This window comes from Micromonospora sp. NPDC051141 (assembly GCF_044455765.1).
Classification (GTDB): domain Bacteria; phylum Actinomycetota; class Actinomycetes; order Mycobacteriales; family Micromonosporaceae; genus Micromonospora.
In genome coordinates, this window is record NZ_JBITFD010000004.1 from 111,335 (window position 1) to 158,302 (window position 46,968).

Here is a 46,968-nt window from a genome sequence, read left to right on the forward strand (position 1 = left end):
TGGTGGCGGCGATCCGGGCCGGCGACCCAGCGCGGGCAGCGATCGAGGCCGGTGCGTTTCTCGAGGGGCCGACCGAGGCATAGGTTGTGCCGGACGCAGATTCGGACAGCACGGGAGAGCGGATGCTCAAGGGCTTCAAAGACTTCATCATGCGCGGCAACGTCGTCGACCTCGCGGTCGGCGTCGTCATCGGCGCCGCGTTCACCGGCGTGGTCACGCAGCTGACCAAGTCGTTCCTGGAACCACTGGTCCGCGTGTTCATCGTGTTGATCACCGGCAACAAGAACGGGCTCACCGGCTCGACCCCGAGTTTCCGGGGCATCCCGTTCGACTGGGTGGCGTTCATCAACGCGTTGATCACGTTCGTGCTCACCGCGGCGGCGCTGTACTTCCTGGTCGTCTACCCGATGAACAAGCTCGCCGAGCGGCGCAAGCGCGGCGAGGAGCCGCCGCCCTCCGCGCCCAGCGAAGAGGTGAAGCTGCTCACCGAGATCCGGGACGCGCTGCTCGCCGGCAACCACGGCACGCCCGCCCAGCGCGGCGCGCTGGACGACGTGCTCGGCCGCCGGCAGGAGCCGCCGGCCCCGCGCTGACGCCATAGCCCACCGGCCCCCGCGGAGATTCCGCGGGGGCCGACCCGAATCGAACACATGTTCGATAGAGTCCCGGCATGGAGCAGCGTAGGCACTGGTGGAACGGGAAATGGGGTCGGCTCGCGCGGCGGGACGTCTTCCTCCGGGTGGACGGCGACCGCTGGCACGTGGAGCAGCGCGCCGGTGGCGCCGAGGGAGTCTCCCGCTTCTACGAGCACACCAGTGTCGAGGAGGCCGAGGAGACGGTCCGCGCGCTGCTCGACGGGCCGGATACCTGGCGCGAGTTGTCCCCCCGCCCGCCGGGCGGCTGGGCCCCCTCCGTTTAGCGCCCGCGCGCCCCGGGAACCGCTTCGGCATGAGCCAGCAGCAGGACACCGTCTCCCGGGTCACCACCGGCATGCGGGTGGTCGACTCCACCGGCGTCGAGGTGGGCACCGTGGATCTCGTCCAGCGCGGCGACCCCGCCGCGGTGACCGTGGAGGCGCCCGCCCCGGTCGACCCGGGCAGCAGCCTCGACGAGCTGATCGAGTCGGCCGCCGTCGACGAGCCGGACGTGCCCGCCGACCTGGCCGCGCGGTTGCTGCGCGAGGGCTACCTCAAGGTCTCCACCGAGTTGGCCGACACCGGCGCGGTCTACGTGCTGGCCGACCGGATCGCGGCCGTGACCGACGGCGCGGTCCGCCTCACCGTCCCGGCCGCGGAACTGCCCGCCGAGGAGTGACCCGCATCGGCGCCGACGTCTCCCTCTGCGAGGTGCCGCAAGCCTTCCTGAGGTGCCGTAAGCCTTCCGCGAGGTGCCGCAAGGTCAAGGGCCTCGTCCGAGCCCGTTCCGCACGGCCCGGACACCTGCTCGTGGCTGCTACGAACTTGATGGCGTAGATGGCTCACGACCGGTGAACCGTTCACGCCATCAAGTTCGTAGGCGCTTCGGGCACACTTCAGCGTGTCGGGAAGCAGGACCTGTGACCGGCGGTCGACAAGCCCAGCGCCAGGACGCGGCCGGGAGCCAGGACACGGCCGGGAATCAGGACGCGGCCGAGCCCTTGTGGCGCGAGCCGGCCGGATGGTCAGCCCGGCCGATGTGACACCGCCAGATCGGGGCCGACTTCGGGCCGTCCGTCGGGATCGGCCGGCGGCGCGGCGGCCGGGCGGCGGAAGAGCAGGAGCATCAGGCAACCGGCGACCAGGCCCCAGAACGCGCCGCCGATGCCGAGCAGGCTGACCCCGGACGCGGTGACCACCAGCGTGACCACGGCGGCCTCCCGGGTCTCCGGCCGGGCGACCGCCGCCGACACCGCGCCGGCCAGCGCGGCGAGCAGCGCGAGCCCGGCCACCGCCTCGACCAGCACCGGCGGGGAGAGCAGCACCAGGGCGGTCGCCACGCCGGCGCCGAGGCCGAGCAGCGCCATGCCGATCCCGGCGGTGACCGAGGCGATCCAGCGCCGGTCCGGGTCGGGGTGGGCGTCCGGGCCGGCGGCGAGCGCGGCGGTGATCGCGGCCAGGTTCACCGCGTGGCCGCCGGCCGACGCGCCGAGCGTGGTGGCGAGCCCGGTGACCCGTAGCGCGGAGCCCAGCGGCGCCCGGTATCCGTAGCCGGCGAGCACGGCGGTGCCGGGCACGTTCTGCGCGGCCATGGTGACCAGGAACAGCGGCAGCGCGAGCCCGACGACGGCGGGCAGCGTCCAGGTCGGCGCGGTCAGCGCGACGACCGGGGCGACGTCCAGCCGGGCCGGCCCGGAGGTGGTCAGCGCGATCGCCACCACGGCCACCGCGAGCGCGCCGGGCACCGCCCAGCGGCGCGCGAACCGGTGCAGCAGCAGCCAGACGAGCACCACCGGCCCGGCCAGCCGGGGCACCTCCACCAGGGCGCGTACCGGCGCGGTGCAGAGCGGCAGCAGCACCCCGGCGAGCATGGCGGAGGCGACCGGGGCGGGGATCGCCGCTACCGCGCGGCCGAGCGCGGGGATCAGCCCGGCGGCGATGATCAGCAGACCGGTGAGCAGGAAGGCGCCCACGGCGGCGGGCCAGCCGCCGGGGACCGGCCCGGTAGCGACCAGCAGCGCCGCGCCCGGCGTGGACCAGGCGATGGCGAGCGGCAGCCGGTGCCGCAGACCGAGCCAGACCGCGCAGGCGCCGCTGGCCACGCAGAGCGTGAGCAGGCCGGAGGCGGCCTGGGCCGGGTCGGCGCCGACCGCGCGCAGCCCGGCCAGCACGACGGTGAACGAGCTGGCGAAGCCGACCAGGGCGGTCACCACGCCGGCCAGTACGGGTTGGAGTCGACCGGCCACGCTTCCTCCTCCGGTGTTCCGTTTACGGAACGACATGATGTAGCACGATAGCCCCATGGACGTCGGCCCGCGGATCCGCGCCCTCCGGATGGAACGGGGGATCTCCCTCTCCGAACTCGCGCGGCTGGCCGGCGTCGGCAAGGCCACGCTCTCCGGCCTGGAGAACGGCGTCCGCAACCCCACCCTGGAGACGCTGTACGCGATCACCGCGCAGCTCGGGGTGCCGCTGACCGCCGTGCTCTCCGCCCCCGAGCAGACGCCGACCGTACGCGGCGCAGCGGTCGGCGCGACGCTGCTGGAGGTGTTCCACGACCGCGACGCGACGTACGAGCTGTACCGGATGCGGGTCAGCCCGGGGCCGGCGCAGCTCTCCCCCGCCCACCAGACCGGCGTCACCGAACACGTGACCGTCTTCTCCGGCGTGCTCCGGGCCGGCCCGGTGGACGCCCCGCTCACCGGCGGCCCCGGAGAGTATCTGCGCTGGACCTCCGACGTGCCGCACAGCTTCGCCGCGGTGGGTGAGGAGCAGGTCCGGGCCAGCCTGCTGTTGCGCTATCCGCGTCCATCCGCGAAGGACAGTTGACGGGCACCCGGGATGCAAGTCGGTGACATTTCTTTCCACCGACCCGGCAGCGCGTAGAGACGCGGAGCGGGTCTTCTTGGCAAGCTTGTCCCCATGACGCTCATCCTCCGCTCGGCCATCCTCAACGACGTCGGCCTCGTCCGGACCAACAACGAGGACTCCGCCCTCGCCGGTGACCGCCTGGTGGCGGTGGCCGACGGCATGGGCGGCCTCCCGGCCGGCGAGGTGGCCAGCGAGATCGTCATCCGGATCCTGGACGAGCTGACGCCGCCCACCGGCGCCGAGGAGGCGGCCGACGCGCTGCGCGCCGTGGTCAGCACCGCCAACCAGCGGATCCGGGCGGCCATCACGGTCGACCCGGCCCGCGACGGCATGGGCACGACGCTGACCGCGGCGCTGCTGGCCGGTGACCGGCTGGTCCTCGCCCAGGTCGGCGACTCCCGCTGCTATCTGCTGCGCGACCACGAGCTGACCCAGCTCACCCGCGACGACACGTTCGTGCAGGCGCTCGTCGACCAGGGCGCGCTCTCCCGCGACCAGGCCCGGCACCACCCGCAGCGCTCGCTCGTCACCCGCGCGGTGCAGGGCCAGGACGCGCCGCCAGCGGTGGGGGCGCTCACCGTCTTCCCCGGCGACCGGCTGCTGCTGTGCAGCGACGGCCTCTCCGACTACGTGGAGGACGCCGCCATCGCCGCCGCGCTCGCCACCTACGGCGACCGGCAGCAGTGCGGCGAGCAGCTCGTGAAGCTGGCCCACCAGGCCGGCGCACCGGACAACGTCACGGTGGTCATCTCCGACGTCGCCGAGGCCTGACGGCGAACCATTCGGGTTGCGACCCGGGGGCGGGCACGTTGGGATGAACGGATGCACATTCGCCGGCTGAGCGCCGAGGAACGCCTGACCACCAGCTTCCCGCTCCAGGCGTACGCGTTCGAGGCGTCGCCGATGACGCCGGCCCGGACCGACGAGTTCCGCGCCTACCTGCCGACCAACGCGGGGAACACCACGCTTGTGGTCGAGGAGGACGGCGTCGCCACGGCCGCGGCCTCGGCGATCCCGATGCGGCAGAACCTGCGCGGCGCGGTGCTGCCGATGGCCGGTGTCGCCGGGGTGGCCACCCACCCGCTGGCCCGCCGGCGCGGGCACGTCCGGACGCTGATGCACCAGCTCCTCGACGGGATGCGGGACGAGGGGCACCAGCTCAGCGCGCTGTACCCGTTCCGGCCCTCGTTCTACGAGCGCTTCGGCTACGCCGGGTTGCCCCGGCGGCGTACCGCGGTGTTCGCCCCCGCGGAGCTGGCGCCGCTGCTGCGCGCCGAGCTGCCCGACGAGCTGGTCTGGGAGCGGATCGGGGCGGGCTACCCGCGGTGGCGCGCCTACACCGACCGGTGCCTGCGCGAGCGGCACGGCTTCGCGGTCTTCCCCGACTTCCGGGCGGTCGGCCTGCGCGAGCGGGACGACCGCTGGCTGCTCAGCGTGGTACGCAGCGGTGAGACGGTCGGCGCGGTGACCTACCGGATCGACGACCACGCCGGCACGCTGATCGCCGACGACCTGCTCTTCGACGACCCGTACGCCCGGGCGTCGCTGCTCCAGTTCTTCGCCCGGCACGTCGACCAGGTGAACCGGGTCAGCGTCGAGCTGGGCCCCGACGAGCTGCCCGAGCAGTGGCTCACCGACTTCGACGTGCACGTCGAGACGCGGGCGCACCGGCCCGACTCCTCCGCGCCGATGGCCCGGCTGCTCAGCCTGGAGGCGCTGGCCGAGCAGCCGGTCGGGGTGGGGCGGGTGCTCGTCGAGCTGGTCGGCGACCGCTGGCTCGCCGGCCGGCACCTGCTCGACGGCACCACCGGCAAACTGGCGGTGCTGCCGGCCGACAGCGCCGCCGAGGGCACCGTGCCGGCGGCCCGGCTGACCGCCGCCGGGCTGTCCGCCCTGGCGTACGGGGTGCTCGACCCGGTCGAGGTGGCGGTACGCGGGCTGGGCGAGGTGCCGGTGGACGCCGCCGTCGAGCTGCGCCGACTCTTCCCGCGCGAACTGCCGTACCTGTTCGCCGACTTCTGATCGGGTTGCCGGCATCGACGCGGGGGTAGTTTCCTCCGGGTGCCGGAATGGTTGGAAGCGGGATTCTGGGGTCTGCTGGCCGGGTCCGCCCTGTTGATCGGGGCGGCCGTCGGGTTCTTCGCGCGGGTGCCGCGCCGGGCCACCGCGTCGGTGATGGCGTTCGGGGCGGGCGTGCTGCTCTCCGCCGTCTCGTTCGAGCTGATCGAGGAGGCGCACGAGCAGGGCGGCCTGCTGCCGGTGGCGATCGGCGCGGCGGTCGGCGCGCTCACCTACACCGGGGCGAACGTGCTGCTGGCCCGGCACGGGGCGCGGCACCGCAAGCGCTCCGGCGACGAGCAGCCCTCCGAGCAGGAGCAGCCCGGTTCGGGTAACGCGATCGCGGTCGGCGCGCTGCTCGACGGCGTACCGGAATCGGTGGTGATCGGCGCGAGCCTGCTGGCCGGCGGCCCGGTCAGCTTCGTCACCGTGATCGCGGTCTTCCTCAGCAACGTGCCGGAGGGGTTGTCCAGCGCGGCCGGCATGCGGCAGGCCGGGCGGTCCCGGCGGTACGTGTTCGGGCTCTGGGCGGCCATCGCGCTGATCTCCGGCGCCGCGTCGCTGGCCGGGTACACGCTGCTCGGCGGCGCCCCGCCGGAGGTGCTGGCCACCATCACCGCGCTCGCCGCCGGCGCGATCCTGGCCATGATCACCGACACCATGGTCCCGGAGGCGTTCGAGGACGCCCACCTGCTGGTCGGCCTGATCACGGTGCTCGGCTTCCTGGTCGCGTTCGCCCTCTCGCACACCTGACCGGGCTTAGCCGCGGGTTAAGGATCGCCGACGGAGTCGTGCCGGGGCGGCCGGTCCCCTAGCATCGGCGGGTGCGCGTGAAGTCCGCTGTCTCCCTCCTCGTCCTCGCCCTGGCCACCGCCGCGCTGCCCGGGTGCGGCGGCGAGTCGTCCGACCGGACCGCCCCGACCGCCGCCACCGGCACATCGTCCGGTGCCACCGAGGCCGCTGCCCCGGCCGCCCCGGCCGCCTCGCCGAGCGCTCGCGCCGGCCTGGGCACCGCCAGGCCGAGCCCCGGCCCGGCCGCTGTCGCGTTCCGCGCCGGCAACCCGGACGGTCGGGCCACCGTGCCGGCCGAGGCGCGGGCCGTGGACACCTCGCGTCCGACCCGTACCGTCGGCACCGGCACGCCGGCGAGCTGCACCTCGGCGGCGGTGGTGAAGGCGGTGGCGGCCGGCGGCATCATCACGTTCGACTGCGGCCCGGCGCCGGTGACCATCACCATGAAGGCCACCGCCAAGGTGGTGAACGCGCACGGCCCGCGCATCGTGCTGGACGGCGGCGGCAAGGTCACGCTGAGCGGCGGCGGCAGCCGACGGATCCTCTACCTGAACACCTGCGACCCGGCGCAGGGCTTCACCACCTCGCACTGCCAGAACCAGGACCACCCGCAGCTCACCGTGCAGAACCTGACGTTCGCGAACGGCAACTCGACGGGCGAGCGGACCGAGGGCGGCGGGGGCGGCGCGATCTTCGTCCGTGGCGGCCGGGTCAAGGTGGTCAACTCCCGGTTCGTCGACAACCGCTGCGACCGTACCGGCCCGGACCTGGGTGGCGCGGCGCTGCGGGTGCTCAGCCAGTTCGAGAACAAGCCGGTGTACGTGGTGGGCAGCACGTTCACCGGCGGGGTGTGCGCCAACGGCGCGGCGTTGAGCAGCATCGGCGTCTCCTGGACGGTGCTGAACAGCGTCTTCCGCGACAACCAGGCGGTCGGCACCGGCGCGAACCCGGCCCGGGGCGGCACGCCGGGCGGCGGCAGCGGCGGCGCGGTCTACTGCGACGGCAACGAGTTCACGGTGAAGCTCGCCGGCACGATCGTCGAGGACAACAGCGCCAACGAGGGCGGCGGCGCGATCTTCTTCGTCAGCAACAACCGCACCGGCACCCTGTCGATCACCAGCTCGACCCTGCGTCGCAACCCCAGCCGAGGCTTCGAGACGAGGGGCGCCCCCGGCATCTTCTTCCTCGGCGCCCGCCTCACCCGAGGCTGAAGGCCGGGCCCCGGCCTAACGCCTCCGCTAGCGAAGGGGCCCCTCCTCACCCCGCTGGTCAGTACGGGTTGGGGTGGCCGGGGAGGTGGCCCTTGGGCACGGCAGCCGCGCGGCCGGGGAGGGTGGGGTCCGTCGACAGCGGCGGAGACTTGGTTCCCGACCTCGTCGACATGCCGGCGATGAGGTCCTTCAGGGCGGTCACCGTGTCGATCCGGGGCGCCCAGCCGAGGTCGGTCTCGGCCCGCTGCGCGGACATCAGCGGGACGTTCAGCGCCAGGTCCACCCACCCGGTGTCGACCGGTTGCAGCCGGGCCCGCCAGGTCACCGCCGCCGCGGCGCGCAGCACCGGCACCGCCACCGGCACGGTCCAGCCGTGGAAGTGCCGCGCCACCAGCGCCGGCGTCAGCACCGGGTCGGTCGCCACGTTGAACGCGCCGTGCGCGTCGCCCAGGACCGCCCGGGCGTACGCGTCGGCCACGTCGTCGGCGTGCACCGCCTGCATCCGGAGCCGCCGGTGCGAGGGCACCAGCGGGAACCGGCCGTAGCGCAGCAGCCGCACCGGCACCAGCGGACCGAGGAAGTAGCGGCTGATCTCGGTGCCGGCGTCACGCTGGAAGATCAGACCCGGCCGCAGCCGGACCACCCGCAGCCCCGGGTGCTCCTGCCGCACGTCGTCCAGGAGCGCCTCCACCTCGGCCTTGTCCCGGCTGTACGACGACGTCCGCACCCCGGTCGCCGGCCAGTTCTCGCTGACCGGATGGTCCTTCGGGCCGGGCGCGTAGGTGCCGACGGACGACGCGTACACCAGGGCGGGAACGCCGGCCCGGACGGTGGCCTCGACGACCGCGCGGCTGCCGCCGACGTTGGTCCGGTAGAGCGTGCGCCGGTCGTGGCTGGGCTGGATCTGCCAGGCCAGGTGCACGACCGCCCGCGCCCCGGCGAAGATCCGCACCAACTCGTCAGCCGCGCCGGGCGCGCCGATGTCGCAGGAGTGCCACTCGACGTCGTCGTACGGCTCACCGGCGTCCGGTCCGGGCAGCCGGCGGGCCACGCCGACCAGTTCCGCCCCCGACTCCTGCCGCAACCGGCGCAGGACCGCCGTGCCCACGTTTCCGGTCGCCCCCACGATCACGATGCGCATGCCCGATGCGGTACCCGCTGAACCGGACAGCAACCGTTCAGGGGCGTGGGTTCGTGCGGACCCAGCCCTTCTCCCGAGCACGACACCACCACGGGAGTACGGGATCCCGGCGCGTACGCCCCGGGTGGTAGCCCGACCGGCAACTCCGGCATGACGCGCCGCGACGAGGCCGGTCCATACGCTGCCGTCCGTACCCGCGGTCCACGACCCTGAGGGAGTCCCGATGTCGATCAGCAATCTGCTCGCCACCACCCTGGCGGCACCGCACGTCCCGGTCGCCGCCGGTGGGATCGGCGGCGGCCGACCGCCGGCACCAGGGCCGTCGCCGCCACCCGGTCGCGCCATCGCCAGCTCGACATGGCCGAAGCGTAGCGGCCCGGGCGGGGAGGCCGCCCGGGCCGCGGCCGTCAGCGTCCGGGCCGCGCCCGTCAGCGTCCGGGCCGCCGCGCCCGTCAGCGCCGGACGAGCGTGAAGCCGCCGGGCAGCACAACCGCCGGCACCGTGCCACCCCGGGTCCGGGTCCGGGAGCGTCGCACGCCCTGCGCGTCGTACGTCTCGACGCACGCCGTCCCCGCGCCGGGCACGGTGACCGGGACGGTCCGGGGCGTGCGGGCGGCGCTGCGCAGCAGCGCCGTCGTCGATCCGGTGCCGGCGATCACGTACCGGGAGACGAGCGGTTCGAGCAGCACCGCGTCGACCACGGCGTCCCCGCCGGCCGAGACCGCGACCAGGTCGACGACGTCGGCCGGTGCCTCCGCCGGGCCGCTCGGCGTCACCGGCAGCAGCGCGCCGGGCGTCGGGGAGGTCCCCTGCGCGCCGACCCGCCCGTGCCGGACGGTGCCCACGGTCCGCGCCCGGCCGTCGGGCGAGGCGGCCGACCACCGGGTGACGGCCGGGCTGCCCGGCCGCAAGTCGACCACCGGCAGCACCAACCGGGGCTGGTCCGCGGCCGGCAACCGCCAGCGGGCGGTCGCACCGGCCGGCAGCAGGGCGTACGCGCCACTGAACGCGAACTCGCCGGTCCACGTCGACTCGGGGGTGACCACGTCCGCGCCGCCGGTCAGCGTGGCCTGTTCGGCCTCCACCACGGTCCCGCCGACCCGCGCCACGATCCGGCCCTGCCGGGCCAGCGCCGCCACCTCGGCGTGGGCGTCCAGCGCCAGCATGCTGAGCAGGCCGTGGATTGTCGACTCGGCGCCGGCGTTGCGGTTGACCGTCCCGTCACCGGCGATGCCGTCGACGGTGCGCCCGGTCGCCGGGTCGTACCCGGGCACGCCGGCCGCGTTGGCGCCGAAGTACCAGGCGGCCACCATGCCGGCGAGCTGCCGGAACCCGTCGCGCCCGGTGGCGTCGGCGACGGCGAGCAGCGACTGCACCCGGGAGTCCACGCCGTAGGCGATCTGCGACCGGTCCGTCGGGGTGGGCTGCCGCCCGTTGTCCGGGCCGCCGGAGGTGAGCAGCCACGGCGTGAAGACCGCCGAGTCGGTCACCGCCGGCGTCAGCAGCCGCCGGTCACCGAGCACCCGCGCGGCGACGGCCAGCGCCGCGGGCATCTGCGAACCCCAGGCGTGCCACACCGAGCGGGACAGCGCCCAGGGGCGGACCGCGCCGAACGGCCACTCCCGGACGTCCCCGTCGGCCAGCGCGGCGATGCCCTCGGCGAACCGGCTCAGCGCCCGCCGCGCCCCGGCCCCGCCACCGGCCCGCACGTACGCGGCCAGCCCCAGCACGGCCTCCGCGGTGGCGTCCGCGCCGTCCGCGATCAGCCAGCCGGGCGTCCGCTCGCCGTCGACGACCTGCCAGGTGCCGTACCGGACGAGCACCTGGCGTTCCAACGCGTCGACCGCGAGGTCGAGGCGCCCGCGCAGGAACGACGCGAACCCGGGGTCGGCGGTACGCCAGGCGGCGTACCCCTCGCCCAGCGCCCAGACGGTGCGGGCCAGCCAGTACGACGGGCCGCTGTCGGACGGGTCGGGCAGCTCGACCGGTTCGGCGCTCGGGTTCAGCGTGCCGTCGGGCTGCATCCAGAGCACCACGTTCCCGGCGTCCGGCCCGGTGGCGGTCTGGAGATAGGTCAGGCCCCGCAGCAGGGCGTACGAGGCGTCACGGCTGGTGGTGGCACCGGTGGACCGCCAGTGTCGCAGGTAGACCACGGCGGCGCGGGCGATGTCGTCGGCGTTGTGGGCGCCCTGCCCCCAGGTGTCCGCCGCCGGGTCGTACGCCCCGCCGCCGACGCGCCGGAACGTGCCGTCCGGGTTCGGTTCGGCGTACGTCCGGAGCACCCCGACCGTCGGCGTGTCGGCGAGCCGGTACGTGGTGTGCCCGGCCTGCGCGGGCGGGGTGACCCGGTCGAGCAGGAAGTCCAGGTGGGACAGGTTCGTCAACGGGTCGGCGGGGGCGGCCCCGGCGGGGGCGGGCGGCGCCAGCAGCGGTCCGGCCAGCGCGAGGCTGCCGCCCAGCAGGAGGGATCGGCGTTTCATGGGGTCTCCTCGGGCGTCAGGGGGTGTGGTCGAGCCGGGCGACGCCGATCTTCGTGTCCGCCATTCCGTAGAACACGAACCGCACGCCGTCGACCTCCTCGATCGCGGTGGGGAAGACGACGTTGGGCACGGTGCCGGCCTTCTCGTCCTCGGTGTCCGGCACGAGGATGGGCTCGGCGGTGCGGGCCAGCACCCGGGCCGGGTCGGCCGGGTCCAGCAGCATCGCCCCGGCCGCGTACTCGACGCGTTGGGTGGTCGGGTCCCAGCCGCTGGGGACGTGGCCGGTCACCCCGTGGTGGAGCAGCAGCCAGCCCTCCGGCACCCGCAGCGGCGGCGGGCCGGCGCCGATCTTCAGCTCCTCGTAGGGGAACTCGGACAGCGCCACGCAGCGGTGGTCGCGGGGGCGGGCCAGCGCGGTGACGTCGGCGCGCACCTCGTCCGCCGGCACGTACGAGATCCAGATGCCGGGCCGCTCGTCGGTGGTGCCGGCCGGCAGGTGCACGCCCTCGCCGGGGCGGAACCAGCCGAGGTCCCACATCGGCCGGTGCAGCATGGCGTAGCAGGGCCGGCCGTCCGGGCCGGGCACCGGTTCGGGGAAGAACACCGCGTCCTTGTTGGGGAACAGGTTGAGGTCGGTGTCCAGGTCGGGCTGGTAGGCGAACTGCACCGGGCCGAGCCGCCGCCAGGAGCGCAGGTCGGTGGAGACGGCCAGCGCGAGGCGGGGGCCGAGCGGCCCGTACGCCACGTACGTCATCAGGTGCTGGCCGAGGTCCGGCACCCAGGTGGTGCGCGGGTCCTCCACCCCGGCGTTGTTGAGGCCGCGCTCCCAGCCCTCGTCCGGGGCCAGCACGACGCCGTGCCGGCGCACGCCGACCGGTACGCCGTCGCGCAGTTCGACCTCGGCGAGCCCGACGCGGGACACGTTGCCGTCGGCGACCAGCCGGGGCAGCAGGTGCAGCCGGCCGTCCGGGGTACGGCCGCTCGCCGGGTTGAGCACGCCGGCGGCCTCGAAGGGTTCGGCCGGGTCAGGCGCCATCAGCACGCCCAGCCGGGTCAGCGTGTACGGGACAGTGGTCGAGACAGGCATGTCAACCTTTCACACCGGAACCGATGTCGGTGGAGATGAAGTGTCGTTGGAAGGCCACGAAGAGGCCGACGGCCGGCGCGGCGAGCACACAGGCCCCGGCCAGCACCGCGCCGTACGGGTTGGCGGCGCGGGCCGCCACGTTGCTGATGTAGTTGGCCAGGGAGACCGCCAGCGGCTGCATGTCCGCCTGCTTGGTGATCAGGAACGGCCAGAGGAACTCGTTCCACGGCCCGATGAAGGTGAGCAGCACCGCGGTCAGCAGCGCGGGGCGGACCAGCGGCAACGCCACCGACCAGAGCAGCCGCAGTTCCCCGGCGCCGTCGATCCGGGCGGCGGCGAACAGCTCGTCCGGCAGTTGCAGGAAGAACTGCCGGAAGACGAAGACCGCGGTGGTGTTGATCGCGAACGGCAGGATCATCCCGAGGTAGGAGTCGGCCAGCCCGTACCCGCGCACGATCAGCACGTAGAGCGGGATCAGCAGGAGCTGGAAGGGGATCACCTGAACCAGCAGCACCAGCGCGAACAGCGTGCCCCGGCCGCGGAACCGCAGCCGGGCCAGCGCGTAGCCGGCGAGCACCCCGAAGACCACGGTGCCGAGGATGACGCCGCCGGTGAAGACGCCCGAGTTGATCAGCGAGCCGAGCAGGTCGACCCGGGAGTTGATGTCCCGGTAGTTGTCCAGGGTGAGGCCGGAGGTGGGAAACGCCCCGGCGACCGAGGTGTCCGGTTCGGCCTGGAGACTGCCGATCAGCATGTAGTAGAAGGGGAAGAGGAACAGCAGGGCCCCGGCGAACAGCACCACGTGGCGCAACAGCCCCGGCCAGCGGGCGGTGGAGGTCGGTGTCACGTCAGTCCCTCTCGATCAGCCGGCGGTTGACCAACGAGATGAGCAGCACCCCGATCACCAGCAGCACACCGATGGCGGCGGCCACGTCCGGCTGGCCCTGCTGGATGCCGCGCTGGTACATCACCAGCACCGGCGAGGCGGACGCGCCGTTCGGGCCGCCCCCGCCGGTGAGCAGGTAGGGCTCGGTGAACAGGTTGGCGCCGGTGATGGTGGCCAGGATGACCACCAGGGCGGTCGCCGGGCGGACCGCCGGCACGGTCACCGACCGGAACCGCCGCCACCAGCCCGCGCCGTCGACCGACGCCGACTCGTACAGCTCCTTCGGCACGTTCTGGAGCGCGGCGAGGTAGAGCAGGATGAAAAAGCCGAGCTGCTTCCAGACCACGAACACCGCGATGACCGGCATCGCCAGACCGGCGTTCACCAGCCAGGACGGGTCGGGCGCCAGCGGGCCGAGCACGGAGTTGACCAGGCCGTCGGCGTTGAACAGGAACAGCCACACCCCGACCACCGCCACGCTCGCGGTCACGTACGGCACGTAGAACGCGACCCGCAGGAACGTCCGGGCGTGCACCACCCGGTTCAGCGCGACCGCCAGCAGCAGCGCCAGCACCGTGGTCAGCGGCACGTTGATGACCAGGAAGATCCCGATGTTGCCGAACGACTGGCGGACCGCGGGGTCGGCGAGCACCGCGCGGTAGTTGTCCAGCCCGACGAAGGGCCGGTCCACCACCGCGCCCGGCGCGGCGAAGAAGTAGTCGTGGAAGCTCATCCAGATCGCGAAGCCCAGCGGATAGGCGAACACCACGGCGACGAACACCGCGTACGGCGCGGCCAGCACCATGCCCACCGGGTGGCGGCCCAGCACGGCCGCCACCCGGCCCCGACCGGCCGGTTTCGGGCTTCGCGCGGCGGCCCCGGGGGCGGGGGCCGCCGCGGTGGAGGTGGTGGACATCAGGAGCCGGCGGCGAGCTGGTCGACCTTGTCCGCGGCGGCGCCGAGAGCGTCGGGCACCGGCTTCTTACCGAAGATCACCGACTCGGAGTACGCGTCGCGGAACGCCTGCCAGACGGCCACCGAGTTCGGCACGTTCGGCACCTCGACCGTCCGGGCCGCCTGGTCGGCGAACGCCTGGTAGGCCGGGTTCTTGGCGAAGTGGTCCGGGTAGGCGGCGGCCAGGTCGGTGCGCAGCGGCATCTGACCGGTCTTGGCCAGCAGCGCGCCGTCCTGCTCCTTGCTGGTGGCGAAGCGCATCACGTCCCAGGCGGTGGCGCGGTTCTTGCAGGCGGAGTACATGGCGACGTTCTTCGCGTCGCTGAACGTGCGAATCTGGTCGGCCGGCTTGCCGGTGGACGTCGGCACCGGCACCGCGCCCCACTTCACCTTGTCGCCGTACACCGAGATCGCCCACGGGCCGACGATGGCCATGGCGGCCTTGCCGTCGGCGAACGAGTCGCCGTTGTACTTCTCCTTCGGCGCGAGGCCCTCGGCGTAGAGGGTCTTCCAGAACTCCGCGACCCGCTGCCCCTCGGGCGAGTCGAACTGGGCCTTGCCCTGGTCGACGAGCTGCTTGCCGCCGGTCTCGGCCGCGAACAGCGGGTAGAAGTCGAACCAGGACTGGAAGAACTCACTGGTCGGGGCCGGGTAGATGGCGGCCTGCGCGGCGCCCGACGACTTGATCTTCCGGGCGGCGGCGAGGAACTCGTCGTACGTCGCCAGCGGGGGCCGCTCCGGGTCCAGGCCGGCCTTGGCGAAGACCGTCTTGTTGTAGAAGATCATCACCGGGTTGGACTTCCACGGCAGTTGGTAGAACTTGCCGTCCGGCGACTTGTACTGGTCCGCCGTCTGGCCGGTGCGCTCGGCGATGTAGGCGGCACCACCGTCGAACGAGTCCAAGGCGACCAGGCCGCCCTGCTTCTGGAACTGCGGCACGGCTGCCGGCGCGGTGTTGAAGATCAGGCAGGGCGCGTTGCCGGCGGTGATGGCGGCCCCGATCACCTCCTCCGAGCTGGTGCCCGCCGGGATCTCCTGGGCGGTGATCTTCTGGTCGGCGTGCTCCGCGTTCCACGCCTCGACCATCGCCTTGCCCCAGGCCAGTTCCTCCTGGTTGTTGGAGAGCCAGATGTCGATCGGGCCACGGGCGGCGTTGGCCTCGGCGGCGTCGCCGCCACCGCCGCTGCCGTCGCAACCCGCGGTGACGGCGAGCGCGGCGGTCAGCAGCAGGGCCGGAAGGGTACGTTTCATGTCTGCTCCGATCGGGACGGTGCGGGGGAACGACGCCGCTGGGCGGGCGGCGCCGGTGGTGGTGCGGTGGAGGCACGGAGAACGAGTTGCGCGGGCGGCGTGGGCACGTCGGCCACCGGCTCGCCGTCGATGAGTTCGAGCAGGACGTGCGCGGCGGCCCGCCCCCACTCGAACGGGTCGGTCCGCACGGTGGTCAGCGGCGGGCTGACGTAGCCGGCCAGCTCCGCGTCGTCGAACCCGGTCACGGAGAGCTGTCCGGGCACGTCGACACCGAGTTCCCGGGCCACCGCGAGCCCGGCGATGGCCATCAGGTCGTTGGCGTACACGATCGCGGTGGGCCGCTCGGCCCGGTCGAGCAGCACGCGGGTGGCCTGTGCGCCGCCGGCCGCCGAGAAGTCCGACGCCACGCAGAGGTCGGCGGGCAGGCCGGCGTCCGTCAGCGCCCGCTCCCAGGCCAGCCGGCGGACCCGGCCGTGCAGGAAGTGGTCCGGCCCGGCGACGTGCCCGATCCGCCGGTGTCCCAGCTCGACCAGGTGGGCGACCGCCGCGGCGATGCCCGGCCGGTCGTCGATCAGCAGCGCCGGCCAGCGGGTCGGCGCCATCGGTCGGGCGATCGTCACCGCCGGCAGCCCGAGCTGTTCCAACAGCGCGAGCCGTGGGTCGTCCACCCGCAGGTCGAGCAGGAAGACGCCGTCCACCCGGCCGTCGGCGGCCAGCTTCCGGTAGCCGGCCTCCTCGGCCGACTCCGGCACCACCTGGAGGACGAGCGCCTGACCCCGGTCGGACAGGGTCCGCTCCACCCCGGCGATGAAGGCGGGGAAGAACGGGTCCGCGCCGAGCAGCTCGGGCGGGCGGGCGATCACCAGGCCGACCGCGAACGCCCGCGAGGCGGACAGCGCGCGGGCCCGGTGGCTCGGCTCCCAGCCCAGGGCGCGGGCGGCGGTGAGGATCCGCTCCCGCGTCTCGTCGGCCACCCCGGGGCGGCCGTTGAGCGCGAAGGACACCAGACCCTTCGATACGCCGGCCGCACGGGCGACGTCGCGGATCGTCGGTCGACCTGGCCGGGTCACCGGCACCTCCCTCGTCGGACGGATGACTAAACCGGTTTAAGCAACGGAGGTTAGACCGGTTCCCCCGACTGCACAACAGGAGACGGCCGATCGATGCGCGGCGGCTCGACGGCAGGTCAACGCGCTGGTCGGGCGGATCCGCCCGGCGAACGAGGGTCGACCAGCGCCAGCCCGGGTGGCGTCAGAGCTGAGAACACGAGCCGGGTGTTGGCTCGGGTGAGCGGCGGCGAGCCCGTCGAGATCACGACCGTGGACACCCGTCGCGCGACTGGTTCTGGCAGGAGACGGCAGGTCGGTGTTGCGCCACCGTTGGTGGCGGCAGGGCGAGCCGTCGCCCCGCCAAGCCGGACCTCAACTCCCGGGCCGGTGATCCGGTAGCCTGTGGCCCGACGGGCCGTTAGCTCAATTGGCAGAGCTGAGGACTTTTAATCCTTAGGTTCTGGGTTCGAGTCCCAGGCGGCCCACCCTTGGAACATCAGGCAAGCGGCCTGGTCGAGCGACCATCGACCGGGCGCTGATTGGACTCGAACTTCGGGTGCGTTTCTTGTCGCTCTGACAACCACAGACGCACCCAGAACCCACTCGTCGCCACCTACCCGCTCCGACGGCGGGCGCGGGTACCCCCTTGACGTGGACCTGTCCGTCGCCACACCTCGGGAGCATGATGCCGGTCATGAACCAGCATGTGGCTGCGTACGCCTTCCTGCACGAGCTGTACGAGGACGACTACTTCCCGAACCATGTCGTCGACAGGGGCCGAGCGATCCTGGTGCGGTTGTGCGAGCGGATCGAGGCGGAGCAGCCGAAGGATCTGGCCGCCCTGTACGTGCTCACCGATGCCGCGACGGACGAGTTCAACCTGCTGGAGGCGGAGTTCGAGGAAGCCGGTAGTGAGATCGAAACGACTGCGCGTGAGGCCATCGGCGAGGACTTCTGGTTCATCGCGACCAGCTACGGATTCATCGACGCCGACACCGAGCGACTGATCGCGAATCGGGAATGGTGAGCCGGCCACGCGAGCACGGCACCTGCGACGAGTTGCTCGACCACCTGGCCGAAGCCGTCGGGTCCGTCACCGCCACCCACCCGACGCGCGTCGCCGTCGACGGGCCGCCCGCCGCCGGCAAGACCACCCTCGCCGACGAGCTGGCCGCCGTCCTGCGCGAGCGTGGCCGCGAGGTCATCCGCGCGACCGTCGACGACTTCCTGTTTCCCCGGGCGCAACGCTATCCGCGCGGTGAGTTCTCGGCCGAGGGCTGCTACGTCGACGCCCACGACCGGGAATCGCTGATCCGGGTGCTGCTGGACCCGCTCGGCCCGGGCGGGAACCGGCGCTTCCGCCCCGCCGTCTACGACCACGCCACGGACGCGGTGCTGTCCCTGCCGGTCACCACCGCCCCCGCCGACGCCGTGCTGGTCTTCGACGGCGTCTTCCTGCTGCGTCCGGAACTGCTCGACCGGTGGGACCTGCGGGTCTTCGTGTCGACCGCACTCGAGAAGACCGTGGAGCGGGCCGTGGTCCGGGAGCGCCAGGTGTCGTCCCGGGCGGAGGTCGAACGGCGCTGGCGCGAGCGGTACCTCCCCGCCCAGCGGCTCTACTTTGCCATGGCCCGCCCGACCGAGCACGCGGACATCGTCGTGCACAACGACGAACCACGGCAGCCGGTCTGGGAGAGCCGCGCCGGTTGGAGGCAGGATGGTGGCCGTGACCGCCGCACCCCGTCCTCCACTGGCCACGCTGGAAGCGGTCCTGGAGCGCCTGACGTACGTCAACGAGGAGACCGGCTACACGGTGGCCCGGGTGGCCACCGAGCGGGGCAGTGACCTGCTGACCGTGGTCGGCGCGCTGCTCGGCGCGCAGCCCGGCGAGAGCCTGCGCCTGCACGGACGATGGTCGTCGCATCCGCGCTACGGCCGGCAGTTCGAGGTCGACTCGTACACCACCGTGCTGCCCGCCACCATCCAGGGCATCCAGCGCTACCTCGGTTCGGGTCTGGTGAAGGGGATCGGGCCGGTGTTCGCCGAGCGGATCGTCGCGCACTTCGGCCTGGACACGTTGCGGGTCATCGAGGAGGAGCCGGCCCGACTGGTCGAGGTGCCGGGGCTGGGCCCGAAGCGTACGGCGAAGATCACCGCCGCGTGGGAGGAGCAGAAGGCCATCAAGGAGGTGATGGTCTTCCTCCAGGGTGTCGGCGTGTCGACCTCGCTGGCGGTGCGGATCTACAAGCAGTACGGCGACGCCTCCGTCGACGTGGTCACCAAGGAGCCGTACCGGCTGGCCGCCGACGTGTGGGGCATCGGCTTCAAGACCGCCGACACGATCGCCCGGTCCGTGGGCATCCCGCACGACAGCCCACAACGCGTGATGGCCGGCCTCCAGTACACGCTCTCCGAGGCCACCGACGACGGGCACTGCTACCTGCCCGAACCGGTGCTGGTCGCGGACGCGACGAAGATCCTCGACGTGCCCGCCGACCTGGTGGCCCGCTGCCTCGACGACCTGGCGGCCGACGAGGGGGTGGTCCGCGAGGCGCTGCCCGGCGGGGACGGGGAACCGGTGCCGGCGGTCTACCTGGTGCCGTTCCACCGCGCCGAGCAGTCGCTCGCCAACTCGCTGACCCGGCTGCTGCGCGACCGGGTCGACCGGCTGCCCCACTTCCACGACGTCGACTGGGACAAGGCGCAGCGGTGGTTGCGCGCCCGCACCGGCAACGACCTCGCCGAGGAACAGGAACAGGCCGTCCGGCTCGCGCTGACCTCGAAGGTCGCGGTGCTCACCGGCGGGCCGGGCTGCGGCAAGAGCTTCACCGTACGCTCGATCGTCGAGCTGGCCGTCGCGAAGAAGGCGAAGGTCACGCTCGTCGCGCCGACCGGCCGGGCCGCGAAGCGTCTCGCCGAGTTGACCGGCCATCCGGCCGCCACCGTGCACCGGCTGTTGCAGCTACGCCCCGGTGGTGACGCCTCCTACGACCGCGACAACCCGATCGACGTCGACCTGCTGGTGGTCGACGAGGCCAGCATGCTCGACCTCATTCTCGCCAACAAGCTCGTCAAGGCGGTCCCGCCCGGCGCGCACCTGCTGCTGGTCGGTGACGTCGACCAGCTTCCGTCGGTCGGCGCCGGTGAGGTGCTCCGCGACCTGCTCGCCGCCCCGTCGATTCCCCGGGTGCGGCTGACGCAGGTCTTCCGCCAGGCCGCCGAGTCCGGCGTGGTCACCAACGCGCACCGCATCAACGCCGGCCGCCCGCCCCTTCTCCAGGGGCTGCCGGACTTCTTCCTGTTCGCCTGCGACGACACCGAGGCCGCCGCCGCCCTGACCGTCGACGTCGCCTGCACCCGCGTCCCGGCCAAGTTCGGCCTGGACGCCCGCCGCGACATCCAGGTGCTCGCCCCCATGCACCGGGGCCCGGCCGGCGCCGGCGCGCTGAACACGCTGTTGCAGCAGAAACTCACCCCGCCCCGCGAGGGGCAGCCGGAACGGCGGATGGGTGGGCGGGTGTTCCGCATCGGCGACAAGGTCACCCAGATCCGCAACAACTACGACAAGGGTCAGGCGGGCGTCTTCAACGGCACGCTCGGCATCGTCACCGCCATCTCCCCGGAGGACCAGACGCTCACCGTCCGCACCGACGAGGACGAGGACATCGCGTACGACTACGACGAGCTGGACGAACTCAGCCACGCGTACGCGATGACCATCCACCGGTCCCAGGGCTCGGAGTATCCGGCCGTGGTGATCCCGTTGACCACCAGCGCCTGGATGATGCTGCAACGCAATCTGCTCTACACCGCCGTCACCCGCGCCAAGCAACTGGTCGTCCTGGTCGGTTCCCGCCGCGCGCTCGCCGCCGCCGTCCGCACCGTCGGCGCCGGACGACGACACACCGCCCTCAACCACCGCCTCACGTGACCGCCCCGAGCCGACCTTGGACGACTGCGGTGGCCCACCGTCGCCACGGTGAGCCACCGCCTGTCGGTCAGTTGGCGACGAGCCGGAACTGCTGGTTGGCCTGGCCGTTGCAGTCGTAGAGCTGGATCTGCTGGCCGTTGCCGGCGCCCCAGACGTCCAGGCAGCGGCCGGACTGCACGCCGCTGATGGTGCCGTTGGAGTTGACGTTCCACTGCTGGTTGGTCTGCCCGTTGCAGGCGTAGATCTGGACCGCCGCGCCGTTGCCGGAGCCGGCCGCGTCCAGGCAGCGGCTGCCGCCGTAGATGGTCAGCTGCTTGCTGCCGGTGTACGTCCACTGCTGGTTGGTCTGGCCGTGGCAGTCGTAGAGCTGCACCCGGGTGCCGTTGGTCTGCGACGAGCTGGGCACGTCGACGCACCGACCGGACTGGCTGCCGACGATCCGGCTGGCGCCGCCGGACGGCGGCGGCGTGGTCGGCCCGGAGGTCGGCGTCGCGGTCGGCGAGGTGGTCGGCCCGGGGCCGGCCGCGTTGAGCGCGTTGAGGACCGAGGTGTACGCGGCCTTCTTGTTGCCGCCACCGTCGAACAGCAGCGGGTTCTCGTTCGAGCGCCACGAGTCGCTGTCGCGCACCCCCCACACCGTGATGCCGATGCAGCGCGGCACGTTCAGGCACGCCTGCGTCAGACCCTGGTACTGCGAGGTCGACGAGTTGGTGACGTCGACCTCGGTGAGCGCCACGTCCACGCCGAGCGCCGCGAAGCTGGACAGCGTGGTCTGGAAGTTGCTCGGCAGCGAGCTGCCGCCGGTGAAGTGGGTCTGGAGACCGACGCAGTCGATCGGCACGCCCCGGGACTTGAAGTCCTGGATCATCCGGTAGACGCCCTGCGTCTTGCCGTACGACCAGTTCTCGATGTTGTAGTCGTTGTAGCAGAGCTTGACCGACGGGTCGGCCGCCCGCGCGGTGCGGAACGCCACCTCGATCCAGTCGTTGCCGGTGCCCTGGAGGTTCGAGTTACGGCGGCTGCCGTCCTCGTTGAACGCCTCGTTCACCACGTCCCACGCGGCGAGCTTGCCCTTGTAGTGGGCCATCACCCCGTTGATGTGGTTGATCATCGCGCTGCGCAGCGTGCTGCCCTGCATGTTCTGCATCCAGCCGGGCTGCTGGGCGTGCCAGGCCAGCGTGTGACCGCGCACCTTCAGGCCGCGCTGGGTGGCCCAGTTGTAGATCTGGTCGCCGGCGGAGAAGTTGAACTGGTTCTGGTTCGGCTCCGTCGCGTCCGGCTTCATCTCGTTCTCGGCCGTGATCATGTTGAACTCACGCGCCGCGATGGTGCTGTACGTCGAGTCGTTCAACCGGCTCGCCGCGATGGCGGTGCCGAAGTAGCGGCCCGACTGCGCGGCGGCGGCGCCCAGCGTGCTGGCGGCCTGGGCCGGGCCGGGCACCACAAGCGCTGCCCCGGCCAGGGCCAGCGAGCCGGCGGTGGCGGCCAGCAGCAGGCGGTAGGGGCCACGCCTGAGTAGACGTTTCATGACACTCCTCTGCATAACGGATGAGGATGCGCAAGGCTGTGTGCACGGACCGCGCACCTGGCGGGGACACCACCGGGACGGTGGTGCGCGGTCCGGGTCACCGGCCCCGAAACTTCCGGAAGACTACCGGTAACTTCACCGCAACATACTCGCGAGATGTTGATCGGTCAACGTCAATGAGCCCAGAAACCGGCTCGGCCCAGCCGCCGAAACTTCCGGCCCCAGGTGCCGCGCATCAAGGACGCGAAGAACCGACCGGGATTCGGCAACTCGTCCGGACCCCGGCACGTACCGCGCCGACGACGATCAGCCGAGCGCGGTGTACTGCGGCGGGAACCGCAGCTCCAGCTCGACCGTCTGCGCCTCCGTCCGGCTGACGGTGATCGGCTCGGGTCGTCCGGTCCGGTAACCCTGGGCGAAGTCGACCCCGAGGTTCCGCAGCAGCTCGACGGTCTGCTCGTCCTGGACGTACTCGGCGGCGACCCGGATGCCGAGCGCCTCGCAGAGCTTGACCAGCATGGACACCAGGGCCTGGCTTGCCGGCGACCGGCAGAGGTCGACGATGAACGTCCCGTCGATCTTGACGAGATCCACCGGGAGTTGTTTCAGATGGGCGAGCGTGCTGTAGCCGGTGCCGAAGTCGTCAAGTGCCAGGTGGCAGCCGACTTCCCTGATCCCCGTCGCGAAGGCCAGCGCCTCGTTCCGGTTCTCGATGAGGGCGGTCTCGGTGATCTCGAACGTCAGACACTCCGGCTTGACGCCGTGCCGGTCGATCGCCTCGGTCACGAAGGCGAGCAGCCCGGGGTCGGCGAGCGACCTGCCGGAGAGGTTGACCTGGTAGTGGGAGGTCTGGGCACCCCGGCCGATCAACTCCAGGGCATGGTCGACGACCCACTTGTCCACCGTGAGGATCTCCCCGACCCGCTCGGCCATGTCGAGGAACGCCCAGGGTGCGACCGGCTCACCGGTGTCACTGCGGACCCGCAGCAGGATCTCGTGGCGGGTGACCTGGTTGAGCTGGAGATCGACGATGGGCTGCGCGTAGAGGGCGAATCTGTTCGCCGCGACCGCGTGCCGCACCCGGGAACGGCACCGGTCCGCCCGCTCGTCGTCGGCGACCGGCTGGTCGAGCACGGTGATGGAGGCCGCGTTGCGGCGGGCGTCGCGGGCCGCGTGCTCGCCGTCGACGAGCAGGTCGAACCCGCTCGCACTGATCCCGCCGTCGAAGTGCACCACGCCCGCCGAGGTGTTGAGTCGCACCATCTTCTGCCGGACGCTGAACAGGTGGTTCCGGAACCGCTCGACGATCCGAGCCGCCAGGCGCTCGGCGTCGTCCCCGGCCGGCGTGAGAAGCACTCCCCAGAGGCCGGAGCCGACCAGGCCCCCCGTCAGCTCGCTCCCGACGACCGTCCGCAGGAGACGGGCGACCGCCGCGGTCAACTGGTCGCGGTCCTCGTCGGTGAGCGCCTCCGGCAGCCGGGTGGCGGGTTCGGTCGCCACGACGACGACGGCGCCACCGGCGGTGCGGCGGGCCCGATCGACCTTGTCGATGACGTAGCCGCGGGTCGCCAGCCCGGTAAGGGCGTCCCGCGCGGCCGGGTCGGCGCAGAGCATGCGGCTGCGGACGGCGAGCCGACGGCGTTCCCGCCGGGCGAGTTCGAGCGTGGTGACGTCCTCACCGGTGGCGATGATTCCGGACGGCTCGCCCTGGTCGGTCGTGATCTCCAGGTGGCAGTGCACGTGTCGGATGCTGCCGCCGGGGCGGATCACCCGGAAGCCGACCTCGCCGGGACGCTTCCGCTCCCATACCGCCCGGACCGCCGCGCGGAGCCGCCCCGCGTCCCCGGGATGCACGAGGCCGAGAAGTGTGTCGGGGGTGAGCCGGAACGTCCCTGGCGCGTGCCCGAAGATCCGCGCCATCTCGTCCGACCAGAAGATCCGCCCGACGCCCCCGGTCCCACCGGCCGTCCAGGTGACGGTGCCCAACTTCGACAGTTGGGCGATGCGCGCGACCCGGGCCGCCTCGTCCGCGTCGCAGGTCAACGGGTCGACGAGGTCGGCGTCGACCAGGATCTTGTAGCCCTCGGCGAGGGAGACGTCGTACTGGCTCTGCGCGGCGCGCGCGACCCGCCGCGCCCGGGCGAGTTCCAGCGGGCTGGGCGTGGTCTCGGCCAGCGCCAGGATGTCATCGAGATCCACGGCTCTCCCCCTGCCGCCGGTGGCCGTCCGGGCCGGTGTAGCCGGCCTCCTCGGCCAACTCGCGCAGCCCTCGCCGGGCGGCCACCTTGTAGGAGCGGACGCTGTTCTCGGTCAGTCCGAGGATGCGGGCGATCTCCTGGTTGGAGAATCCCTCCTGCGCCATCTGGAACACCTCGGCGTGCCGCGTCGGGAGCTGGTGCAACCAGCCCCGCAGCGTCTCCTGCGCCTCCCACACGTCGGCGATGTTCGAGCGCGGCACCGGCGGCAGGTCCTCCGGGGCCATCGCGGCCTCCCGCTGACACCGCTGACGGTCCTTCATGATCTTGAATCGGGCGGTCACCACGATCCAGCCGATCGGCCGGTCGTGGGCCCGCAGCTCGGACCACTTGACCCGCCCGTGCAGGTAAGCCTCGTTGAGCGCGTCCTCGACCACCTCGCGGTCCCGGCACGCCGACCTGAGGATCCGCTCCACCTGGTGGTAGGAGGCCTCGGCGAACACGGCGAACTCCTGGTCGTGCGCGGCCTTCACGCGAGCGGCCTCAGCCTTCCGCGGCGTCTCGCGGTCGACCTGGTCCGTCGTCAGGGCGGCGGCGCCCTCGAACTCCATCACGCCGCCTCCTCGACGGCCTCGGCCTTCGCCGCGCCGCGGCCACCCAACTCCACCTCGCGGTGCCCGTCGCGGTCGCGCTCCACGATCCGCACCATGTCGTGGTCGGTCTCCGCGAGCCTGATCAGCCAGGTGACCCGGGCTGTGGTACGTGTCGTCGCCTCGCGTTCCTCCTGTATGCGTGCCCGGTACGCGACCCACACGCGTACCAGTCCGGCCGCCGCCCCCGCGACGGCCACAGCCACGGCCATCACCTGATAGCCGGTGAGCGGTTCCGCCAGCGCTTCGTTCATCGTTCCCCTGCCCCCTTCGGTCGCCAATTACTATCCGTGGCGGGCAGCGGATGTAGACGCCTCCGCGTCCACAATGTTCTCGAAGATCGATGATCAAGGCTGCTGTCAGCACATACAGCACAAAGTCATCTCATCGGAACGCTGCGCGAAGTGGTCATGACAATCCCATGGGGGCAATTTGCACGTAGCTCTCCGTCACTCTTGGCTACCGGTCAACCACCACGGCCGGTCCCGCGCGCCCGGTCCAGCACCTCTTCGACGGTGAGCGGGCTGCGCGGGTGGTGGCTCAACGACAGCGGCGTCCGGATCTTCCGCGGCGCGGCGCCCTCGGCGGCGAGGTAGAACTCGCCCACCGTCAGCCGCGAGATGTCCGGCACGTCCCCGCCCTTGGCGCGGGCCATCTCGCGCGCCGCCTCGATCTGGATGGGGCTGTTCATCAGGCCGTACACCTGGGTCGCCGCGTTGCCGGGGATGCGGTTGTGCAGCCCCTTCGGCGCCTGCGTGGCGAAGATCAACCCGAGCCCGTACTTGCGGGCCTGGGCGGCCAGCGCCAGCGTGCTCTGGGTGCAGGCGGTCATCGCCCCGGACGGGGCGAACGTCTGCGCCTCGTCCATCACGAGCAGCCCCAGCAGCGGCCGGTCACCGGCCGGGTGCTTCTTGATCCAGGCGAACAACGCCATCTGGAGCTGGTTGACGAAACTCTGGCGGACGTCGTCGGACGGCAGCCCCACCAGGCTGACGACCGAGACCCGGGCCCGCTTGCCGGCGGCCGGGGTGAGCAGCACGCCGGGGTCCATCGGCGTGCCCTCGCCCCCGAAGAGCGGGTCGTTCACCATGGCGGCGGTGAGCGTCTGGGCGAGACCGAGACCGATCTTGTCGGCGTCCTCCAGGTCGATGATCCCGTCCGGCAGGTCGGCGAGCGTGTCGACGAGGCCCTTCAACCGGGAGCCGCCGCGCCGGCCGTAGTGCTCGACGGCCTTGCGCAGCACCGCCAGCCCCAGGTGCGCCCGGGTGGCCCGTCCGGTGACCATGGCGCGTGGCGCGAGCGCCGCGACGGCCGCCTCGACGGCTTCGCCGAACTCGTCCGGGTCGTCGCGCACGCTGGTGAAGTCGGGCAGCGGCTGGAAGCTCAACGGGCGGCCCGAGCTGCGGCGCGGTGTCCAGACCACCACGTCGGTGTGGGCCAGGTAGTCCGCCGCCCGGTCCGCGTCACCCGGCCGCCACTGCGGAGGCGGGTCGGGCCACGCCTCCCCGAGCCGGGCGAGGTCGTTGTTGGGGTCGAGCACGATGGCGGAGACACCCTCGAGGGCACACTCCTCGACGATGCGGCGGATGAGCACGGTCTTGCCCGATCCGGAGCCGGCGAAGATCGTGGCGTGTTTCCGGAGCGCTTCCAGGGCCAGCGGGACCGGCGCGTCGTCGTCGTACCCGTGGCCCACGACAAACGCCGGACCGCTCGCGGCCGAGGGCGGCGTGGGCCGGGTCGCAGGCCGGGTCGATGCGGGCGTGGGCCGGGTCGATGCGGGCGTGGGCCGGGTCGATGCGGGCGTGGGCCGGGTCGATGCGGGCGTGGGCCGGGTCGATGCGGGCGCCGGTGGCGGCCCGTCGGCCGCCGTCCACCCCTCGGCGTCCGCCAGCGCGTGCCGCAGGAACGTCAGGCTCCGGGCCGGACGCCGGTCGGCCAGCCAGCCGCGCAGGTCCATGGTGGTCTCGGCGAGCATCACCCGGAGCGCCGAGAGGGTCCGCAGGTCCTCGTCGTCCAGGCCGATCGTCCGGCCGCCCGCCGTGTGGAACGCGTCGAGCGTCCGCCGGGTGGCCGCGCTTGCCGACCAGTCGCGGTTGCGCAGCAGGAACAGTTTGCGTTTCGTCAGCCCGGTGTCGAGGGCCGACGCCACGCACGCCTTGCGGAGCCGGGCCAGCGCCGCGTTGCCGTGGTGGTTGTCGCTGACCGCCCGGAAACACCAGTGCACCTGGTCCTCGGTGTGCTCGTTCAGCGTCAGGCGCAGCCGGGCGTGCAGCGGCGGGTCCGTGCTCGGCGGCGGATCGACGCTGAACGCCGCCCCGGCGTCACCGCGTTCCAGGATCCAGGCGGTGAGCCCGGCGGTCAGCAGTGCCGGCATCGTCACGTCCTCCGACGCACGATCGCGCGGCGCGACGAGATCGGCGGCTGCTCGCAACTCCGCGAAGCGGGCGTCGTAGCGGTCGGTCTCCTCGGTGGTGGCCGTCGGCGGAGCGGGCCGGGGCGCCCGGGACGGCGCGGCGGACGGCTCGCCCAGGCCGGTCATCTCCCGGACCTCGTCGTCGGCGAGGCAGGCCCGGATGTGCCCGTCGATCTCGATCAGCAACTGGCGCGGGGTGAACGATCCGGCCCCGGCGAAGGCGCCCGGGGACACCGGCCAGGAGGGGTACGGCGGGGAGAACCCGACCCCCTGGTAGCGCAGCGCGAACCGCTTCTCGACGATCGCCCGGCCCAGGTCGGCGTCGTCGATGCGGCGCAGCATCGGCGTCTCCCGGAACCGGTCGGCCACCGTGTCGGCGGCGGTGGACCGGATGATGGTCCACGAGTTCGGGATGCAGGCGAGCACGGTCAGCGTGCGCCGCGTCGTCTGGCGCAGCGACATCAGGCCGTCCGCCATCCGGGCCAGCGTCAGCGCCTGCTCCGGGCTCATCGCGGCGCCCACCACCGCCGGGTCGCTCTGGATCGCCAACTGGGCGATCAGCGTGTCGATCTGGTCGATCGCCACCACGGACGGGCCGGTGAGCGCCAGCAGCCAGGACAGGTCCTGCACGATCTGCTGGGCCGGGCGCGGCACCCGACGCATCCCCCAGGCCGCGCGTTCGCCGGGCGTCATCTCCTCGCCGGAGAGGAAGTAGTTCTCCGCGACGTCCCGGTGGGCGATGTTCTCGGAGGCGCTCAGCGCGAGCGCCCGCGCCGTCTCCTGGCAGGTCCGGGCCGCGTGCCGGTCGAAGTCGCCGAGCCCCTCCAGGAACGCGTCGAGTGCGGCGCGGGTGAGTTCGGTGTCGCCCATCACCGCCCGGCGGGCCGTCCGGGGCGCGCCCACCAGCGCCGACAGCCGCCGCAGCAGCAGCTTGAGCTGCGTTTCCGGGCTGCCGGGCACCGGCCGGGCCAGGCCGTCCAGCATCGCGGCGAGCACCCCGTCCCAGAAGCTCTCGGCGTCGAGCAGGCCGACCAGGAAGAAGTAGCCGCCCCGCTGCTGCACCCGCTCCCGGATCACGCCCAGCAGGTGGGTCTTGCCGGCCCCCCGCTGCCCCTGGACGACCAGCCCGAGCGGGCTGCCGTGCGGATTCGACGCGGCCTCGTCCACGCCGGCGAGGACGTCCCGGACGACCGGGAGGTGCAGGCCGTCGACGTGGAAGGGCAACGGCCGCCACACGTCGTCGGGCACCGGCGCCCAGTCGAACCGCAGCGCTGCCAGCGCGGCCCGTTCCGCCTCGTCCATCACACGCCGATCGCCAGCAGGTGGTTCTCCTGCCCGCCGAGTCGCAGCGCCGCCGCGTGGTCCGCCTCGGCGAGCGTCTTCTGGTTCGACTCCGGTGCGATGCTCACGCCGTCGCTCCGGCTGAGCCCGCGCAGCGCCTCGTCCAGGTGCTCCCGCGACACGTCGGCGAAGAACGGGCGCAGCCGGCGCAGGCTCACCCAGGCCCCCGGCTCGTCGGCGAGCGCCCGGTAGGCGCTGACCACGCGCGCCTCCATCGACCCGGTCGGCCCGGCCGCCGGAGCGGGAGCCGGAGCGCGCACGTCGGTCAGGGCGAACAGCTCGGCCAGCGTGGCGCAGCCGCTGCGCGCCAGGACGCGTTCACGCAGGTTGGTCTGGAGGGCGGCCAACGCGGCACCGAGCGCGGATGCGCCACGCAGCGTGAAGTTGAGGTCGGTCTGCATGCGTACCCAGCCCTTGTCGTCGAGCTGGAGGGCGTACGTCGGCCCGCTCCGGCGGCTGGCGACGTACTGCAGGCGGGTGAGCTTGTCCCGCTGCGGCTTGCGTACGTCAAGCTGGTAACGGTCGCGGAGTTCGGTGTTCAACACCTCCCGCGCCTCGGCCATGAGCACGACGAGGATCGCGCTCTCGGATGCGGTCAGCTCATCGCCGGCCATGCTGCCGTCCTTCCGCCATGTCCCGGCGACGGGTCCGCAGATACGTGCCGATCTGCTGGACCACGGCGCCGACGTCGTGGATCACCCGGGCGTTCGTGAAGCGCAGGACCGTGTAGCCGTCCAGCTGGAGCTGGACGTCGCGCTGCCGGTCAGCCTCGTAGTGGACCGGACGGCAGTGCTCCGGCCCGTCGATCTCCACCACGCACCGTTCGTCCGGCCACAGTAGATCGAGTCGCACCGGCGTGGCCAAGCCGTGCGACTGAAAGCTCTGGTTCCACCGTCGTCCGGCCGCCCAGCTCTCGGCCGCGAGTGCCGCCTCCAGCCGTTTCTCGACCTCGCTGCCCGGATGGGGCTTGCCCGCCACCGCCTCGGTCCAGGCGGGCAGGGCGGGCGGCGACGCGACGCGGAACTCCGGCAGCCCGTCCCCGCCGATCCCCACCAGCCAGACGGTCGGGCCGCCGTGCTGCCCGAGCCAGGCCGCCCCGGCCGCGACCACCGCGCCGTCGCCGGCCGCCGGTTCGACGAGCAGCACCACCCGCCGCCGCCCGAACGCGCCAGCGACGAGGCGGGTCAGCGCCGCCGCCCGGGTACGCACCGGAAGCGGCGTGGTGGTGGTGACCCGTCGGCCGGTCACCGCGTAGCGGGCCAGGTCGGGCAGGAACGTGCCGGGATACCGCTCGCGGCGGGCCCGCGCGGTGGCCGCGGCCCGGACCGCCGCCAGCCCGGCCGTGTCCGGGCGGACCCCGTCGGCGATCTCGGGCAGCCAGGCCGGCAGCAGCTCCACGGCGACCTGTTCGAGCCGGTCCAGCGCGGCGTGCACGACGTCCGCCGGCATGACGGGTCGAGTGGCCGGGCGGTGCACCACGGCGGCCAGGTCCGGGTGGTCGCGGGCGATCAGCATGGCCAGCGCGTCGGTCTCCGCGTCGGGCAGGGCGACGACGCGATCGGTGGGGACGTCGGCGAGGCCTCGGGTCGACAGCAGCGTCAGCCCCTCCCCCCACCCTCGACCGGGACATCCCGAAACAGACTATGAATCACTTGCCGGCAGCACCAGACCGCTGTCGGTGATCAGCGATCAGTTCTGGCCGCGTCCATCCCGCGTTGCCGCCTCGTGAGTGGGGCTTTGGGAAGCGCTGGCGCACCCTCGCGCGAATAGGTACAGTTTTCTGTACATCTCCGGAGGTGATCGTCATGCGCACGGTGAACTTCACTCAGCTACGCCAGAACCTGGCCGCTGAGCTGGACAGCGTCATCGACGACGCGGAAGAGGTCGTGGTCACCCGCTCGGGCCACGAGCCGGTGGTCATCGTGCCGCTCGCCGAGTACGAGGCGATGAAGGAGACCGAGTACCTGCTCCGCAGTCCGAGCAACGCCGCCGCTCTGCGCCGGTCGATCAACGAGTTGGAGCAGGATGACGGCGAGGAACGAGAGCTGATCGACCCGGCCGACGTCCGGGATGTCGCGTGAGGCTGGTCTTCACGCCCACCGCCTGGCATCAGTACATCAGCCACACCGACCGCAAGCTCGTCAAGCGCATCAACGAGCTGGTCGCGGACGTCATGCGCAACGGTTACGAGGGCATCGGAAAGCCCGAACCCCTCCGGGGGGAGCTGTCCGGCTTCTGGTCCCGTCGCATCGATCGCGAGCACCGGCTCGTGTATCGGATCTCCAAGAACGACATCGAGATCGTCGCCTGCCGGTACCACTACGGCGATCGCTAGCGGCCCCGGCCCGGCAACGATTGCGGGCCGGGCCGCTCCCCCGTCGGTCAGCGCAGCGCGGCGGCGAACATGCCGGCCTCGTACGAGCCGCCCCGCTGGTGCACGATCACCGCGACCCGGTTCGCCGCGTTGATCAACCCGACCAGGCAGACCAGCGCCGCGACCTGGTCGTCGTCGTAGTGCTCACGCACCCGCGCCCAGGTCTCGTCGGACACCCCCTGGTGGGCGTCGGCGAGCCGGGTACCCTCCTCGGCGAACGCCAGCGCGGCGCGTTCCGCCTCGGTGAAGACAGTCGACTCGCGCCAGGCGGCGACCAGGTGCAGCCGGACCGCGGTCTCCCCGGCGGCGGTGGCCTCCTTGGTGTGCATGTCGATGCACCAGCCGCAGCCGTTGATCTGGCTGGCCCGCAGCGACACCAGCTCCTGGGTGGAGTGCGGCAGCGGCGACTGCTGGATCACCAGGCCCGCGTTGGCGAACCGCTTGAAGAAGTTGGCGGAGATCGGGTTGTCGAACAGGTTGAATCGGGTCTCCATGGTGTCGCCCTCTCCGGTGGCGTGGCGTTCGGTCGGACACGAGATGCCGGCGGCGGGGCCGGCGTGACACCGTGGCCGGGTGACGACCGCCACAGCCGCGCGGTGTCACAGCGGGCCGGCGGCCGGCGTCTGGTGGGGAACGCAGTCGAGCAGCGGAGGAGCCAGCCATGGCGGACCCGGCCACCGAGGAGTTCCTCGCCCACCGGAACCTGCTCTTCACGGTCGCGTACGAGATGCTCGGCTCGGCCGCCGACGCCGAGGACGTGCTCCAGGAGACCTGGCTGCGATGGGCCGGCGTCGACCTCGACGAGATCCGGGACCGGCGCGCCTACCTGGTCCGGATCACCACCCGCCAGGCGCTGTCCCGGCTGCGCGCGCTCGGCCGGCGCAAGGAGTCGTACGTCGGGTCGTGGCTGCCCGAGCCGCTGCTGACCACGCCCGACGTGGCCGACGACGTGGCGCTGGCCGACAGCGTCTCGATGGCGATGCTGCTGGTGCTGGAGACGCTCGCGCCGACCGAGCGGGCCGTGTTCGTGCTGCGTGAGGTGTTCGACGTCGGGTACGACGAGATCGCCGAGACGGTCGACCGGACGCCGGCCACGGTGCGGCAGATCGCGCACCGGGCGCGCGCCCATGTGGCGGCGCGCCGGCCCCGCCGTACCGTCTCCGCGGCCGAGACCCGCGACGCGCTCGACGCGTTCCGGCGGGCCGTCGAGACCGGCGACCTCCGGTCGTTGCTCGCGGTGCTCGCCGAGGACGTCGTGCTCGTCGGCGACGGCGGCGGGATCCGGCAGGCGATTCCGCGCCCGGTCGCCGGGGCCGACAAGGTGGCCCGCCTGCTGGCCGGCGGCTGGCGTCGGGTCGCCGAGGCGGCGTCGATGGCGCCGGCGCAGGTCAACGGGTACCCGGCGCTGCTCGTGCGGCTCGACGGCGAGCTGGACACGGTCGTGGCGGTACGCCTCGACGACGGCCTGATCACCGGGCTCTACGCGGTGCGCAACCCGGAGAAGCTGTCCCGGATGAGCCGGGAGACGACGCTGAGCCGCCGTGCGACGATGCCCGGATGAGCAGTGACGCCCCCGCCCGAGCCGGGATGAGCAGTGACGCCCCGCCCGACGTCACCGCCCTCGCCATCAACGTGGCCGTTCCGGAGGCGTTGCGCTGGACCGACACCCGGCGCGGCGAGGAGTTCACGCTGACCACGCTCAACATCCGGCTGCTGCCGGACGGCCGGCTCGCCGCGAAGGCCTACGGCCGGCCCACGGCGGGTGGGCGCGGCGCGTACGTGTCGTTCCGGGTGCCGGGCCGGCCGGAGCTGGCCGCGCTGGTGGCGGCGGCGGCCGGCCGCGCGGCCACGCTCTGGGCCGCCCACCGCGGCCTCGGCTGACGGTGGAGGCCGTCGGGAGGTCAGCGACGCACGCCCACCCCGCCGTAACCGTGTGACACCGCGGCCTGCGGCTCGCCGTCCGGCCGCCAGTCGGCCAGCCGGACCAGACCGGGCTCGACCAGGTCGTACCCGTCGAGGAAGCGGGACACGTCGGCGTGGGTGCGGGGCACCAGCGGCGCGCTGCTGCGCCGGTAGACCTCGGTGCCGGCCCGCGCGGGCAGCGGCGGCGCGCCGTCCAGCGTCAGGTGCGACAACGCGAGCAGGCTGCCGGGTGCGGTGGCGTCGCGCAGCCGGGCCACGGCCGTCCACGGGTCGTCCGCGTCGGGCACGAAGTGCAGCACCGCGACCAGCAGCAGCGCCACCGGCTCACTGAGGTCGAGCGTCGCGCGCAGCGTCGGGTCGGCCAGCAGCTCGTCGGGCCGCCGCAGGTCACCGCGGACCACCACGGTGCGACCGCCGTCGGTGGGCAACAACCGCCTGGCGTACGCGACGGCCACCTCGTCGGTGTCCACGTAGACCACTCGGGCGTCCGGGTTCACCGCGCGGACCACCTCGTGCACGTTGCCCTGGGTGGGCAGCCCGGCGCCGACGTCGAGGAACTGGCGTACGCCCCGCTCGGCCGCCCACCGCACGGCCCGGCGCAGGAAGGCGCGGTTTGTCTGGGCCGCCACTCCGGTGTCCGGAAAGATCTTCAGGATCTCCTCGGCGGCGGCCCGGTCGGCCGCGAAATTGTGGCATCCGCCCAGGTAGTAGTCGTACATCCGGGCCACGTTGGGTCGCGTTTCAGCAGCCGTCACGCCCTGATGTGTAGCACCCTGGGCGACGAACCGCTGACCCGTTGTTCCCAGGAGGTACCGATGACCGATCGGCGACAGACCGTGGAGGTCGACCCGGTGCTGTTCCGCGCCGTCTACGACTCGCCCGCCTCGCTACCGGGGCGGCACCGGTGGACCACTCCCGAGTCGGACGTACGCCGGATGGAGCGGCTGCTGAACATCCCGGCGCACAGCATCGGCGCGCCGCTGTGGGTCAGCGGCGACGAGCCGGACTGTCCGACGTGCGGACGCCGGGTGACCTGGTACGACATTGTCTCGTCCGCGCTGCACCGGGTGCACGACACCGCGATGATCGCCCGGGTGGTGCTCGGTGAGCGGAAGTACGTCAACACCGAGGTGCCGGACGCGGTGCCCGGTGTCCACTGTGCCGACTGCCGTACCCCGATCACCGGGTTGCGCAGCTTCAAGTGCCACAACTGGGCGTACGCGTTCGAGGCGCTGGAGAAGATCGTCGAGCGGATGTCCGGCGTACCGGCCCAGCCGCCGGGTGACCGGGGCACGGGGTGTTAGGCGGGGCCCCTTCCGATACCGAAGGCGTCAACAGGGGCCCCGCCTTACCTGCGGGCGGGACGGCGGCCGGGTGGGGAGGCTGGCTCGGGGCCGGGGGTGGGCAGCGGGGGCATCGGGCGGGCCACCGGGCTGTCGCCGGTCACGCGGAGCTGCTCGCCGTGGTGCCACAGCTCGACGGTGTCGTCCCCGGTGGCGTCGGGCAGCTCGTAGCGGGCCTCGTCCGGGGTGAGCGTGACCCGCAGGCGGTGCCCGTGCCAGCGCAGGTGGAACGCGAGCCGGGTGATCCGGCGGGGCAGCCTCGGCTCGAACGAGAGCACGCCGCGGTCGTCGCGCAGGCCGCCGAAGCCCTGCGCCACCACCAGCCACGCGCCGGCCAGGGACGCCAGGTGCAGCCCGTCGGCGGTCTTGTCGCCCAGGTCGGCCAGGTCCTGGAGCGCCGTCTCGGCGAACAGGTCGTACGCCAGGTCCAAGTGCCCGACCTCGGCGGCGAGGATCGCCTGCGCGGACGCGGACAGCGACGAGTCCCGGACGGTGCGGGCCTCGTAGTAGGCGACGTTGCGCGCCTTCTCGTCGGCGGTGAAGTCGCTCGGGCTGCGCAGCATGGCCAGCACCAGGTCGGCCTGCTTGACCACCTGCTTGCGGTACAGCTCCAGGTAGGGGAAGTGCAGCAGCAGCGGGTAGTCGTCCGCGTCGGTGCCGGCGAAGTCCCACTCCGGCCGGTCGGTGAAGCCGGCCGACTGCGCGTGCACGCCGCGCTTGCGGTCGTACGGGACGTGGACCGCGTCGGCGGCGGCCCGCCAGCCGGCCACCTCGGCGGGTTCGACGCCGAGCCGGGCGGCGACCTCCGGGCAGGACTGCGCGGCGTCGGCGGCACCCCGCAGGTTGCGCCGGGCCATCAGGTTGGTGAAGACGTTGTCGTCGACGAGCGCCGAGTACTCGTCCGGGCCGGTGACGCCGGTCAGGTGGAAGACGCCGGCGTCGTCGAAGTGGCCGTAGCCGTGCCAGAGCCGGGCGGTCTCGATCAGCAGCTCGGCGCCGCACCCGGCGAGGAACGCGGTGTCGCCGGTGGCCGCGACGTAGCGCAGCACCGCGTCCGCGATGTCCGCGTTGACGTGCAGACCGGCGCTGCCGGCCGGCCAGTAACCGGAGCACTCCCGGCCGCTGAGCGTCCGCCAGGGGAACGTCGCCCCGGTCAGCCGCAGCTCGGCCGCCCGCTCCCGCGCCTCGGGCAGGTGGGCGTGCCGCCAGCGCAGCGCCGAGCGGGCCAGCTCCGGCGCCAGGTAGGTCAGCACCGGCAGCACGTAGCCCTCGGTGTCCCAGAGCACGTGGCCGTCGTAACCGTTGCCGGTCAGCCCCTTCGCCGGGATGGTGTGGTCGGCGTCGGCGCGGCCGGCCTGGAGCAGGTGGAACACGCCGAACCGCACCGCCTGTTCGAGTTCCGGGTCGCCGTCCAGCTCGACGTCGGCGGTGGCCCAGGCCGCGTCCAGGGCGGCGCGCTGCGCGTCGAGCAGCGCGTCGAAGCCGTCCGCGCGGGCCGCCTCCGCCTCCGCCACGACCAGGTCGGCGAGGTCGTCGGCCGGGGTGCCGTCGACGGGCGCGCACTCGTACGCGGCGAACTTGGTGACCCGGATCCGCTCGCCGGGTCGCAGTGTCCCGTCGAGCGCCAGCCGGAACCGGTCGTCGGTCAGCTCGGTGGCGGTAGCCGTCGCGTCGGGCTTTTCGACCCGGTGCGCGACCGCGACGGCGACGCGCTGGCCGCTGCGCCCGGTGCGGTGCACCAGCACGCCGTCCAGCCCGTCGTGCCGGCCGGTCTCGGCGGTGAGCGGGTCCTGGATCACCGAGGCCGCCCGGGGGTCGCCGGAGCGTTCCGGCACCCGCTCGTTGGCGAGCAGGTCGGCGCAGACCCGCACCCGGACCGGCCCGTCCAGCGGCTCGACCGCCCAGTCGACGGCGGCGACCGGCCGGCGCGGCAACGAGACCAGTCGGGTGCTGCGGATCCGTACGCCCCGGCCGCCCGGTGAGATCCACTCGGTCTCCCGGCGGAGCACCCCGGCGCGCAGGTCCAGCTCACGGTGGTGGCGGCGGACGGTGCCGGTGCTCAGGTCGAGCCGTTCGCCGTCGACCCAGAGCCGGACCAGCGCCGCGTTGGGTGCGCTGATCACGGTGTCGCTGCGCTCCGGGAACGCGTAACCGTCCTCGGGGTAGGTCAGCTCGTGCTGCTCGTGGAAGCCGTTGAGGTAGCTGCCCGGCATGCCGTACGGCTCGCCCTCGTCGAGCGTGGCCCGCCAGCCCACCCAGCCGTTGGCGAGCGCGAAGACCGACTCGGTCTCGTCGAGCCGGTCCATGTCGGCGGTGGTGCGCCGGATTCGCCAGCCCTCGTCGATTCGCCGGTCCTCGTCGCCGTGCGCCACGTGCCCTCCCGAGTCCCGGTGCCTGGACGGCCACCGAACCAGACCCGGCTGAGAGGTGGCTGGGGTTCCCGTACCCGCGGCGCGGACGCGCGTACCGGAGCGTGGCCGATCACACGCCGCGGGTGGTGAGCAGCAGCGTGGCGGCGGTGCCGAGGATGAGGAACGGCCCGAACGGCAGGTGGCTGCGCCAGCGGACGCGGCGGACGGCGAGCAACGCCAGCCCGCCCACGCCGGAGAGGGTGACCGAGAGCACCAGCCCGGCCACCAGCACCGGCCAGCCGTACCAGCCGAGCAGCGCGCCCGCGCCGAGGGCCAGCTTGGCGTCGCCGAGGCCGAAACCACGCCGGCCGAACAGCACGGTGGTGGCCGCGAAACCGGCGCCGAGCGCCAGCCCGGCCGCGACGGCCCGTACCCAGGGCGCCGGGCCCGGTCCGGCCAGCGCGGTCACCCCGAGCAGCACCGCGGTGCCGCCGGCGGCCGGCCAGGTCAGCCGGTCGGGCAGCCGGTGCGCCGCGGCGTCCACCAGCGCCATCGGCACCGCCCAGGCGAGCCACCAGGCCAGCGCCAGACGCGCGCCGGGCAGCCCACCGGCCAACGCCAGCACCGCGACGGCGACCGCGAGCGCCACCTCCGCCACGGCCGGTGGCGCGCCGATCCGCGCCCGGCAGCCGGGGCAGCGGGCCGCCGGACCGAGCGCCGGCCACGACCGGTCCAGCCCGATCGGCGTGCCGCAGGCGTCGCACGCCGTCCGGTCCGGGCGGTCCGGCGGTACGGCGTAGCGGGCCACCGCCAGCCGGACCGGCGGCCCGATCGCGAGGGTGGCCAACAGCCGGACGAGCGGGCGGCGGGTGACGGCCGGCGGGTCGGGGTGGCGGACCCGTTCGGTGGTCATACCGGCTCCCCCGTCCGGTCGCCGGTGGTTCCACTGCGGAGCACGCAGAGTGACGTCACCATGATCGGCGTGTGGCGGATGGCGCGGAAAACGGCGTCCGGCGGGGTCCCGGAGCGGCCGGTGCCGGCGACGGGTGCCGGGCGTGGCCGGCCGGTGGGACGGATCGGACGAGCAGGGTGCACCCCACCCATACCGATGGCGCGGCGGCCGGACGGCGCGGGCGGGTGGAGGGGTGCGGGTGAGCGCACACCGACCGTCGGGGAGGCCGGGGAGGACCCGCTCGTCACCGTCCGGAACGCCACCGGCCGCCACCACCCGTCTTCACTCAACGTGTTCACGTGAATTGCCTCTGTTGCATCGGCGGACGTCAGCCTATGCTCGCCCCTTGGGTACGACGCAACCCCCGCTCAATGGCGTCGGAGGCGGACCGGAGACAGCACTTCCACATTTGACGAAGATCAGCACAGGTAAATGCACACGGTGGCGGTCGAGGTCCGGTCCGACAGATCCGGGCGTGCTTCCGCATGCCCGGAGCGCTCCGCGCGACCGCACCGGGCCGGCACCGAGGAGGGCTCGGCGTTGCGCACATGGCAATCCCGCCGATGGGAAGGCGGCCTGCTCAGCCTCGTACTGGCGGTCGGCGCCGCCGGCTGCGGCACCGGGCCCGAGGCGACCACCGGCCCACTGACCGGCCGCGCCGCGGCACCCGCCGCGCATTCCACCGCCGAGGAGAAAGCGGCCGAAAAAGCGGCACTCACCGCCTATTCCGGCTATCTCGCCGCGTCCCGGGCGGCGAGCGCCCGCAGCGATCCCAGCCATCCCGCCCTCGGCCGATTTCTGGCCGACCCGCTGCTGACCCAGGTTCGGTTGGCAATTCGTGACGCGAAGGAGCACGGCGCGATGCGTACCGGAAAACTGGTTTCCACCCCCACGGTGGTCTCGGTCGACCTGGCCGCCGAAACGCCCACCGTCGAGATCCAGGACTGCCTGGACGCGACCGGCTACCGGCTGGTCTACGTCAAGAACCGCAAGCCCGTGCCCGGCACCGACGACGGCCGGTACCTGGCCACCGCGACCGCGGCCCGCTATCCCGACGGCCGCTGGCTGGTCAACGCCGGCGCCGCGCACCGGGACCAGCCGTGCTGACCTGGGGAGGAGGGAGCGTCCCGGCCGACCGGGTCGGGACGCCCCGCCGGTGGTTCGTCGCCGGCCTGGTGGCGGTGCTGACACTGGCCGGCTCCCCCGCCCGCGCCGCTGACCCGGGCGGGTCCTGCCCACCCGACCAGAACAACTGCGACGTCTGGGACGACGACCCGGGCGTCCCGGGTGGCGGCGGCGGGCCGGGCGGCGGCGGCAACGACGGCGGTGGCAGCGGCAGCGGCGGCGGCACCGCGAAGTGCCAGTGGAACGGCCAGGTCGTCAAGTGCTACGACGACGTGATGGGCTGGTTCAACAACAGCGACGGCTGCTACTACAAGCTGGCCGAGCCCCAACTCCCCGCGCCCGACGGCCAGCAGTGGTACACCGCCAGTTGCGTCGGCGGCGCCACCGGCCAACAGGGAAACGTGCTGCTCGACGCGCCGCCGGGTGGCTTCGGCACCCCGCCCGACCCGGAGGAGCTGGCCCGTCGCGCGCTGGCCTCGATCTCGCTGCTGCCGCCCCGCGCGGCGGTCGCGCCCCGGCGCAGCAAGGGGCCCGGGCTGGTCGGCCTGCCGGTCTGGATGTGGGCCAGCCCCGGCAACTCCTACTTCGGACCGCTCATTGCCTCGGCCTCGGAAAGAGGACTGACCGTCAGGATCACCGCGAAGGTCGACCGGATCGTCTGGCACATGGCCGACGACCTCGACGTCACCTGCGACGGGCCGGGCACGCCCTACAACGCCAGCGGGCCGCACGCCGGGGCCAAGTCGCCCGACTGCGGCCTGCCCAACGGCTACCCGAAGGCCGACACGTACGAGGTCTACGCCACCACGTTCTGGACCGTCACGTGGTCCGGCGGCGGGGAGAGCGGCGTGATCGACCAGAGCCGGGTCAGCGGTGTCGTCCCGGTGCAGATCAACGAACTTCAGGTGGTGACCCGATGAGTGTTGTGGCGGCCCGGAACGGGACCCCGGTGGAGGCGCCGGTGGCGCCGCCCAAGGTGGTCCGGCAGCGGCGCATCCGGCCCGGCCTGCTCGGCCTTGCCGTCCTGCTGATCGCGCTCGGTGGGCTGGGCGCGGCGTTCGCGGTCACCTCGGTCCGGTCCACCGGCAGCTACCTGGCGGTGGCCCGCCCCGTCGAGGTGGGCCAACAGCTCACCGCCGAGGACCTGGTGCCGGTGCGCGTCTCCGGCGGGCGCGAGCTGCGGCCGGTGCCGGCCGACCGGATGAAGGAACTGCTCGGCCTGCGCGCCGCCGTGCGGCTCACCCCCGGCACGCTGCTCACCCCGGCCCAACTCACCGACGCCCCGCTGCTCGGCCCCGGCCAGCAGCAGATCGCGCTGGGACTGGCGGCCGACCAGGTGCCCGCCCGCGAACTGCACCCCGGCGACAAGGTGCTGCTGGTCAGCACGCCGACCGCCGGCACCAGCGGCTCCGACTCGGCCCGGGGCGGCGGCACCCGGTTCGCCGCCACCGTGATCGACACCGCCACGCCGGAGAACGGCGACGTGGTGGTCTACCTGGCGCTGGCCGTCCGGGACGTGCCGGCGGTGGTGGTGCTGGCCGCGGACGACCGGATCGCGCTCGTGCTCACCGAGGCGGCCTGATGGCGATCATCGCCCTGGTGTCGGCGAAGGGTTCGCCCGGCGTCACCACCACCACGCTGGCCGCCGCGCTGAGCTGGCACCGCCGGCTCGTGCTGGCCGAGTGCGACCCGTCGGGTGGCTCCATCCTCGCCGGCTACCTGGGCGGCGCGCTCGACGGCCCGCGCGGCATCGGCGAGCTGGCCGTGGGCGAACTGCGCGACGGCAGCCTGGAGAGCACGTTCTGGTCCCAGCTCGTCGACCTGGACGCGCCCCGCCGCGAACGGCTGCTGCTGCCCGGCGTGGTCGACCCGGCCCAGGCCGGCAGCGTGGTCCCGCTCTGGCAGCGCTTCGCCGACTACTTCACCGGGCTGGAACGCGGCGTGCCCCCCTACGACGTGCTTGTCGACTGCGGCCGGCTGGCGGTCGCCGGTCCACCCTGGCCGCTGCTGCGGGCCGCCGCGGTGGTGCTGCTGGTCACCCGCGCGCACCTGCCCGACCTCTCCGCCACCCGGGCCACGGTCCGGGCGATCGAACGCGACCTCACCGAGCACCGCGTCCCCCCGGGCAACCTGCGCCTGCTGGTGGTCGGCGACGGGCACGGCACCAGCGAGATCAGCAAGGCGCTGCGGCTGCCGGTGATCGCCCGCCTGCCGCACGACCCGCGTACCGCCGAGGTGCTCGGCCGCGGCGGCACCGTACGCGCCAACCGGCCGCTCATGCGCGCGGCCAGCGCGTTGGAGGTGCCGGTCCGGGCGCTGCTCGACCGGCGTCGGGCCCGGCTGTCCTGGCCCGGCGTGACCGCCGCGGCAGCGGTCAACGCGCCGATCGCGCCGGGGGTGCCCGGTGCGGTTTGAGCCGGTCTCGCACGACCCGCGCGGGCAGCAACCCGGCGTCGTCTCCACGGTCCCGCCGCTGGCGCCACCGAACGGACGGCACCACGTGGCCGGCCCGGCGCTCCCCGCCGCACCGCCCGCCCCGCCGCCCCGCCCCCGGGTCGACTTCGCGGTCGTCCGCGAGCTGCGCCGGGAACTGAGCGAACGACTCACCCACTGGCAGCGGGGCCGGGAGTTCGACGCCGACGCCGAGGAGGTCGAGCGGGCCCGACTGGCCGTCGCGGTGGTCTCCGCGTACGCCGACTCGGTGCGCCGGGCCGGCACGCCGATGCCCGCCGACGCGGAACGGCTGCTGCTCGACCAGGTGACCGCCGAACTGGTCGGGCTGGGCCGGCTCCAGACGCTGCTCGTCGACGACACCATCGAGGAGGTGCACATCCTCGGCTGCGACCAGGTGCGCATCACCCGGCACGGCGGCGGCGTCGACTGGGCCGAGCCGATCGCCGAGACGGACGACGAACTGGTGGAGATCCTCCAGGCGGCGGCCCGCCGGGCCGGCGCCACCGAGCGGTCGCTCTCCACCTCCAAGCCCACGCTCGACCTGCAACTGCCCGACGGCAGCCGGCTCGCCGCGGTCTTCCTGGTCAGCCACCGTCCGTACGCGGTGATCCGCAAACACAACACGCTGGACGTGAGCCTGGAGGACATTACCGGCGGCCGGCCCGACCTGGACGAGATGATCGACCCGCTGCTGCGCGACTTCCTGCGCGCGTCCATGCGGGCCGGGCTGAACATCATGGTCGCCGGGCTGGCCGGGGCCGGGAAGACCACTGTCATCCGGGCGTTGATGGACGAGATCCCGGTCGACGAGCCGTACGTGCTGCTGGAGGAGAGCCGCGAGCTGCTACCGGCCCGGCGCGGGCACAAGCACCGGGCGGTGATGAGCTTCGAGTCCCGGGAGGGGCACGGCGAACGCGGCGCGGACGGGCGACCGGCCGGTGAGGTGAGCATCGCCGACCTGATCCCGGTGTCGCTGCGGATGGGCGTGCTGCGGATCATCGTCGGCGAGGTGCGGTCCCGGGAGATCGTGCCGATGCTCCAGGCGATGACCACCAGTCGCGGGTCGATGTGCACCATCCACGCCCGTACCCCGGCCGGGGTGAGCGAACGGATCATCGAGCTGGCGCTCTCCCACGGCCGGGAGATGACAGTCGACCAGGCCCGCCGGATGGCCGGCAACGCGCTCGACCTGATCGTCTACGTCACGGTCGAGGACGAGACCGCGATCGGTGGCCGCAAGCACCGCTTCGTCTCGCACGTCGAGGAGGTCATCGGCGTCGGCGAGGGCAACCGGATCACCACCACCACGGTCTTCGGTCCCGGGCCCGACGGCCGGGCGGTCCCCCGCCACCTGCCGGAGCGGATCCGCGACCAGTTGATGCGCGTCGGCTACGACTCGCGCCTGCTCACCCGGTTCGTGGAGGCCGGCGTCGGCGCCTGGCGGCGGCCCCGGCACACCCGCCTGGGTCGGCGGCCGAACGGGGGCCCGGCGTGACGCAGATCGAGCTGATCGCGTTGGTCTCCGGCGCGGCCTGCGTGGCCGGGCTGGTGCTGGCCGTGGTCGCGCTGGTCGGCACCCGCCGGCCACCGGGGTCGACGCCGGGCAGCGCCGGTCCGGGCCTGAGCCGGCTCTGGACCGGCGCCGGGGCCGGTCGCGCCGACAAGCGACGCCACCAGCTCCTGCTGGGCGGCGCGGTGGCCGCCGGCGCGGTGGCGTTCCTGCTCACCGGGCTGCCGGTGGTGGGCCTGCTGGTGGCGCTCGCGGTGCCCGGGGTGCCGTGGCTGTTCGCGGTCGGCCGGGCCGAGCAACGGGCCATCGCCCGGGTCGAGGCGGTCGGCGAGTGGACCCGGCGACTCAAGGACATCTCGGCCACCGGGCAGGGGCTCCAGCAGGCCATCGTCGGCACCATCACCACCGCGCCGGAGGAGATCCAGGAGGAGGTACGCACACTGGCCGCCCGCCTCCAGGCCGGCTGGCTGGCCAAGTCCGCGCTGCTGGCGTTCGCCGACGAGATCGCCGACCCGGTCGCCGACCAGGTGGTGGCCGCGCTGATCCTGCACCTCACCGACCGGGGCGAGCGCCTCGGCGACGTGCTCCGCTCGATCGCCGGCGCCGCGTCCGCCGAGGTGGCCACCCGGCGCGAGGTCGAGGCGAAGCGGACCCAGCCCCGGTTCGCGGTCCGCTTCCTCACCGGCATGACGCTCGCCACGCTGGCGTACGGGCTGGTGAACAGCGACTACATCCGCCCCTACGGCACGTTCACCGGCCAGCTCGTGATGGCGGTGCTCGGCGCGGCCTTCATCGGCCTGCTGATCTGGGTCCGGTCGATGAGCCAGCCGCCCCGCCCGGCGCGTTTCCTGCCGGCGCCCGACCCGGAGGAGGCGATCGCGTAGTGGTCCTCAACTGGCAGCTCGCGGTGGCGGTGCTGGGCGGATCGGCGATCGGCCTCGGTCTCTTCCTCGTGGTCCGCGAGGCGCTACCGGCCACCCCGGCGCTCGGCCCGGCGCTGCGCCGGCTGCATCAGCCGCCCGGTCAGGCCCCGACGGCCGGGGCGGGGCCGGACTGGCTCGGCGGCTTCGCCCGCTGGCTGCGCCCGCCGACCCGGCAGCTCGCCCTGCTCGACCAGACCCCCGAGCAGTACGCGCTGTCGGTGCTGCTCTCCGCGCTGATCGGGTTCGTCACCCCGGCGGTTCTCTCGGCCGTGCTCTTCCTGGGCGGGGTGTCCCTGCCGGTGGCCGTGCCGGTGCTGGCCAGCCTCGGGATGGCGCTGCTCGCCGGCCTGGTCGCGCACCGCTCGGTGCTGACCAGGGCGGACGCCGCCCGGGACGAGTTCCGCCAAGCGGTCTGCACCTACCTCGACCTGGTGGCGTTGCAACTCTCCGCCGCGCACGGCCCGGTGCAGTCGCTGGAACGCGCGGCGGCGGTCTGCGACGGCTGGGTGTTCGACCGGATCCGGGAGGCGTTGCGGCTCGCCCAGCTCCAGATGCACTCGCCGTGGGACGAGTTGCAGGAGCTGGCGGACCGGATCGGCATTCCGGAACTGGGTGACGTGGGCGCCATCATGCGCTCCTCCGGCAGTGAGGGCGCCCAGGTGCACGAGACGTTGCGGTCCCGTGCCGACTCGCTGCGCGACCAGATCCGTACCGACAACCTGACCCGCGCCGAGGGGGTGACCAGCAAGTTGGACATTCCCGGATCGCTGCTGGTCTTCGTCCTGCTCGGCTTCGCCGTCTATCCGTTCCTCGCCCGCCTGTGAACCCCACCCCCGAGAAGGAGAAGACCATGCACCTCTACGCCTACCTGTACGCGACGGTGAGCACCCGTCTCGCCGAACTGCGCCGGGACAACGAGCGCGGCGACAGTCCGGTTCCGACCGCCGTGATCATCTTCGGTCTGGTCGCGGTGGCCATCGCGGTCACCGGGCTCGCCCTGGCCAAGGCGAACGACTGGATGAACGCCATCCCGAACAACACGGCGCCGAAGGCCCCGTGATGACTCGCCCCGCCCGTCCGGTCCGGCGTCGGCCGGCGGACGCCGGCCGCCTCGCCGGTCCGCGCGGTCCGGGGCGGATCGCCGCCACGCTGCGCGCCCGCCTCAACGCGGGCGGGCGCGAGCGGGGCGCCAACCCGGTCGAGCTGGCCGTGATGATGCCGGCCATCCTGGTGCTGCTCTTCGGCTCGATCCAGGTCGGCGTCTGGTTCGTCGCCCGGTCCACCGCGCTCAACGCGGCGCAGACCGCTGTGAACGCGCAACGCACGTTCGACGCCGGACCGGACGCCGGCCGGGCGCAGGCGATCACCTTCCTGCGCCGCTCCGGCGACTGGCTGGTCGGCTGGGACAAGAACGGCCCGACCTGCGTGGAGACCGCGGCCGACGTCACCTGCACGGTGCGCGGGCGCTCGCTGTCGGTCGTCCCGGGCGTCGACTTCGAGGTCACGCAGACCGCGCACGGTCCCGTCGAACGCTGGACCACGGGATGAGGCCGGCGCCACGGGACCGCGGTTCCGTCTCGATCGAGGTGGCGGTGCTCGCCCCCGCCTTCATCGGGCTGATGGTGCTCGCCGGGGTCGCCGGCCGTACCGCCGTCGCCGACGAGGCGGTGGAGTCCGCCGCGCACGACGCCGCCCGGGCTGCCTCCCTGGCGCGCGACGCCCGCGCCGGCGAGAAGGCCGCCGAGCAGGCGGCCCGTGACCAGCTCAACTGGTCCGGCCTGCGCTGCACCGCCCCGCCGAGGCTGGACCTGAGCGGGTCGGTGGGCGGGCAGGAGACCACCTTCGCCGCCGCGTACCGGAGCGCGGCCGGCGTGCGGGCGACCGTCACGGTGACGGTCACCTGCACCGTCTCCTTCGACGACCTGCGCGCGCCCGGCCTGCCCGGGGTGCCGGGCGGCAAGACGGTCGCGGCGCGCTTCACCTCGCCGCTGGACACCTACCGGAGCCGCGGATGACCGGCCGGCGCGGGGCGGAGAGTGGCCGGGTGAGCCTGTTCCTGGCCGTGGCGATGACCGGCGTGCTGGCCGTCGTCAGCCTCGCCTACGACGGCGCCGGGCAGCTCCGAACGCTGCAACGCGCCGACAACCTGGCCGCCGAGGCAGCCCGCAGCGGCGGTCAGATGATCGACCGGGCGAGCGCCATCGAGGGCGGTCCGACGCGGATCGACCAGGTCGCCGCCCGTGCGGCCGTCGCCGACTACCTCAACGCCGCGGGTGGGGTCGGTGGCCACGAGGTCGACTTCCCCGTGGTCGGCTTCGAGACCCAGATCCGGGTACGCGTCCGGATCACCTACCGCCGGGACCTGATCGGGCTCTTCGGCGCGCAGAAGACCGCCACCGTCACCGGTGAGGCCACCGCTCGGGCGCTCACCGGACCGTAGGAAGGGAAGGCCGCCATGGGTGCACCCCGACGCTCCGCCGTCCACCGCGCCGGCCAGGTTCTCACCGGGCTCGGCGCTCTCGTCGTGCTCGTGGGACTGCTGGCCGGCGGACCGGTCGCCCTGCTGGCCTTCGCCGGCAACCCGCTGCCCGATCACCTGCCCACCCTGGCCGAGGTGGGTACGGCGTTGACCAGCCGCGACGACGGGCAACTCTTCCTGCGGGCGCTGGCCGTGGTGGGCTGGTTCGGCTGGGCCACGTTCGCGTTCTCGGTCGTGGTGGAACTGCTCGCGTCGGCGTTGCGCCGACCCGCGCCGAAGCTGCCCGGCATGCACCGCCAGCAGCGGGCCGCCGCCGCGCTGGTCGGCTCCGTGGCGTTGATCCTGGCGGCGAGCCCGGCCGCGGCCAGCGCCGCGACGCTGGCCGCGCCGCAACCGGTGGTCGCCGCGCCGGCCGTCACCACGGCGTACACCGCACCTCAGGTCGCGACGCCGACGCCTGCCGCACCGGACGCCACCGGCCCGGCGGTGTACCGGGTTGCGAAGGGCGACTACCTGGGCGAGGTGGCCGATCGTTACCTGGACGACTTCGACCGCTACCGGGAGCTGGCCCGGCTGAACCGGCTCGCCGACCCGGACCGGATCCGCCCCGGCCAGCTTCTCGAACTGCCCGGCGGCGCGGTGGACGAGGGGGCCCGCCGACACGCCGCCGGCCGGCTGGTGGTGACGCCGGCGAAGCCCGCCCCGGCGAAGCCCGACGGAGGCGGTACGTCCGCGATGGCGCCGAAACCGAAGCCGAAGCCCGCGCCGCACACGCCGGCGCGGGACACCACGCCCACGGTGGAGGCACCGGAGGGACAGCCGCCGGCCATGGCGGCGGGTGCCTCCCGGGCCACGGCCGAGGAGGGCATCAACCGCCCGTTGGCCATCTCGGCGGTGCTGGCGGTGGCGAGCATCGTGGGCGCCCAGATCGGCGCCGTCCTCGGGCTGCGCCGCCGGCCGGTAGCGGCCCGCGCACTGGGCAACGGACGGCACCGCCGCGACTGAAGCCGATGCGCGGCGGCGCGACCGAAACCCGTGCAGCGCAGCGCGACCGAAACCCG

At 73.3% G+C, this 46,968-nt stretch carries 48 protein-coding genes, 1 tRNA gene and 1 pseudogene (1 of these 50 running past the window's edge); 31 read left to right on the forward strand and 19 right to left on the reverse strand.

The window, feature by feature from the left end:
- The 4 genes from ACIA6B_RS08780 to ACIA6B_RS08795 all read left to right on the forward strand — a co-directional run.
- Window positions 1–83, forward strand: partial view of a FadR/GntR family transcriptional regulator gene (locus ACIA6B_RS08780; RefSeq protein WP_396772188.1) — the end only. The gene continues 601 nt to the left of window position 1, outside the view; only the last 83 of its 684 coding nucleotides appear in the window; its start codon lies off the left edge, out of view; the stop codon is at window positions 81–83.
- Window positions 84–122: 39 nt separating this feature from the next.
- On the forward strand, window positions 123–593 hold the full coding sequence (gene mscL / locus ACIA6B_RS08785) for a large conductance mechanosensitive channel protein MscL (RefSeq protein ID WP_396772189.1): 471 nt from the start codon (window positions 123–125) through the stop codon (window positions 591–593).
- Between the two features lie 77 nt (window positions 594–670).
- Window positions 671–919 (forward strand): hypothetical protein, encoded by a 249-nt coding sequence (locus tag ACIA6B_RS08790; RefSeq protein ID WP_107154595.1) that lies wholly within the window; start codon window positions 671–673, stop codon window positions 917–919.
- Window positions 920–948: 29 nt separating this feature from the next.
- Complete coding sequence (locus ACIA6B_RS08795; RefSeq protein ID WP_396772190.1) at window positions 949–1,314, forward strand: hypothetical protein; 366 nt, start codon at window positions 949–951, stop codon at window positions 1,312–1,314.
- Between the two features lie 346 nt (window positions 1,315–1,660).
- On the opposite strand, the gene ACIA6B_RS08800 is transcribed toward ACIA6B_RS08795, so the two are convergent.
- Window positions 1,661–2,881 (reverse strand): benzoate/H(+) symporter BenE family transporter, encoded by a 1,221-nt coding sequence (locus tag ACIA6B_RS08800; protein ID WP_396772191.1) that lies wholly within the window; start codon window positions 2,879–2,881, stop codon window positions 1,661–1,663.
- Between the two features lie 55 nt (window positions 2,882–2,936).
- Here ACIA6B_RS08800 and ACIA6B_RS08805 point away from each other — a divergent pair, with 55 nt between their 5' ends.
- The 5 genes from ACIA6B_RS08805 (at window position 2,937) to ACIA6B_RS08825 (ending at window position 7,567) form a co-directional block, all read left to right on the forward strand.
- On the forward strand, window positions 2,937–3,464 hold the full coding sequence (locus ACIA6B_RS08805) for a helix-turn-helix domain-containing protein (RefSeq protein WP_396772192.1): 528 nt from the start codon (window positions 2,937–2,939) through the stop codon (window positions 3,462–3,464).
- A 93-nt stretch (window positions 3,465–3,557) separates the two neighbouring features.
- Window positions 3,558–4,277 carry a PP2C family serine/threonine-protein phosphatase gene (locus ACIA6B_RS08810; protein ID WP_107154591.1) on the forward strand — a complete coding sequence of 240 codons (720 nt, stop codon included), beginning with the start codon at window positions 3,558–3,560 and terminating at the stop codon, window positions 4,275–4,277.
- Window positions 4,278–4,328: 51 nt separating this feature from the next.
- The gene (gene eis, locus ACIA6B_RS08815; protein WP_396772193.1) at window positions 4,329–5,528 is read left to right on the forward strand and encodes an enhanced intracellular survival protein Eis; all 1,200 of its coding nucleotides are present in this window, start codon (window positions 4,329–4,331) and stop codon (window positions 5,526–5,528) included.
- Window positions 5,529–5,567: 39 nt separating this feature from the next.
- Window positions 5,568–6,317, forward strand: a complete 750-nt coding sequence (locus ACIA6B_RS08820) for a ZIP family metal transporter (RefSeq protein ID WP_396772194.1) — start codon at window positions 5,568–5,570, stop codon at window positions 6,315–6,317.
- 71 nt (window positions 6,318–6,388) lie between these two features.
- Window positions 6,389–7,567 carry a hypothetical protein gene (locus ACIA6B_RS08825; RefSeq protein WP_396772195.1) on the forward strand — a complete coding sequence of 393 codons (1,179 nt, stop codon included), beginning with the start codon at window positions 6,389–6,391 and terminating at the stop codon, window positions 7,565–7,567.
- Between the two features lie 58 nt (window positions 7,568–7,625).
- Here the strand turns inward: ACIA6B_RS08825 and ACIA6B_RS08830 are convergent, their stop codons facing one another.
- On the reverse strand, window positions 7,626–8,708 hold the full coding sequence (locus tag ACIA6B_RS08830) for an NAD-dependent epimerase/dehydratase family protein (protein ID WP_396772196.1): 1,083 nt from the start codon (window positions 8,706–8,708) through the stop codon (window positions 7,626–7,628).
- Between the two features lie 223 nt (window positions 8,709–8,931).
- Here ACIA6B_RS08830 and ACIA6B_RS08835 point away from each other — a divergent pair, with 223 nt between their 5' ends.
- A complete protein-coding gene (locus ACIA6B_RS08835; protein WP_396772197.1) occupies window positions 8,932–9,180 on the forward strand; it encodes a hypothetical protein in 249 nt (82 codons plus the stop codon).
- Here the strand turns inward: ACIA6B_RS08835 and ACIA6B_RS08840 are convergent.
- Genes ACIA6B_RS08840 through ACIA6B_RS08865 form a run of 6 tightly spaced genes read right to left on the reverse strand, consistent with a single transcriptional unit; the run spans window position 9,161 to window position 16,436 of the window.
- Window positions 9,161–11,188 carry a hypothetical protein gene (locus ACIA6B_RS08840; protein ID WP_396772198.1) on the reverse strand — a complete coding sequence of 676 codons (2,028 nt, stop codon included), beginning with the start codon at window positions 11,186–11,188 and terminating at the stop codon, window positions 9,161–9,163. The two genes, ACIA6B_RS08835 and ACIA6B_RS08840, sit on opposite strands and share 20 nt — an antisense overlap.
- A gap of 16 nt (window positions 11,189–11,204) precedes the next feature.
- Window positions 11,205–12,275 carry a hypothetical protein gene (locus ACIA6B_RS08845; protein WP_396772199.1) on the reverse strand — a complete coding sequence of 357 codons (1,071 nt, stop codon included), beginning with the start codon at window positions 12,273–12,275 and terminating at the stop codon, window positions 11,205–11,207.
- 1 nt (window position 12,276) lies between these two features.
- Window positions 12,277–13,122 carry a carbohydrate ABC transporter permease gene (locus tag ACIA6B_RS08850; RefSeq protein ID WP_396772200.1) on the reverse strand — a complete coding sequence of 282 codons (846 nt, stop codon included), beginning with the start codon at window positions 13,120–13,122 and terminating at the stop codon, window positions 12,277–12,279.
- A 1-nt stretch (window position 13,123) separates the two neighbouring features.
- Window positions 13,124–14,077: a carbohydrate ABC transporter permease gene (locus tag ACIA6B_RS08855; RefSeq protein WP_396772201.1), complete on the reverse strand. Its 954-nt coding sequence runs from the start codon at window positions 14,075–14,077 to the stop codon at window positions 13,124–13,126.
- Window positions 14,077–15,366 (reverse strand): extracellular solute-binding protein, encoded by a 1,290-nt coding sequence (locus ACIA6B_RS08860; RefSeq protein WP_396772202.1) that lies wholly within the window; start codon window positions 15,364–15,366, stop codon window positions 14,077–14,079. The genes ACIA6B_RS08855 and ACIA6B_RS08860 overlap by 1 nt, the downstream gene beginning before the upstream one ends.
- The gene (locus ACIA6B_RS08865; RefSeq protein ID WP_396772203.1) at window positions 15,363–16,436 is read right to left on the reverse strand and encodes a LacI family DNA-binding transcriptional regulator; all 1,074 of its coding nucleotides are present in this window, start codon (window positions 16,434–16,436) and stop codon (window positions 15,363–15,365) included. Before ACIA6B_RS08865 ends, ACIA6B_RS08860 begins: the two co-directional genes overlap by 4 nt.
- A 391-nt stretch (window positions 16,437–16,827) precedes the next feature.
- Between ACIA6B_RS08865 and ACIA6B_RS08870 the strand changes: the two genes are divergently transcribed.
- From ACIA6B_RS08870 to ACIA6B_RS08885, 4 genes and pseudogenes are all read left to right on the forward strand, one after another.
- Window positions 16,828–16,900: transfer RNA gene (locus tag ACIA6B_RS08870), tRNA-Lys, on the forward strand.
- 209 nt (window positions 16,901–17,109) lie between these two features.
- A complete protein-coding gene (locus ACIA6B_RS08875; RefSeq protein WP_396772204.1) occupies window positions 17,110–17,442 on the forward strand; it encodes a DUF5713 family protein in 333 nt (110 codons plus the stop codon).
- Window positions 17,436–18,119, forward strand: a pseudogene (locus tag ACIA6B_RS08880) (AAA family ATPase); the annotation flags it as partial. The gene ACIA6B_RS08875 and the pseudogene ACIA6B_RS08880, both read left to right, overlap by 7 nt.
- A 13-nt stretch (window positions 18,120–18,132) precedes the next feature.
- Window positions 18,133–20,346 carry an ATP-dependent RecD-like DNA helicase gene (locus tag ACIA6B_RS08885; RefSeq protein ID WP_396772205.1) on the forward strand — a complete coding sequence of 738 codons (2,214 nt, stop codon included), beginning with the start codon at window positions 18,133–18,135 and terminating at the stop codon, window positions 20,344–20,346.
- Window positions 20,347–20,413: 67 nt separating this feature from the next.
- Here the strand turns inward: ACIA6B_RS08885 and ACIA6B_RS08890 are convergent, their stop codons facing one another.
- The 7 genes from ACIA6B_RS08890 to ACIA6B_RS08920 form a co-directional block, all read right to left on the reverse strand.
- Window positions 20,414–21,874 (reverse strand): endo-1,4-beta-xylanase, encoded by a 1,461-nt coding sequence (locus tag ACIA6B_RS08890; protein WP_396772206.1) that lies wholly within the window; start codon window positions 21,872–21,874, stop codon window positions 20,414–20,416.
- 306 nt (window positions 21,875–22,180) lie between these two features.
- Window positions 22,181–24,073, reverse strand: coding sequence for an EAL domain-containing protein (locus ACIA6B_RS08895; protein WP_396772207.1), 1,893 nt, complete (start codon window positions 24,071–24,073; stop codon window positions 22,181–22,183).
- On the reverse strand, window positions 24,060–24,680 hold the full coding sequence (locus ACIA6B_RS08900; RefSeq protein ID WP_396772556.1) for an RNA polymerase sigma factor: 621 nt from the start codon (window positions 24,678–24,680) through the stop codon (window positions 24,060–24,062). The genes ACIA6B_RS08895 and ACIA6B_RS08900 overlap by 14 nt, the downstream gene beginning before the upstream one ends.
- Window positions 24,680–24,973, reverse strand: a complete 294-nt coding sequence (locus ACIA6B_RS08905) for a hypothetical protein (protein WP_396772208.1) — start codon at window positions 24,971–24,973, stop codon at window positions 24,680–24,682. Before ACIA6B_RS08905 ends, ACIA6B_RS08900 begins: the two co-directional genes overlap by 1 nt.
- A gap of 212 nt (window positions 24,974–25,185) precedes the next feature.
- Window positions 25,186–28,434: a helicase HerA domain-containing protein gene (locus ACIA6B_RS08910; RefSeq protein ID WP_396772209.1), complete on the reverse strand. Its 3,249-nt coding sequence runs from the start codon at window positions 28,432–28,434 to the stop codon at window positions 25,186–25,188.
- Window positions 28,434–29,087 (reverse strand): hypothetical protein, encoded by a 654-nt coding sequence (locus ACIA6B_RS08915; RefSeq protein WP_396772210.1) that lies wholly within the window; start codon window positions 29,085–29,087, stop codon window positions 28,434–28,436. The genes ACIA6B_RS08910 and ACIA6B_RS08915 overlap by 1 nt, the downstream gene beginning before the upstream one ends.
- Window positions 29,074–29,988, reverse strand: a complete 915-nt coding sequence (locus tag ACIA6B_RS08920; protein ID WP_396772211.1) for an endonuclease domain-containing protein — start codon at window positions 29,986–29,988, stop codon at window positions 29,074–29,076. The genes ACIA6B_RS08915 and ACIA6B_RS08920 overlap by 14 nt, the downstream gene beginning before the upstream one ends.
- A 290-nt stretch (window positions 29,989–30,278) precedes the next feature.
- Between ACIA6B_RS08920 and ACIA6B_RS08925 the strand changes: the two genes are divergently transcribed.
- Together ACIA6B_RS08925 and ACIA6B_RS08930 are read left to right on the forward strand one after the other, a co-directional pair.
- On the forward strand, window positions 30,279–30,554 hold the full coding sequence (locus ACIA6B_RS08925) for a type II toxin-antitoxin system Phd/YefM family antitoxin (protein ID WP_396772212.1): 276 nt from the start codon (window positions 30,279–30,281) through the stop codon (window positions 30,552–30,554).
- Window positions 30,551–30,808, forward strand: coding sequence for a Txe/YoeB family addiction module toxin (locus ACIA6B_RS08930; RefSeq protein WP_396772213.1), 258 nt, complete (start codon window positions 30,551–30,553; stop codon window positions 30,806–30,808). Before ACIA6B_RS08925 ends, ACIA6B_RS08930 begins: the two co-directional genes overlap by 4 nt.
- A 47-nt stretch (window positions 30,809–30,855) precedes the next feature.
- On the opposite strand, the gene ACIA6B_RS08935 is transcribed toward ACIA6B_RS08930, so the two are convergent.
- Entirely contained in the window at window positions 30,856–31,341 is a 486-nt protein-coding gene (locus tag ACIA6B_RS08935; protein WP_396772214.1) for a carboxymuconolactone decarboxylase family protein, read from the reverse strand.
- A gap of 167 nt (window positions 31,342–31,508) precedes the next feature.
- Between ACIA6B_RS08935 and ACIA6B_RS08940 the strand changes: the two genes are divergently transcribed.
- Both ACIA6B_RS08940 and ACIA6B_RS08945 read left to right on the forward strand, forming a co-directional pair.
- Complete coding sequence (locus ACIA6B_RS08940; protein ID WP_396772215.1) at window positions 31,509–32,408, forward strand: RNA polymerase sigma-70 factor; 900 nt, start codon at window positions 31,509–31,511, stop codon at window positions 32,406–32,408.
- Window positions 32,405–32,728: a hypothetical protein gene (locus ACIA6B_RS08945; RefSeq protein WP_396772216.1), complete on the forward strand. Its 324-nt coding sequence runs from the start codon at window positions 32,405–32,407 to the stop codon at window positions 32,726–32,728. Before ACIA6B_RS08940 ends, ACIA6B_RS08945 begins: the two co-directional genes overlap by 4 nt.
- Before the next feature lie 20 nt (window positions 32,729–32,748).
- On the opposite strand, the gene ACIA6B_RS08950 is transcribed toward ACIA6B_RS08945, so the two are convergent.
- Window positions 32,749–33,525 (reverse strand): SAM-dependent methyltransferase, encoded by a 777-nt coding sequence (locus ACIA6B_RS08950; RefSeq protein WP_396772217.1) that lies wholly within the window; start codon window positions 33,523–33,525, stop codon window positions 32,749–32,751.
- A gap of 60 nt (window positions 33,526–33,585) precedes the next feature.
- Between ACIA6B_RS08950 and ACIA6B_RS08955 the strand changes: the two genes are divergently transcribed.
- Window positions 33,586–34,074 (forward strand): hypothetical protein, encoded by a 489-nt coding sequence (locus ACIA6B_RS08955; protein ID WP_396772218.1) that lies wholly within the window; start codon window positions 33,586–33,588, stop codon window positions 34,072–34,074.
- A gap of 44 nt (window positions 34,075–34,118) precedes the next feature.
- Here ACIA6B_RS08955 and ACIA6B_RS08960 read toward each other — a convergent pair whose 3' ends face one another.
- Together ACIA6B_RS08960 and ACIA6B_RS08965 are read right to left on the reverse strand one after the other, a co-directional pair.
- On the reverse strand, window positions 34,119–36,419 hold the full coding sequence (locus tag ACIA6B_RS08960; protein WP_396772557.1) for a glycoside hydrolase family 65 protein: 2,301 nt from the start codon (window positions 36,417–36,419) through the stop codon (window positions 34,119–34,121).
- Window positions 36,420–36,594: 175 nt separating this feature from the next.
- The gene (locus tag ACIA6B_RS08965) at window positions 36,595–37,377 is read right to left on the reverse strand and encodes a prepilin peptidase (protein ID WP_396772219.1); all 783 of its coding nucleotides are present in this window, start codon (window positions 37,375–37,377) and stop codon (window positions 36,595–36,597) included.
- Between the two features lie 579 nt (window positions 37,378–37,956).
- Here ACIA6B_RS08965 and ACIA6B_RS08970 point away from each other — a divergent pair.
- From ACIA6B_RS08970 to ACIA6B_RS09025, 12 genes are read left to right on the forward strand one after another with little or no spacing between them, the layout of a single operon-like run.
- Entirely contained in the window at window positions 37,957–38,523 is a 567-nt protein-coding gene (locus ACIA6B_RS08970) for a hypothetical protein (protein WP_396772558.1), read from the forward strand.
- Entirely contained in the window at window positions 38,517–39,461 is a 945-nt protein-coding gene (locus ACIA6B_RS08975) for a hypothetical protein (protein WP_396772220.1), read from the forward strand. The genes ACIA6B_RS08970 and ACIA6B_RS08975 overlap by 7 nt, the downstream gene beginning before the upstream one ends.
- The gene (locus tag ACIA6B_RS08980) at window positions 39,458–40,123 is read left to right on the forward strand and encodes an SAF domain-containing protein (RefSeq protein ID WP_396772221.1); all 666 of its coding nucleotides are present in this window, start codon (window positions 39,458–39,460) and stop codon (window positions 40,121–40,123) included. Before ACIA6B_RS08975 ends, ACIA6B_RS08980 begins: the two co-directional genes overlap by 4 nt.
- Window positions 40,123–40,956: a ParA family protein gene (locus ACIA6B_RS08985; RefSeq protein ID WP_396772222.1), complete on the forward strand. Its 834-nt coding sequence runs from the start codon at window positions 40,123–40,125 to the stop codon at window positions 40,954–40,956. Before ACIA6B_RS08980 ends, ACIA6B_RS08985 begins: the two co-directional genes overlap by 1 nt.
- Window positions 40,946–42,490, forward strand: coding sequence for a CpaF family protein (locus ACIA6B_RS08990; RefSeq protein WP_396772223.1), 1,545 nt, complete (start codon window positions 40,946–40,948; stop codon window positions 42,488–42,490). The genes ACIA6B_RS08985 and ACIA6B_RS08990 overlap by 11 nt, the downstream gene beginning before the upstream one ends.
- Window positions 42,433–43,389, forward strand: coding sequence for a type II secretion system F family protein (locus ACIA6B_RS08995; protein WP_396772559.1), 957 nt, complete (start codon window positions 42,433–42,435; stop codon window positions 43,387–43,389). Before ACIA6B_RS08990 ends, ACIA6B_RS08995 begins: the two co-directional genes overlap by 58 nt.
- Window positions 43,389–44,252, forward strand: a complete 864-nt coding sequence (locus tag ACIA6B_RS09000; RefSeq protein ID WP_396772224.1) for a type II secretion system F family protein — start codon at window positions 43,389–43,391, stop codon at window positions 44,250–44,252. Before ACIA6B_RS08995 ends, ACIA6B_RS09000 begins: the two co-directional genes overlap by 1 nt.
- 26 nt (window positions 44,253–44,278) lie before the next feature.
- The gene (locus tag ACIA6B_RS09005; RefSeq protein ID WP_396772225.1) at window positions 44,279–44,488 is read left to right on the forward strand and encodes a hypothetical protein; all 210 of its coding nucleotides are present in this window, start codon (window positions 44,279–44,281) and stop codon (window positions 44,486–44,488) included.
- The gene (locus ACIA6B_RS09010; RefSeq protein WP_396772226.1) at window positions 44,488–44,976 is read left to right on the forward strand and encodes a TadE/TadG family type IV pilus assembly protein; all 489 of its coding nucleotides are present in this window, start codon (window positions 44,488–44,490) and stop codon (window positions 44,974–44,976) included. Before ACIA6B_RS09005 ends, ACIA6B_RS09010 begins: the two co-directional genes overlap by 1 nt.
- Window positions 44,973–45,443 carry a TadE/TadG family type IV pilus assembly protein gene (locus ACIA6B_RS09015; protein WP_396772227.1) on the forward strand — a complete coding sequence of 157 codons (471 nt, stop codon included), beginning with the start codon at window positions 44,973–44,975 and terminating at the stop codon, window positions 45,441–45,443. Before ACIA6B_RS09010 ends, ACIA6B_RS09015 begins: the two co-directional genes overlap by 4 nt.
- Window positions 45,440–45,868 carry a hypothetical protein gene (locus tag ACIA6B_RS09020; protein WP_396772228.1) on the forward strand — a complete coding sequence of 143 codons (429 nt, stop codon included), beginning with the start codon at window positions 45,440–45,442 and terminating at the stop codon, window positions 45,866–45,868. The genes ACIA6B_RS09015 and ACIA6B_RS09020 overlap by 4 nt, the downstream gene beginning before the upstream one ends.
- 15 nt (window positions 45,869–45,883) lie before the next feature.
- Window positions 45,884–46,912 (forward strand): LysM peptidoglycan-binding domain-containing protein, encoded by a 1,029-nt coding sequence (locus ACIA6B_RS09025; RefSeq protein ID WP_396772229.1) that lies wholly within the window; start codon window positions 45,884–45,886, stop codon window positions 46,910–46,912.
- Window positions 46,913–46,968: the final 56 nt, after the last annotated feature.

Coding starts and splice junctions, on each gene's coding strand:
- ACIA6B_RS08810 (WP_107154591.1), top strand. CDS start 3,558: ATGACGCTCATCCTCCGCTCGGCCATCCTCAACGACGTCGGCCTCGTC.
- ACIA6B_RS08955 (WP_396772218.1), top strand. CDS start 33,586: ATGACCGATCGGCGACAGACCGTGGAGGTCGACCCGGTGCTGTTCCGC.
- ACIA6B_RS09020 (WP_396772228.1), top strand. CDS start 45,440: ATGACCGGCCGGCGCGGGGCGGAGAGTGGCCGGGTGAGCCTGTTCCTG.
- ACIA6B_RS08965 (WP_396772219.1), bottom strand. CDS start 37,377: ATGACCACCGAACGGGTCCGCCACCCCGACCCGCCGGCCGTCACCCGC.
- ACIA6B_RS08840 (WP_396772198.1), bottom strand. CDS start 11,188: ATGAAACGCCGATCCCTCCTGCTGGGCGGCAGCCTCGCGCTGGCCGGA.
- ACIA6B_RS08940 (WP_396772215.1), top strand. CDS start 31,509: ATGGCGGACCCGGCCACCGAGGAGTTCCTCGCCCACCGGAACCTGCTC.
- ACIA6B_RS09010 (WP_396772226.1), top strand. CDS start 44,488: ATGACTCGCCCCGCCCGTCCGGTCCGGCGTCGGCCGGCGGACGCCGGC.
- ACIA6B_RS08885 (WP_396772205.1), top strand. CDS start 18,133: ATGGTGGCCGTGACCGCCGCACCCCGTCCTCCACTGGCCACGCTGGAA.
- ACIA6B_RS08985 (WP_396772222.1), top strand. CDS start 40,123: ATGGCGATCATCGCCCTGGTGTCGGCGAAGGGTTCGCCCGGCGTCACC.
- ACIA6B_RS08935 (WP_396772214.1), bottom strand. CDS start 31,341: ATGGAGACCCGATTCAACCTGTTCGACAACCCGATCTCCGCCAACTTC.
- ACIA6B_RS08890 (WP_396772206.1), bottom strand. CDS start 21,874: ATGAAACGTCTACTCAGGCGTGGCCCCTACCGCCTGCTGCTGGCCGCC.
- ACIA6B_RS08920 (WP_396772211.1), bottom strand. CDS start 29,988: ATGCTGATCGCCCGCGACCACCCGGACCTGGCCGCCGTGGTGCACCGC.
- ACIA6B_RS08910 (WP_396772209.1), bottom strand. CDS start 28,434: ATGGACGAGGCGGAACGGGCCGCGCTGGCAGCGCTGCGGTTCGACTGG.
- ACIA6B_RS08980 (WP_396772221.1), top strand. CDS start 39,458: ATGAGTGTTGTGGCGGCCCGGAACGGGACCCCGGTGGAGGCGCCGGTG.
- ACIA6B_RS08915 (WP_396772210.1), bottom strand. CDS start 29,087: ATGGCCGGCGATGAGCTGACCGCATCCGAGAGCGCGATCCTCGTCGTG.
- ACIA6B_RS08900 (WP_396772556.1), bottom strand. CDS start 24,680: ATGGAGTTCGAGGGCGCCGCCGCCCTGACGACGGACCAGGTCGACCGC.
- ACIA6B_RS08905 (WP_396772208.1), bottom strand. CDS start 24,973: ATGAACGAAGCGCTGGCGGAACCGCTCACCGGCTATCAGGTGATGGCC.
- ACIA6B_RS09005 (WP_396772225.1), top strand. CDS start 44,279: ATGCACCTCTACGCCTACCTGTACGCGACGGTGAGCACCCGTCTCGCC.
- ACIA6B_RS09015 (WP_396772227.1), top strand. CDS start 44,973: ATGAGGCCGGCGCCACGGGACCGCGGTTCCGTCTCGATCGAGGTGGCG.
- ACIA6B_RS08925 (WP_396772212.1), top strand. CDS start 30,279: ATGCGCACGGTGAACTTCACTCAGCTACGCCAGAACCTGGCCGCTGAG.
- ACIA6B_RS09025 (WP_396772229.1), top strand. CDS start 45,884: ATGGGTGCACCCCGACGCTCCGCCGTCCACCGCGCCGGCCAGGTTCTC.
- ACIA6B_RS08795 (WP_396772190.1), top strand. CDS start 949: ATGAGCCAGCAGCAGGACACCGTCTCCCGGGTCACCACCGGCATGCGG.
- ACIA6B_RS08945 (WP_396772216.1), top strand. CDS start 32,405: ATGAGCAGTGACGCCCCCGCCCGAGCCGGGATGAGCAGTGACGCCCCG.
- ACIA6B_RS08845 (WP_396772199.1), bottom strand. CDS start 12,275: ATGCCTGTCTCGACCACTGTCCCGTACACGCTGACCCGGCTGGGCGTG.
- ACIA6B_RS08960 (WP_396772557.1), bottom strand. CDS start 36,419: ATGGACCGGCTCGACGAGACCGAGTCGGTCTTCGCGCTCGCCAACGGC.
- ACIA6B_RS08855 (WP_396772201.1), bottom strand. CDS start 14,077: ATGTCCACCACCTCCACCGCGGCGGCCCCCGCCCCCGGGGCCGCCGCG.
- ACIA6B_RS08830 (WP_396772196.1), bottom strand. CDS start 8,708: ATGCGCATCGTGATCGTGGGGGCGACCGGAAACGTGGGCACGGCGGTC.
- ACIA6B_RS08790 (WP_107154595.1), top strand. CDS start 671: ATGGAGCAGCGTAGGCACTGGTGGAACGGGAAATGGGGTCGGCTCGCG.
- ACIA6B_RS08860 (WP_396772202.1), bottom strand. CDS start 15,366: ATGAAACGTACCCTTCCGGCCCTGCTGCTGACCGCCGCGCTCGCCGTC.
- ACIA6B_RS08805 (WP_396772192.1), top strand. CDS start 2,937: ATGGACGTCGGCCCGCGGATCCGCGCCCTCCGGATGGAACGGGGGATC.
- ACIA6B_RS08835 (WP_396772197.1), top strand. CDS start 8,932: ATGTCGATCAGCAATCTGCTCGCCACCACCCTGGCGGCACCGCACGTC.
- eis (WP_396772193.1), top strand. CDS start 4,329: ATGCACATTCGCCGGCTGAGCGCCGAGGAACGCCTGACCACCAGCTTC.
- ACIA6B_RS08875 (WP_396772204.1), top strand. CDS start 17,110: ATGAACCAGCATGTGGCTGCGTACGCCTTCCTGCACGAGCTGTACGAG.
- mscL (WP_396772189.1), top strand. CDS start 123: ATGCTCAAGGGCTTCAAAGACTTCATCATGCGCGGCAACGTCGTCGAC.